Genomic DNA, 57,671 nt, shown 5'->3' on the forward strand with positions numbered 1-57,671 from the left:
GGGGGGCGGGCTCGCCCGCACGGTCGGCGGGACGCGCGGGCGGGGTGGCCGGCGGGGCGAGACTGCGGCTCAGGGCAGCGCCCTTGCGCCGGGCGGTGCCGAGAACGACCGGCCCTCCGCGCTCCGCGGGGGTGGCGGTCGCGGCGCGCAGTCGGTCCTGAACGCGGTCGGCGGGGGCCAGAGCCCGGACCGCCGAGCCGAGTAGCGGACCGGCGGCGATGGAGGCGTCCAGCGCCATCACCCGGACGATGCCGGCCGAGGTGGCGGCGGCCCGCAGCAGGGCGGCGCGCAGGACGTGCTCCGCCCAGTAATCCGGGTCGCCGGGCATCCCGTCCGAGCAGATTTCCCGGACCCCGGCCACGGAGATCACGCCGGCGGCAAGCGCCCCGCGCCGCTGCACTTCCCACAGCACCGTCAGTTCGTCCAGCGGCTCGCGCCGGTGCGCGAGCGCGGCCATGGCCAGGTAGACGGCGCGGTGGCCGGGGTCGACGAAGTCCTCGCCGGTGAGCCAGGAAGCTACTGCGGGGATCCGCCCGGGCGTGCTGAGGAAGCTGGAGAGCAGCGCCCGTTCGTGCTGCAGGGCGGCCTCGATCGTCTTGGAGGCGTTCCCCGGCGACGGCGGGGTGGGCAGCGGGCGGCGGGAGCGCTGGTCGATCGTGCCCCAGGCGTCGCCGAGCCGTTGGATGACGGCGTGCAGGGCGCCGGTCAGCTCGACGGTGGCCTCGACCGACTCGCTTTCGGCGGCGGCGAGCAGCCGGTGGGCGTGTTCCTCGAGCGCCCTCCGGACGGCGGTCTCCAGCACCATCCGGCCGTAGCTGGCGGCGTGCTCGGACCGGGGGCAGGTGGAGACAAGGGTGTGGCCGTAGCTGGCGGTGACGCCGGGGACCTCGCAGGTGGCGGTGGCGATGGCGGTCAGCGCCCAGTCCTGCTTCTGGTCGTCCCCGGCATCCGGGGCGAGGGCCGGGTGGCCGGCGGCGTGCTGGGCGAGCAGGATCGCGAAGAACCCCTCGTGGGCCGGACGGTAGAAGTGCCGGGGCTCCAGCCACCCGGCCAGCAGCCCGACCTGGGACGGATCGAGCAGGCACGCGCCGAGCACCGCCTGCTCGGCCTCCAGCTGCGGGCTCATGTCACGGCTGACCGGTGTCACCGCGGCGCCACCTCCTCGCGGAGAGGGGCGGGGAGCATCAGGTCGCGCAGCCGGTCCAGGTCCTCGACGAGGGCCTCGTCGCGGATCCGGAGGCGGCCGGAGCCCACTGCCAGGTACCAGCAACCGTCCGCGCGGCTGATCGGCAGGAAGGCCAGGTCGTTGCGAATGATGTCAACTCCGTTGCACAGAAGGGTGGTCGAGGTGGTCAGCGGGAGTGCCGTGCAGGTGCGCGGACGTGCTGACGGGCGCCGGCCTGGTGAGAGCGGGTCACGCGACCGCCTCGCCGCGGCAGCTGAACGGGGAGCAGCCGCCCTCGGGCCCGTCCTCCAGCTCGTCCTCATCCAGGCCCAACTGCGTCTGCAGAGACCGGAGTTCAGCTCGGGTGAGCTTGTCGACCGGCGCCTGGTCGAGGGGCAGGCGCGAGCGGTGCAGGTACGCCTGCCCGAGCAGCGGCCGTCCATCGGCGTTGGCGCGGGCATTGCCGGCCCGGATCGCTGCGTCGAACTCCACGACGTCCGCCCACTCCTCGGGAGAGGTGTCGCGAATTTCCCGCCACTGGGCATTTCCGTGAAATGGACAACCCAGGCAACTCGACTTCGGAGTGGCACCCCATCCGTGCTCGGCAAGCAGCTTGAGGCAGTCCGCGCGGGACAAGCCGAGCTCGATCAGCGGGAAAGTGTGGCGAGTGTACCGGACGTCGGAGTCCTTGGCCCGGTGGAATTCATCGGTACTGATACCGATCCACTGCTCGGCATACACGCCGTTCGGCACCCGGGCGGGATGCGGGTACCCTAGGATCTGCCGCACCTGCCGCTTTATCGGCTTAATTTTATACTCGCCAGTACATTGCCGCCGAGTCATTCCCGGACTGCCGTCCTGATTGAGAATATAGAGCGGCATCGACGCGAACCTGCGAGCGGGGTCGAGGGCGTCCTTGCGGATGTTTCCGGACGAGACCCGCAGGATCGGTATGTTGGCCGGCCGGGCGATCTTCCGCTCCACCTTGTCCAGGTGCCGGTAAACCTTCGCCGGCTCCCAGCCGGTATCCGAGAAAACGGCGCAGTCCAGTTTCGGAAGCTCACCCAGCGCCGACAGAAGGAGTAGCGTTGTGGATTGTACGCCAGCGCCGAGCGACAGAATTCGAGTGGCCGGTTCGGTGGTGTAAATCATTCGGCACCACCGGCCTTGGCCATCGCCCGCTCGGTGATCAGAGCGGTCTGCCGGGAGCTGGCCGCACCGACCTCGGCGGCGCCCGGCTCCTTGTACCAGGGGCGCAGGGTCAGCAGCGCGGGTCGCAGGCCGGTCGCAAAAAGGAGCGCCGACCCCTTTTTCAGGGCGCGGATCTGGTCGGGCGGAAGAATGCGCTCCTGGCGCATGCTGACCGAGGTCGACCGGCCGGATTCCGACGTGGAATGCGAAACCGTCTCCACATCGTGGTCGCCGACCAGGCGAGACAGTTTGTCAGCGAAATCTGCGTCGTCGATTCCGCTGCCCACGAGTTTGATGGTGGCCGCGCTCCACATGGCGTCCATGCCCGCCTCGCCCCAGACTTTCTGGCCCTGGCGATAGCTCTGGAGAATGGTGATCGGGATGACGCCACGAGACCCAAGGTGGGAATACAGGTCGGGCAGGTCGCCGATTTTGCACACATTCGCGGCCTCGTCCAGAATGGCGAGGAGCGGTGGGTCGAGACGGCCTCCGGCGCGCTCGGCCTCGATGACCGCCGTGCGCATCACCGAGTCCGCCGCAGCCGCGATCAGAGCAGAGGCGCTGCCACCGCCGTCCTTGGACAGCAGGAACAGGGAGTCCTTGCGGGTGACGAACTCCTCCGGCTTGAACTGGGGCAGGTCCGGATTCGGCGTGACCCACTTGGAGATCTGCGGGTCGAGAAGGCAGGCCGCGTATTGGCGGGCGGTCTCGAAAATTCCGTCGCGGGTTTCGACGGCGCCGGAGACGGTGCCCTGGAGCTGGTCCGCGATGGCGGTCATCTGGTGCGCGCGCAGCAGGTCGACCGGGGTGCGGTCGGACGGCACGGCGAGCCACTTGAGGACGTCCGTGATCGGCCGGTGGTCGCAGCCCGCGGCCAAGAACAATGCGCACAAAGTGTTCTGGGCGGCGGTGGACCAGAAGTCGCCCTGGCTCGACTCGTCGACGGCCGCGGCGACGAAGTGGCCGGCGAGCCGTCGCGCGCCCGGCAGGTCCTTGGCGTCGGCCAAGATGTCCCACCACATCGCCTGTGGGGTGTGGGCGATCTGCTGCGGATCCATCGTCCACACCCGGCCGGCCTCGGAGCGGGCCTCCAAGCACGCCGTATAGGCGTCGCGGGCCGCCTTGTTCGAGGTGAGCAGGACGGGGCCGGGGGCGCGCAGGATCGCCGGTACGGCGATGCTGGTCGTCTTGCCGGAGCGCGGCGCCATGATGGCGACCGCGACGTCTTCCCAGTTGGAGCGGACCTCGGGTCCGGTGGGGGCGAGGTCGCCGAGCAGGATGCCGGTGTCGTCGGGGTCGATCTCGCGCGGCTTGGCCTTGGAGAGGCTGGGGCGCAGGTCCCGGGCCTTGGCGGTGATCTCGGCGGGCAGCAGCGGTGCCAGTTCGCTGCGGCCCGCGAGGCCGGTCGGCTTGCGGCGGTGCTTGGACCACAGCAGCAGGCCGGCGGCGGTGAGCGCGATTGACAGCAGCGCCGGGGTGATGCGGGTGCTGATCAGCAGTAGGAGCGGGCTGAGGTGCGGGAAGGCCCGGTCGGGGTGGAGTGCGGCGTCGACCGGCTGGAACGGGGCCCACGGGGTGCCGTCGGTGGTCGCGGCGGTGGTGGCGTTGCCGCCGAGCCAGGCGAAGGTGCCGAAGACGGCGACGGCGATGCCCGCGCCGATGAGCGCGTAGAGGAGGGCATCGGAACCGGGGCTGGCGGAAGGGGATTTGGGGGAGGCGGGCAGGAGCGGGTTCCTTGACAGGGTTTCGGCCTGCCGGGCAGGGGCGCGCGGCGGCAGGGGGCCCAGAGCGGGCGGGGAGTGGGCGGCGATCACGGCGGGACAGAGGCCCGAGACGTGGGTGATCGGCCCGGTGGCCGGCGGGTGGTCAGCCGGCGGGGACTGCGGGGTCAGCGGGAGGCGGAAGCCTTGGCTGACGTGGGTGCGCGGGAGGCGACCGGTGCGGGGGCGGCACCGTTCAGGGCAGCGGGACGCGCGGGCGAGGCCGTACGGGTGCGGGCGGCAGCGGCGCGGGGCGCGGCAGGAGCCGCCCCCTGACCGTCGGTCTCGTCCGGGCGTACCAGTTGGGCTTCTGCGACGCGGTAGCCCGCGGTGGTGAGCTGGGCGCTCGCGTCCTGAAGGGCTGAGGCCATGGCTGAAGCCGGCAGCAGGTCCTGGTCGGTGAGGGTCTCCAGCCGCTGGGAGGCGGTGTCCAGCAGCGCGGTGAGTCGCTCCAGCAGGCCGGTCTCGGGGGCCATCACCGCGAGCGCCACCGCGGTGATGGCCTCCGCTGTGGTGGCCCGGTGGACCTGGGCGGTCGCCTGCACCAGCCGGGACTGCAGGTAGGCCAAGTCCCTCCCGTCGAAGGTGTTCTCGATCCTGCGGATCGGCAGCGGGGGCACCACGCGGGTGGCGTATCCGGCCCCGGTGAGGAGCTGCTCGGCGAGGCGGATGCGCTGGTTGACGTCGCCGTGCCCGGCGTCCTCGGCGGTGAAGATCGCGCTGAGACCCTCGTTGGAGAATCCCGCGCGGGCCAGGAGGGTCCGGCTGGCCAGGTCGGTGGCCTGGGCCCAGGCGCTGCCGGTGGTGGTGGAGCCCTCTCTGATGGGGAAGCGGGCGAAGACAATCTGGGTGGGGTCGGACAGGCGGAGTACTTCCTGGTCAGCGCCGTGGGGGGTGGCCGTGGCCGGGGTGGCGGGGGTTGAACATGGCGCCCGTGTACTCGACGGCGGTGAACCGGCGGTTGGGATCGGCGGGCTGGGCGGGCCGGGTGGCCAACTTCGGCAGCGCAGCCTCGGACAGGGTGCTGCGGCGGCGGGCCACGGGCGTGGGATCGGCGACGGCGGAGGCTAGGATCGCCACGTACCGCACCGGCGTTGCGTGGCCGAGGACGATGGTCCACTGGTCGCTCCAGGCGGGTCCGAATGAGGCTTGTGCCATCCAGGCCCCCACGCCCTCCCCGCACTTGTCGTCGGTCGAGGTGGGTGAGTACCTGAAGCTGGTGGTGCCGTCCGGCGACGCGAGACGGACGAAGTGCGGGTCGTCCTGGAGCTGCCAGCCGGCCTTCAACAGCGGGCGCCAGGCGGTCGTCGGCGAGGCGGTCGGCTCGGCGACGATCTCCTCCGGCATGGTGTACCGGTCGGCGGCGACGGCCTGGACGAACGCACCGACGATCTCACCGGGGGTGTCCTTGGTGAACGTGGCCTGCCAGTAGGGCACTTGGTCCGCCGGGTGCTTGCGGACGGTGACCCGGTAGAGGTGGAAGATCCGGTGCGCTTCCATGGCGATCTCGATGCGCCGGCACGGGCTGGTGGCGATGACCTGGGCCAGGGATTCGTCGAATCGGTACGGCCACTCGTGGAGGTGGAGCAGCGGTGCCAGGACCGGCAGGGGCCCGGGGCCGGCGAGGTGGCGGGGGCGGACGAGCACCTCGTCCTGGGGCGCGGCCGAGGGTGAAGTGGTCAACGTTTGGGTCCTCGGGGCGTCAGCGGTGGGGAGGTTCGACGATGCGGGAGTGCGGCGGCACGGCGAGGGCTGGGGCGAAGTGGACCGACGCCGTCGTGCCGGCGGCCCGCAGTGCCGGGGACTGGGCGGTGGCGGCCCGGCTGCGGGTGGTCTCGTCCGCGGCCTCGGCGATGGCGTCGGCGGTGGCAGCCGTGCGGAAGGCCGCGGCGGAGATGGCGGTGGCCTCCGTGAGCAGCGGCTCCCACAGGGGAGGCCGGTCGCCGTACTGCTGCGCGACCTGGCGACCGATCTCCGTGACGGCACCCGCGAGTTGATGAACTGCGCCGGGCATCAGGGTGAGGCCCAGCAGCACCTCGGCGGCCTCGTGGGCCGTCAGCGAGGGAGCGATCTCGACGATCTCGGAGAACGCGCGGCCGGCACGGGCGATGGCCTGGTTGGCGACATCGAGGGGCCCGGTGGTGCGGGCGTCGGTCAACGGTCCTGCTTTCTACAGGCGCCGCCCGGATCGAGCCGCGGCGGTGACGAAGGGAGAGGGGGCGGGGAGAAGACCTGTCCGGCGGCCGGGTATGCCGGCCGCTGCCGCGCGGGGACGGGTGAGGCCGGTGCTGCGGCTCTCGGCGAGCTGGCAGACGGCCAGGGCGAGGGAGCGGTCGCGGCCGGTGTCCACGATGGTTCCGTCCGGTCGAGCGAGCGGCGCGACGAGGCGGGCCTCGTGGTCGCCGACGCGCAGCAGCGCCCACCGGCACGCCGCCGAGGCGTCCTCGGAGGCGATGCCGGTGGCGGCCAGGATGCGCCGGGCGGTCTCCTGGAAGCGGTGATCCGCGGGGCCTGCGGCGTCAGGGTCGGTGCGCAGCGTGCACTGCCACACCAACCTGGTGCGCAGTGCCTCGGCGGGCCCGGCCGGCGGCGGCAAGTGCGCGGCCAGCTCCGTGGCGAACGCCATCTGGTCGGCCGGGAGGTCCGCGGCGGGACGCCAGGCGTCGATGAGACGCAGGCGGTTCTGCTGCTGGGCGGCGGCGGCCGTGGCGGAGGCGAGCAGGTCGCGGGTGGAGGCGTACCGGGCGATGGTGGGGTGCACGTCACCGTCCCGGGGCCGGTGCGACCGTCCGGCCGACCGAGGCGAGCACGGGCTCCGCGGCTGGGGGCGTGCTGCTGCCCGGACGGGAGGCGGCCTGTTCGGCGCGCAGGACCTGCACGACGAGGGAGGAGGCTGCCGCGATCCGGGACGGGCCGGCGGGGCCGGCGCTCAGTTCGGGTTCTCCGTGACGCGGTCCGCGCTGGTGGCGGCGGCGGCCAGCTCGGGCAGGTCGGCCGGCTCGGCCTCCCGCTGGTCGATCCACCAGCTGGCCTTGTCCAGCGTGCGCAGCTGCTCCTCGACGGCCAGCCACGCCTCCTCGGTGAGCGCGCCCTCGACCACCAGGGCCTGGTAGCCGGTGGTCACCAGCTGGTGCCGGCAGCGCTCGCCCCAGGCGATGGCCCGCTGGGGGCCCTCCAGCGGGGGCATGCCGAACTGGGCGGCCCACGCGGTGGCGGCTTCCTGCTCCTCGGCGCGGCGGGCGGCGATCCACGCCTCGCGTTCGGCGGTGTCCTCCTTGCGCTCGGCGAGCCAGCAGTCGCGGCAGGAGCGGGTGGCGAGCCAGCGGGCGTAGGAGGCGCGCTTGTCGGCGGGGCGGGAGGACAGGTCATGCTCGACGGTGTGGCCGCAGTCGTGTTCGACGGACCACCGGGTTCGGACAGCTATGTTGGGTCTCCTGTGAACTCGGTTTGATGGGACAGGGATTGGGTCAGATCAGCGGGCTCGCCGCGGGTGGGAGGAAGGGGGAACTGGGGAAGTCGTCTCTGCTCTAGCCGGGCCGGGGCGCGGGGTTCGCGTGGACTGCAGCCGGGCGACGGCCGCGCGGGGGATCGGCTCGGTCCCGTTCCGGTGGTGCAGCGCCTGAGCGGTGCGGTCGACCTGACTCCCGAGGAGACGGGCGGCGCGTACGGCGGGCCCGAGCGCAGCGGGCTGGTCGAGCCAATCTGCTGCCAGTTGCAGGACTTCCTCGAGCTCGCGGATCACAGGACTGAGGTGGCCCAGGAGGTCGGCCACCTCGACCTCCTCGGTGGGCTCCGGCAGTAGCTGGCCCAGACGGCGCACCGCCCACGAGCCGACGAGGCTCGCGTCGTGATCGCCAAGCTGGGCGCGGTTCAGGGCATCGGTGTAGGACATCGGCTCACCGGGAGTTCGAGTGTCCGGCGGCCCACGCGATCCGCGGGTCGACGGCCGGGACGGTCGCGGCGGTGGTCGCGGCAGCAGTGGCGTGCAGAGCGGCAGAGGAGCGGAGCCGGCCGCTGGTGGCGAGTGCGGCGCGGGCACGGGGGCTGGCGGGGCCGCTTGTGCGGGCGGCCGGTACGGCGGCGGGGCGTGCCGCGACGGCGGCGAGGTCCCTGCCCGCGCCGGCGAGCACGGTGGTGGCCTCGCCGACCACGGCCTCGACCCGCGCCAGGTCGACGCTGCCCGGGTCCGTGCGGACCTGGTCCTCGATCGCCCGCAGCCGGGAGGCGATCTCGGCACTCAGCGCGGCCCGGTCGTGCAGCAGGGCGTCCGCGCGCTGGTCGTCCCGGCTCGGCCCGGTCGGCGGGTGGACGACCGTGTTGAACGGGTCCGGTGCCGTCGGGGTGACGGGCCCGAGGACGGGCGCCTTGAACACGCGGGTTTCGAACGGGTCGTCGTTCTGCGCGACCTGGGCGAGCGGCGCGGCGGACGGGGGTGGGGTCCGGTTCATCTCTGCGATCAGCCGGGTGGCGAACGGGTCGGTGGACTCGTACGGGCCAGTGAGCGGTTCGAAAGCCAGGTCGGAGGCGACCCGCAGCCCCTGGCCGCGCAGCGCGGCGACGGCGGTGGAGGCCCGCTTGTCGCCCTCGAACTCGGGCTCGTCCATGACGTAGAGGCCCGGGTGCCCGCCGGTGCCGGTGAAGCCGGCCTCGGCGAGCGCGTAGGCGGCGGTCTGGTTGCTGTGCGGGTTGGTGGCGACGATGCCCAGCTTCGGGTGGCGTCCGACGTGGACGTCGAAGCTGCGGGGCGGAGCCGGGGCGCTGGCCTGGACGACGGCGTCGGGACCGGCGGCGCGTACGGCCGGGCTGTCGAGGGCGGGATTCGTCGCGTCGTTGTAGTCGAAGGCGGCGTCCGCACTGACCTTGACCCCGCCGCGGCGCAGGGCGGCGACGGTCTGCCGGGCGTGCAGGAAGATGTTCTGCTCGCTGCGGTCGAGGGCGTGCCGTCCGTCGGCGAGCTGGCGGAATCCCGCGCGGGCGAGCAGCGTATGGGCGGTCGGTGAGGCGTCGGGGCCGACGTCGGCGACGACGCCGTACTGCGGGTCGCGGGTGATGGAGACGTGCTCGGGGGTGATGCGCTGCTCCTCGGGGCAGATGGTGGACGCGGTCAGCGGCGGGCGGCCGGTGCGGACGGCGGGGGAACGGGCACAGCGGGCCGGGGCTGGTCGGCTCCGGCGGAGCCGGGCGCCGTGGTCGCGGTGCGGGCGGCGGCGACGCGCGCCGCCGACGATGGGGAGACGGCGACGGCGGCGCCTTCGAGGCCGGGCAACGGCGTTGGCCGGGAGGTGATCGGAACGCCCATGTCCCTCAGGGCTGCTGCGAGTTGGGCTGCCGCCCTGGACTGGAAGATCGGGTCGTGCTCGGCCAGGGAGTAGCGCTCCGGAGCGTCCTCCAGACCGAGGCGGAACCCGGAGGCGGTCAGGGCGTCCAGCACGGCCGGGGCGCGGCTGGCGGTGGTCACGGTGATGCCGGCGGAGGCCAGGCGGCGGAAGGTGACGCCGACGGTCTGCTGGTGGGGCAAGCGGGTGTTCTCCAGGAAGGGCTCGGTCAGCGGGAGGCGGAGCGACGGGGGGCTGGTCCGGGAGGCAGCGGCGCAATGGCGGGGGCGACTGCCATCCGCGCCCGCCGTGATGGACGGGCGGCCTGGGCGCGGGTGGCCGGCGGGTGGGTGGTGTCCCGTAGCTGCGTCGCCCGGAAGTCGCGGCGAGCCTGTGGCCCGTACCAACTGGCGTAGTGGTCCGTGATGTTGAGGTGTTGCGGGTCGTGCCGCAGGATCATGTAGGCGTGGGAGTCGGCGCCTTCCGGAGTGCGGGCCAGCCACCACCTGACGCCGTCGTCCCAGTCGTGCATGGCCTCCACGACCACGGCGCCGGACACCACCTCGTGGGCGAGTTCCCGGTCGGTGGGGATCAGGCGGTCGGCGGCCAGGTCGGCGGAGACGATTGCCTGGGCTGTCTCCGCGACGCGGCCGACGTCGGGGAACGGGCCCTCGTCCTGTAGCCACCGGTAGTGCTGGACCACATCGCCGTTGCGCTGCTCGGGGCGGTGCCAGTTGACGACCGGTACCCGGGCTGCGACCAGTCGGTCGACGAGCCGCCCCGCCCTGCGGATCTGCTCGTTCGGGTCGACGCTTCGGCGCTGGTGCCAGCAGTCCAGCGCATCACCCCGCCTGGAGAATCCGGCCTGGTAGATCGCTTCGCGGGCGGGCTGGGGCACCTGGCCGTTCAACACGACGAACTCGCCGTGGTCGTAGTCCCAGCCGAACGCCACCAGCCCGCCGGTGGTGCCGGGATCCGTCGTCGTGGGCATCAGGCTCCCGATCAGCGGCGCCGTGCCGAGGTCGGAGAAGCCGTCACCGGAACCGGCGCCGGGCCGGTGGCCGGGGCGGCCTCGGCCGCCTTCCGCTTCACCTCCTCCTCGCGAGCCTGGAGCAGCCGCACCAGGTCGGCCTCCAGCGCATCGCGTTCCTCGGCCGCCTCCTCCAACTTCTCGAACTGCGCATCCAGCTCGTCGAGGACGGCGTCGTCCACGCGCCGCTGGGCGGTGGCGACGTTGACCAGCCGCACGCGCTGGAAGGACACCGCGGTCTCGGCGGCCACCAGCGCGCGGTGCGTGTCGAGCACCCGCGCGGTCTTCGCGTCGGCCCGCGCCTGGTTGGCGATCAGGGCGGTGATGCTCTGGCCGAGGGCGGCCTCCAGGCGGGCGTCCTGGCGGGTGAGCGTCATGGTCGACATGCGTCTCCAAGGGGTAGGAATAGAAGCGGAGTTGGCGAACTGGGAAGGTCAGAAGGGGGGCTCCAGGCCCGGCCCGGCGAGTCCGGCACTGATCACCGGGCGAGGCGGTCCCACGGGGAGTGCGCCCGGGCGGCCGAGCACCACGGGGGAAGTCCGGCGGGCGGCGGCGGCCCGCGGGGCATCGGGCACCGGAGCCTCGGCCGCGTACCCGTAGGAGGTCCACTCCGCGCGTGCGGCGGCGAGGCTGGGGTGGCGGCTGGGGCCGTAGTGGCCGCTGTCCGGCTCGGTGTAGAACACCGCCGCCTCACCGGCGCCGGGATAGTCGACCAGCAGCTCGATCGAACCCTCCGGCGCCTGGTGGTGCGCGTGGATCACCAGGTGGCCGGCGGCGACGTCCTCGCTCACCAGGTGCACCCAGACGGTGCGGTCGCCGATCGTCCGCGCCGGGCCTGGGGGTGACGACGTCCCCAGTGGCGACGGGGCCTTGGCGCGCAGGCGCTGCTCGTCCGCGCTGTACACCCGGGTGATCCCGTAGTCGGCGGCGGCCAGCAGGCGCCGGGCGTCGCGGATCTGCCGCTCGGCGGTGGAGGCGCTCGTGTCCCGGCGGATGCGGTGCAGCCGCAGGGCGTCGTCGCGGACGAACCCGGCCTGCTCCAGCCAGTACGCGCTGCGCCCGTCGGGAGGGTCGGCCACGATGGTCTGCCGGTCGGGCAGGTGGGCGATGGTGACGTTAGGGATGACGACTCCTGGGCGGTCAGCGGTGGTGGGTGCGGCCGGACCGGGCGGGAGCGGCTGGGATTGTGCCGCTGGGCTCGGCGCCGACGGGCGGAGCGGTGGGCGAGCCCCGGGAGACGGTGGCCTGGCCCCGCTGCTCGCGGGTGAGGCCAGCCGAGCGCCGGTAGTCGGCTTGCTCGGGGGCCGGAGGGGTGGCCGTAGGTGCTGGCCCTCCTGGGAAGGAACCCGGAGCGTTGCAGGATTCCGCCCGCGTCGAGGCTGGCCTGTGCGACGATGGCGTTGCCGGGCTCGTTCACATCGGGGTCGATCACCACGCGGAGCACCCGCAGGCGGTCGGGCGTGATCATGCCGCTTCCGGGGCCGCGTGCATCCGGGCGTCGGTGTCGAACAGGGCCAACTCCGCACGGTGCAGAAGATGTTGGACAACGAACGAACGCCCTGCCACCTTCCACAGGCCGCGGCCCTTGCCGAGGGCGGCAATGGCGGCAGTCTCGACGCCGCTGAGGCCGAGCAGTCCGGCGGTGGCGGCCAGCTGGTCGCTCTCCTGCCGGTAGATCACGCGCGTCGCGCAGTCGGTGAGCAGGCCCTCGGCGAGCGCCCGGGTCCGGGAGCCGGCGTCGCCGGCCGACAGCAGGTCGCTGAGGCGGTGGATGATCAGCATGTTCGCGATGCCCAGTCCACGGCTCAGCTTCCACTGGCTCTGCATGCGTTCCAGCAGTGCCGCGTGCCGCATGACGCGCCACGCCTCGTCGTAGATCACCCACCTGCGACCGCCGTTGGGGTCGCTCAGTGCCGCTTCCATCCACGCGGACGCGCAGGTCATCGCGAGCGTCAGCGCGGTGTCGTCGCCGGAGGATCCGAGCCGGGAGAGGTCGATCGTCAGCATCGGGCTCTTCGGGTCGAACTCCGCGGTCGACGGCGCGTCGAACATCCCCGCGAGGTCGCCGTTGACCAGCCGGCGAAGCGCGTGGGCGAGGTCCTGGGCGGCGGCGCCGACCCGCCGGGTCGGGTCGCCGAGCGCGGCGTCCAGGACGGCGGCCTGCCCGAGGACGGCCGCGACGTCGCCCAGCAGCGGGACCTGGCCCGTGCGCGCGCTGCGGTCGACCACCGCGTCCAGGGCGATGTCCATCGCTGTGTACTCCATCGGCGCCAGGTCGCGCCGCAGCACGGTGCGGGCCAGCGAGCCGAGCAGCAGCAGTCGGCGCTTGCGGACCTCGCCCGCCCAGTCCGCCAGGTCGACGCCCGTCGGAGGGGCCGGAGCGTCAAGGGGGTTGAGCCGTCCCGGGAGCCCGGGGCCGAGGGCGATGGTGGTCCCGCCGATCGCCTCCGCGACGGACGTCCACTCCCCCTTCGGGTCGCACGGAACGTAAACGCGGTAGCCAAATGCCGTGCTGCGCAGGGCAATTGACTTTGCCAGTGCGGACTTGCCCTGGCCGATCACGCCTGCGACCAGCGTGTTCGGGTTTGTAAAGTTTTCAACTTTCCCGTAGAGGGCGAAGGGGTCGAACACGAAGCTGGCCTCGGCGTGGACGTCGCGGCCGATCAGGACGCCAGCGGACCCGAGGCCGCCCTCGGCGAGGAAGGGGTACGCCGCGCTGGCCGTCGCGGTGGTCATGCGGTGCGAGGGAAGTCGCAGTCGGCCGCCGCGTAGGGAGGCGGGGCCGGGGCGTCCGGCGGCGGGGTAAGCGGGGAGGAGTTCGGCGTTCTCCTCGCGGCGGGTCTTCGGGCGCTGGGGGCGGCCGGCCTGGCGGGCGGCGCGTCGGGCGGCGGCGAGGTCGCGCTTGGCCTGGCGGCGTGCTGAGCGGTCCGAGCGGGTCGGGGTGAACAGGGGGGTGGCACTGGCGGAGCGCAGGAACGTTTCTCCTGTCAGACGCGAGGGGTTGTGGTCGGTGTGCCGCGGAGCTCGGAGGGGGTGGCGATCACCCGGACGCGGCCCGAGGTGGTGCTGTGGCGCTGGCAGATCACCATGTCCGGGGCGCCCTCCGGCAGCCGCAGCGCGCACGCCTCGCGGGTGGGGCGGCGCCCGTCGGCGCGCGGGGCGCGGTGGTAGGCGTCGTGGAGGGCATCGCAGGTCTGCCACAGCCGGATACGGGCGGCGTGGAGGTGGCCGGCCTCGGCCGGGGCGAGCGGCCGGGTGGTGCCGGTGTGGGTGTCGAGCAGCGCGAACAGGGCGACGCAGTGGGCGTGGAGCGCGTCCAACTCGCCTCGGGAGACGGGTTCTTGCTCCGGGATGGCGGTGTGGTGGTGGACGTCGACGCCCGCGGTCGCGAAGCGCAGGAGGCGGTGGTCGCCGGTGGGCGGGTGGTGCACGGCTGCCTCCCGTCAGGTTCGGGCGAGCGGCAGGGCCGCCTGCGCGAATGCCTCGGCCTGCTGCCAGCGCAGGAGCCGCGGGTCCAGCCCGGTGCCGGCGGCGGCGGTCTCGATCGAGGCACAGGCGCGGCGCAGCTCCTCCGGGTTGTCGGCGCTGACGACTACCAGGCCGGTCAGGTCGACGTCGGCGTGGCCGGAGATCAGCTCGCGCTCGTGCTGCTTGGCGTCGGCGTACTCCATGCTGTCGGCCTCGGAGTCGACCTGGCCCTTGCGGACCCGCTCGGCGGCGTCGGCGATGATGCTCGACTTGGTGCGCTGCACCGCCTTGAGCGCGGCGTCCAGCGCCTGCGGGCCGTAGGTGAGGGAGAGGGTCCGGCGGGCGCCGCCGGCGAAGACCAGCGGGTGGAGGAACCCGTGGGTGACCTCGGACCTCGGCCACTGCTCGATCCAGTACACCGCGTGGCAGGCCGTGTCGGTGGTGAGGCGGCCGGGTTCCTCGACGACCACGACGGGACCGGCGGCGGCCGGATCGGCGACGGCCTCGCCGGTCTCCGACCACTGCTCCAGGTTGGCGAGCGACTTCGGGTCGTAGGCCGAGCGGATCACGGCGGCGATCTCGCCGGTGCTGAGCCAGCCGCGGGGGTTGAGGCCCGCGTTGCGCAGAGACTGCTCGAAGCCCGGGACGAGCTGGGACAGGACACTGAACGCACCGGTCAGGCCGCCGCCGGCCTCGCCGATCAGGCGGCGGGCGCCCTTGAGGTCCAGGCTGATGGCGATGTACGCCTCGTGCGGTGCTGCGGTCGGACCCGCGGCGGCGAGGAGGTCCTCGTAGACGGGGCCGGCGACCTTGGCGTCGGGGCGGCCGTTCTCCGCCCAGTACCGGGCGAGGGCGTCGCCGCTGTCGGGGACGGTGCGCTCGATCACCTGGACGGTGGTGATGTAGCCGGTGCGGGCGAGCGAGGCCAGGCACCGGCCCCAGGCGTTGACGTTGCCGGCCTGGGTGGAAGGGTCCAGCAGCGCGAACGCGCGGCTGGAGACGCGGATGACGGCGGTGAGGCTGTTCTTCTGCGGGTTGTGGATCGCGCCGAGCGTGCCGCCGGGGGCGGTGACGGCGCGCAGGCTGGCGTCGGTGCCGGGCAGGTGGAGCAGGCCGTCGCGGCGGGGCCGGGTGGCGGGCCGGGCGAGCCAGACGAGCTGGCCCTTGGCGCGGCGCAGGTAGTACCGGATGAGGATCGGGGCCCAATCTGCCACGGAGCGGCTGTGGAAGCGGATCAGGACGAGGGCGGCGGCCAGGGCCCAGAGCGGGGTGGTGAGGGCGGCGCCGGCAAGTCCGGTGGCGACCATGGTGGCCAGGAGCATCGCGCCGGCGGTGCCGACGACGGTGAGCTGGGCGGCGGTCAGGCCGAGTAGGACTCCCCGTCGGGATCGGCTGGGGAAGCGGACGGTCGGTGTGGGAAGGTCGGCCGACAGGGGCGACTCCTTCGGTCAGAGCGGGGAGTACCGGCCGGGGCGGGTGGTGGCCCCGGCCGGTGCTGGTCAGGAGGTCGGCGGCGTGGAGGAGCCGACGGGGCTGCTCGGCGCTGCAGCCGGGCCGGCGGCGGACGCAGGCGGGGCGGCAGGAGCCTGGGCGCCGCTGCGGGTGGCGCGAGCGGCACTCATCACGACCTGCGGCGTGGCGGACCCGCCCGAGGCCGCAGCGGCAACTGCACTCGCGGGCTTGGCGGTTGACCCCTCGCTGGCGCCGCCCCCGGCGGACTGGCCGGAGGTGGGGGCCCGGGAGATCAGCGGCTGACCCTGGTCGCCACCCGACTGGGCGCGGCGGGTGATCAGCGCCTTTCCGACCGCGTCGCCGCCGCCTCCGGAGGAGGTGCCGGGGAAGCGGAAGGTGCTCTGCGACGGAGACGACGAGCCTTCGCCGGAGCCCGAGTTGCCGGAGCCGCCACCGGCTGGGGCGTCCTGGCCGGGCACCTGCGCCGGGCCCTGCGGGGCGGCTCCGCCCATCGCTGCTCCGCCCGCTCCGCCGGCACCCGCGGTCGCGGCCATCCGGGCGCCCTTCTGGGCGGTGGCGGCGCCGACCTGCAGGCCGGTGGCGGTGCTGCGGTGCAGGTCGTGGGCCTGTCCGCCGTCGCCTGCCCAGTGGACGAACTTGTAGATCGCCATGGGGCTGAGCAAGACCAGGGCCATGACGACGAGGCCGGCGATGATGTCCGACAGGGCCTGGATGCCGTCCTTGGTGTCGGTCTGGCCGAGCGCGGAGACGCCGACGAGCATGATGATCGTCATGATCAACTTACTGAACACGACCGTGGCGGTGGCCTCGATCCACTTCCGGCGCCAGTCGCGGGTGGGCTCCCAGGCGCCGCCGGCCGCCGCGAAGGGTGCAAGCACGACGAGCACGAGGATCGTGACCTTGCGCAGGACCATCGCGCCCCAGTAGAGGATCGCCCCGGCCGCGCAGCCGAGCGCCACCAGCGCCGGGATCGCCCAGCCGAGCGGCGTCGTGACGGTGATCATCGACACCTTCACCAGCCGCCTGACCGCGTCGTCCATGCTCGAGTTGGCGATCTGGAACAGCCCCCGGCTGAGGGCGTCGACGATGACCAGCGAGACGCCGGTGAAGGTGATCGCCGTCATCGCGAACAGGGTCGCCGAGACGGTTCCGGTGACGGCCTGGCCGAGCGCCTGGCCATCCCGCCTCCACGCGGCGCGGATCAGCTGGAAGATGAAGGTCATCACCAACATCACCAGCGCGATCGGCAGGATCGTCGCGTAGTTGGTGCGGAACCACTCCGCACCCAGGTCGACCGAGGTCGTCTTGTCGACGGCACGGGAGGCGAGGTCGACCGCGCTCTTGGCGAGGTCGCCGGCGGACTTCGCGACCCAGTTGCCGATGGAGTCGGTGACAGAATCGCTGACGCCACCGACGATGACATCGCAGAGCAGGCCGGATCCGGGTAGATCACAGAAACCGATGGGCGATCAACTCCTACGTTGGGGACCGGTGGTGTAGGTCAGGGGTAGACGGTGGTGGCGATGGAGGCCAGCGCGCAGTCGCGGCCCGGCCGGCACTGGACGGCCAGGGTGATGGCGCGGTCCTCGGCGCCCCGGCCGCCGTCGAGCCAGCTGACGGTCTGCTTGCCGGTGACGGTGACGGCGTAGATGTAGGCGACGGTCAGCTGCGTCGGGTCCTTGCCGATGGCCTGCTGCCACGCGGCGGGCAGGTGGGCCTCGGCGGCCTCGCCGACGGCGTGCTGGCCGTTGTCGCGCATCCGGCTCCACAGGGTCGGGTCCGGCAGCTGGGCGGCGAGGGCGTCCGGGTCGGCGTACTGGGTCTCGTCGGTCAGCCAACCGCGGAGTCCGGCCAGCTGCTGGGGCTGGGTCGCGGTGCGGGTGTCGTAGCTCCACAGCGCGCTGGCGAACGCCTTCGCGTACGCGATCGGGTCGCTGGTGTGCGGTGGAGCGGCCACGACCGACACACCCGGTGTCGCCCCGACCGAGGGGGCGGGACTCGGTCCGTGCGGCGAAGCTGTCGAAGTCGCGGAAGTAGAAGGGCTGGAGGGGGAGTTGGCGGCGCTCGGGGTGCGGTGGCCGCCGCCCGCCAGCCGGGCGGTGAGCCCGGCCAGCAGGGCGACGACCACGAGCACGCCCAGGCCGATCAGCAGCCGGCGCAGCAGGGTGGACTGGCCGGTGAACGGCGAGGACTTCGGCATCAGTGGACGCTGGTCCCAACCGTCGAGAAGAAGCTGACGATCCCGTTCGCGGCGCCCAGCAGGAGGGCACAGCCGGCCGCGACGAGGGCGCCTTGCTTCCCCTTCTGCTCGCTGCCGTGCGATCCGGTGTGGTGGCCCCAGGCCCAGACGATGCCACTGACGCAGAGCGCACCGACGACCGCGATGATCGCGAAGAGGTTGATCGAGCCGACGGTGGACTTCAGGACGGACAGGCCGGGCAGGCCGCCCTCGGACGGCGAGATGCCGGGATCGTAGGCCAGCTGCTGGGCCTTCGTTGCGGCGTCGGCGAGGTAGGTGAGCAATCACACTCCACGGCTAGAGGGGCAGGAAGATGCGCGGCCGAGCCGCGCGGGAAGGGGAGAAGTGCGCGAAGTGCGCTGAGAGGGACGGAAGTTGCCGTCACGGGGCGATGCGGCGGGCGGCGATGATGTCCGCCTTCCACGACGCGAGCGTGGCGATCTTGACCACGTCGCCCGTCTTGGGGGCGTGCACCACGAGGCCCTGGCCAATCGCCATACCCACGTGCTCCGGCCCGTCCGGGCCGGGCCGGGTGTACAGCAGGTCGCCCGGGCGGATGGCGTCGACGCTCACGCCGGTGCCGTTGTGGACCTGCTCGTAGGTCCGGCGTTCGATGGAGATGCCACCGGCCTTGTACGCCTGCTGCGTTAGGGACGAGCAGTCGCACCGGCCCATGGGGTCCTGGCCGTGCGCGTCGGTGCAGGTGCCGCCCCACTGGTAGGGCGTGCCCAGCTGACCGAGGGCGAACTTGATGGCGTTCTGCACGGCAGGCGGGACATCGGTCGGGATCTGGTACCCGGCCGGCAGGACACCGGGCGGGATGACGCCCCAGTTGGTTCCGTCGTCGCCTCCGGTGCCGCAACCGCTCGGTGTGGCCGGTGCGGAGGGAGTGGGCGACGGGGTCGCGCCCGGCGAAGGAGTGGGCGCGGGAGTCGAACTCCTCGACAACACCTGGGAGATGGCCTGCTGGAGAGCGGTCGCCAGCGGCTCCCACTTGGCGTAGGCATCCGGGAATCCGGACCGCTGCACCTTCTGCGCCGCCACGGTGAGCGGCAGCTGCTCCCAGCCGGGAACCTCCAGCAGCGCCTTGTAGAACTTGGTCGAGGCGTACACCGGGTCCTGGATCTGCTCGGCCGTGCCCCAGCCCTGCGACGGGCGCTGCTGGAAGAGGCCGAGCGAATCCCTGTCCCCGTATGACAAGTTGCGCAGGTTCGACTCCTGCAGCGCGGTCGCCAGGGCGATGACCTGCCCGCGGGCGGACACGTTCATCGAGATGCCCGTCGCCGTGATCGTCTTCGCGAAGGGGATCTGCACGGCCGGGTTGTCCAGCCCGGCGACCGGGCCGACCTGCCCGGTCGCGCCGTCCAGGATCTTCTTGACCTGGGCGGCGACCGCCGCGCTGTCCACAGGCTGTGGACCGGGGCTGGGTGTGCAGGTGTCGGACTTGGTGGAGTCGTTGGCGCTGACCGCCAGGGCGGGGAAGGCGATGGCGAACGGCGCCAGGAGGAGGCTGGCGAGACCGCCGCCGACCCACTTCTGCCAGCTCATCGCGCCCCCCGATCGTCACCTCCGGCCGGGACGGAGTGAGGGTCCGGCGGGCGGGGATTGGGCATCCGCATCCGTGCGGTGAGGGCGAGCAAGGCGGGGGCTCCTGTCGGATCGTGTGGCCGGGTGCGGGGTGGGGCCCGCTCCACCCGGGTGCGGGCGAGCGGGCCGGCGAGAGCGGCAGCAAGCCGCGCTCGTAATCTCGAAAAAGGCATGGGTGTCCCCTGGAATGGGTGGGGTGGAATTCGCTTGCGGTGGCCGAAGGTATCGAATCGAGGGCTCGCAACCTAAAACGGCGTGGGCCCTGCGGTCCGGGATAACCCGTCGGCAGGCCCGGAGGACGCTAATGCCTTCTCGACTCGCGACCAAAAACGGGCTGCTGGTCGTCGGTCAGGCATAAGCCGGTGTTCCTCCGGGGTGCCCCACCGTAGAACCAGACTGGCTCGGAACCTAAAACGGGATATCCGGGCCGGTCGCTCTCCGGGGGCGTGGCAGACGATAGGCGCAGTGCGACTCGCAACCTAAAACGATCTTCGCAGGGGTGGTCGGGGGTGCGTTTTAGGTTGCGAGCCCTCTCTGGGCTAGGTTCCTGACGCAGCCGCAGGCCGAGCGTTCCGGAGCCGCCTCGCTGGCCTCCGTTCACCAGCCGAAAGGCCAGGTCGCAACGCCGGTTGCCGCTGCTGCCCCCCATCCCCGACCAGGAGGTCAGTCCGCCCCTTGCCCTACGAAATCCACCAGGGCGACGCCCTCACCCGGCTCGCCGCGATCCCCTCGAACTCCATCGACGCCGTCATCACCGATCCGCCCTACAACTCGGGCGGACGCACCGCCCAGGAGCGGACCGGCCGAACGGCCCGGGCGAAGTACACCTCGAACGACGCCGCCCACTCCCTCGCCGATTTCCCCGGCGAGAACAAGGACCAGCGGAGTTACACGTATTGGTTGTCCCAGCTCCTGGCCGAGTCCTACCGTGCGACCAAGACCGGCGGCGTCGCCCTCGTTTTCACCGATTGGCGTCAGTTGGCTGCCACGAGCGACGCGCTGCAGGCCGGCGGCTGGATCTGGCGCGGCGCACTCGCCTGGTACAAGCCCGCCGCCAGGCCGCAAAAGGGCCGTTTCACTCAGCATTGTGAATTCGTGCTGTGGGGGAGCAAGGGCCCGATCGACGGCGACGCCCACCCGGTTTACCTGCCCGGCCTGTACACCGCATCCCAGCCGCGGGCGGGCCGCGTCCACATCACCCAAAAGCCCGTCTCGGTGATGCGGGAACTGGTCAAGATCTGCCGCCCGGGCGGCACGGTGCTCGACATCTGCGCGGGCAGCGGCAGCACCGGAGTCGCCGCCCTGCTGGAGGGCCGGAACTTCGTCGGCGTCGAGGTCACCCCGCACTACGCCGGCATCGCCGAGCAGCGTCTCGCGGAGACCGAGCGGCAGATCGCCGAGGGCACGACCGACCCCGAGGCCGCGGACGAGGAACAGGCCGAAGCCTGATCACCGACAGCCGGGCCGCCCCCACCGGGGCGGCCCGGCCCCGCCCGAGCCCGAAGGAGACTCCCTGAGCACCCCCGCCCCCGACCTCGAAGTGGTGGTCGCACCAGGCCACTTGGCCGGACCAGGCGACGCCGAGGCAGCCCTTGCCCACTTCCTCGAAACATCCCCCACCTGGGGCCGCTACAGCCCGGGGCAGGACACCACCGTCGCCCTGCACGAGTCCCTCCTCGCCGCGATCGAACTCGACCACGACACCACCACCGGGCCCCGCTGGAACATCGCCGCGTACGCCTCGCCCGTCGGCGAGCGGACCTGGAACGCCACCTTCTGCACCCGCACACCGGTCGAGGTCGTGACCGCGGTGGCCGAGCGACTCTCCCACGCCCTGACCGCGACCTCCGAAGCGGTGCGCGACGAACTGCTGTGGGGGCGCCGGTCGCTGGACAACACCATCGCGGCTGACCTGGAAGCCGCCGCCGACCCGTGGCAGCGGGAGACCGCCCCCGTCCCCGGCGTCTACAGCTACACCCGCCCCGACGACACCGCCGGCATCGCCGTCAACCACAACATCGGCGACATCCGCGGGATCGGGCCGACCGTCACCGTCTGGGGCGGCCCCCGCGGATACCCCAGCGATCGCTGGCACGCCGCCTTCACCGGCCACACCCCCAACGCCCTCATCAGCGCCGCGCTCGACGAGGTCGTCAACCCCCTGCCGGCGCTCCGCCAGCGCCTCCAAATCCCCGCCGCCAACCGCACCCAGGTCCACCTCGAACCGTGCCCCCGCCGCCACCTCCCACCCGGGACGGGGCAGCAGTCCGCCCGCGAAGGCTTGCCAGCCGAGCCCGGACCCGCCGGCCCCGGCCGGCCCGACCCGAACGCGGTCACCATCCGACGCACCGACGAGGGCGCGATCGTGGCGAGCGGCGGGGACGAGCACACCGCCTTCCTCGTCGGCACGACCGGCTTCGCACCCACCCCCGGCAGCCCGAACCACTACACCCTGCCCACCGGCCACCAGCACTACGAGGAGAAACGAGATCGCCACCGACGCGGCCCTCCTCCTCGCCACCGCCGGGTACGACGTCACCCTCGACCCCACCCCTCGGCAGCCGCCCAGCAGCACCACCCTTCATCGCCGTCACCGGAGACCGCCTACCGAGCAACGCCGCGGAACAGCTGGCCGAGCGCATCGACGAGGTCACCACCCACCTGCTGCACACCACCGACCCGGCCGAGGCACGCAGGGTGGCCGGCGTCATCACCGGCGAGGGCGGCGTGCTGGAACGCAGCGCCCGGGCCCTGCGCGCGGCCGGCGGCTGGGCCATCCACCACCGCGTCGGCGGAGACGCCGGTGAAGCGCTCCGGCTGACGGCCGAGATCGTCGCCTCCGGCCGGGAGGCCGCCGACCACGCCGTCGGCCGCCTCGACACCGACCGCTCGCCGCGATCCGCAGCAGCCCGCACCCGCACCACACCGGTCACCCCGACCGCCGAGATGGCCAGCGTCTACCGCTGCACCGCCCCCGCCGGGCAGATGTTCGTCGGGGAGAGCCGCGCCTGGCAGATCAGCGGCGGCAAGCTCGGTCCGGGCGAAGTCGAGGGCTGGACCATCGAGATGTCGGAGAACATCCCGGCCCCGCTCCTGGAAGCCGTCACGGCCGCGATGGCCGACCCGGCGCCGGTGGCCCGCCTCGGCCGTGACCTCACCTCCGAGCACCTGCTGTACCTCGACGTCCGCCCCCTCGCCCCCAAGGCAGCATCCGGCCCGTCCGCGCGGGCCCTGGCCGCCCGCACCCGCGTCGTCCTCTCGCCGCCAGCCCCGGCCGCCGGCCACTCGGCCATCGCCACCACCCCACCGGACCAGTTCCGGCAGCCGACCCGCTGAGCACCTCCAACGGCACGCGTTCCTGAGCACTAGATCGACGACCACGAGGAGCACCGGCCCCTTCGACAGCGACGCCGACCGCGCCCGCCCCCACCAGCGGCCGGGCCATTCCTCCAGCCGCCCACAGCGGCGCACCCCAGTTCCTGCGCCCCCTGCGAGAAATCCTGAAACCCACCCACGCCACCGTACTCACCGCCCTCGCACCGCTGGCCGACGGCACCGCGACCGGCCGGCAGATGATCGCACGCCGAGGCGGAGTGCTCGTCACCGCCGAGCTCGCTCACGCAGGCATCCGCGACGACACCTTCAACGGAATCCGAATCCGAGCCGTCGTGCGGGAGACCGGCGCCGAACTGGGCTCGAACCGCTTCGACTTCGACACCCACGCCACCGTCCCCAACCCCGGCTTCGTTCACCGCATCGATGACCTCGACCGGATGCACCGCTTCGGAGAACTCACCCCCGAACTCCTGCAAGACGCCATCGACCGGTACCTGGACCTCTACACCGACGCGCCGCCCGGTGTGCCGGGTCGGCACCGCGTCGCACCGGCCCTCCCCCGCGCTGACACCGCGGGACCGACCCGCAAGTCCGTCCAGGACCCATCCCCGGTGCTGGTCAGCCCGCTCTACCTCGCCGGTCCCGCCGGCCCCCGGGAACTGGCGACCGCACCCCTGCTGGAGCACGGCTGGAGCGTGCGCACCGACCGGTCGACGACGACCTACACCAGCCCGTCCGCTCTCCATCACGTCGTCGCCACCCCGGAATCCGCCATCTGGGCCTGGACCGTCACCGGGCTGCACCACGCCGGCGGCCCCCCGGCGTGGCGTGCAGCGGCCGACGCGAAGACGCCGCCCGAGATCATCGCGGCGCTGACCACCGCCGTCACCCAACTCCCCGGCCCACGTGATCCGCGCCGCGCGCTCCCACCGCCCACTGCCGCCCTGGACCAGCTGGCAGCCGCCGGATGGCGACGGCTGCCCCACCTCCCCGACGACATCATCTACGTCGAGCCCATCCACGGGCTCGCCCGCGTGTCACGCTCTCTTCCCGCCGCCCACCACGCCTTCCGCCGGGACGACTGGCACATCAACGGAGGCAGGCTCAACCTCGGGCCCCGGGCAGGCTGGTACATCGAGATGGACTCCAGCATCCCGTCCCCGCTGCTCGCCGCCGTCACCGGCGCACTGCTGGACCCCACCCCAGTGGAGCGCCCCCGGCACAGCCTCGCCGACGAACACCTTCCCCACCTCGACATCACCACCGTGCAACCCGACCGGACCCTGGCGGCGGGTCGCGCCAGCGCAGCCCGCCGCACCTCCTCGGACTCCACGAACACCACGGTGTTCGCGACTCCTACGCCCGCCCCGCCCCAGCCAGCTGGCACCCGCCGAGTCCGCTGAACCGACCACCACCGCCACGGCGCAGATTCATCAGGGAGCACGGCCTGACCACCACCGCCCTCAACACCATCGAACGGATCGCCCGCGCCACCGCCTACCCCACCACGCAGAAGATCATGATCCGCGGACTGCTCGACACCCCCGGCTCGTACGCCGCCCTTGCCGCAGCCGTCCACCGCGACGACCTCCGCCCGACCGCACTCGCCGCCGTCCGCGCCCTCGTCGAACAGGACATCGACGCGGGCCGACCCTGGCCCTCCGAAGCCGCTCGCTGGCTCAGCCGCGCCAACGCGGACTGGCAGACCAGCGCCGCCCTGGCCAACCACCTCGCCTGGTACGCCCGCAGCCGGCGCAACAGCGCCCTCGCCTACCTCACCGGCAACGACCACCTCACCCAGCCCGGCACCGACCGCACCCATGCCCAAGCGCTCCGGCACATCCACCTCGCCGCTCTCCGCTTCGACTTCCGGTGCCGCAGCATCCAGCAGCTGCTCGACCAGGCCCCGGTGAGCGAGCGCACCCGCTGGGATCCGTACACCCGCGCCCTCGCCGCCTTCGCCCTCCTCGGAAGCTCCGCCCCCGGCGCCCTCGAAGCCCTGGACCGCAGCCTCGCCGAGTCCGGCGACAACCCCCAGGTCTGCCACGCCTTGCTCCACGGCCTCTGGCTCGGAGATGGACTACCCGACCAGGCCGAGCGGATCCTCGAGCTGGCAGCCTGGCCCACCTTCGACGACGCCGACCCGATCATGATCTTCCGCACCGCCACCGCCTGGCGGAACCTCGGGCGCCGAGCCGAAGCCCTCGCGGCGATCGACAGCGCCCTCGAAGCCCTCGGCCCGAACCAGCCCGAAGTGCACGCCGACCTTGTCCGCGAACGCGCGCTGATCACCTCGCTGTCCCGAGAACCGCAGCACGACCGCGAACACTGACCCCACGCGAACACTGACCCCACTTGAATCCGGCCTGCGCCCGGAGTTGCCACCCCTTGACACGGAGGACCACCATCGAACAGCCGAACCCCCAGGATCGTCAGCCCGCCGCCCCTCACCCAAGCCTTGCCGGAGGCGAGGAAGGCCGGACGTACCAGCGAGACCTGAGCCGCTGGGCCGCCCGCCGGGCCCACATCAAGCAGGCCCTCAACTCGCCCCCCGCCGGGCAGGCGAGCGAACCGCCTGCCACCGCACCACCATCCCGTCACCGCCGCCGCTGACCGCCGCCCGCCCCTGCCCGGCTGAGCACTGAACACCAGAGTCAGCACCCAGACCCAGCCCTCCGTTGAGCGGGCCGAACAATGGCGATGGGCCGTACCCCGGAAAGGGGGTACGGCCCATCGCCATTGCCGGACTACGCTGCAGCGGCGTAGCTCGTCCGCAGCAGCGCCATCGACCGGTCGAGATCCTCCACCGAGCCGATCCGGACCTCCAGCTCGCCCGTCCCGAGGTGCCCGATTCTCCGGACGTCCCGGGTCCAACCCGGGACCAACTGGACCGTCGTCGGGTCGACGCGCAGGAAGACGACCAGAGCCTGCGCCAGCACCCGGACGCAGGCGAAGTTCCGCCGCCGGCGGTAGGCAACGTAGTGTTGCAGCGACACCGCGTGGCCCTCGCCCAGGTCGAGCAGGCGCGAGTCGAGCTCCTCGTACAGCCCTTGGATCTCGCCGCTGGCCTGCGCGAGCACGTCGGTGACCGTCCGACGGTTGGCCGAGACCGGCCGCGCAAGCTCCGAACGCCGTCCCGACAGGGTGCCGCACCCGCCGGCGACCGACGCCGCCAACTCCAGCGTCACCAGGTCGTCCCCGTAACGCCGGTAGACCACCATGTCGATCCGGTGGTGGGACATCCCGGCCGCCACGAGGTCGTACCGGCTGAAGTCCGCCGCGATGCACACCACCCGCGGGTTGCTCCAGTCCACCTGCTCAGCGGCCTCGGCACCGAGCCGCTGCTCGACGAGCGCCTCGAACTCGGCGCGGTTCTCCACCAGCCACGAGAGGTAGAACAGCCCCTGCGCGAGGACCGACTCGCTGCGCTGGCGCTTGTACTCGATCAGCACTGGGCTGCCGTCCTCGTCGAGACCGAGGCTGTCGATCCGACCCCGGTGCACCGGGCCGGTGGAGTACTCGCTCGCCAGGAAGCGGACGCCGCCCAGCATCTCCTCCATGTTCGCCTCGACGAGAGCTTGGAGGTGACGCTCCAGCTCCACGGTGTCACCCTCGACACGACGAACATCCCCATCAGAAACGCGGAACACCTGCAGACCCGCCACGTACCCCCCAGCACACCATCCGCCGGACCGCCCGGGGATGAGCCGGACAAGCTACATGCCGGAAGCAGGACAATCTAGTGCTTGTCGCGTTTATCGCACTTTGCGCAGGCGGGAATAGGGCGGTCAGAGGCGGGGGTAGTGGGCAGTCTCGCGTTACTCCGAGTGACGGACGCTCGTAGGGCTTGAGGCTGAGGGGGCGAGGAGCCTTGCCAGGGGAGAATGCCCTCGAGTAGGCGATTGCGGCGTGTAACGATGGCCGTGGGACCACTTTGGGACCACGCCTCCTGTGCGCCGATGGACGGCGATGGGCGGATATGGACATTTCTGCACATAGTAACCATTGAGCCACTGTCAGCTGACCCTTGCGGAGTGAAGGTGCGATGCGGTTCAACTCGGCGAGTGGTAGGCTAGTTTGAGAGCTTGAGGTTGACGTGTTGGCTTCGCTCGAAGAGGGCGGAAATGGGGCCTACTTGACTGGGGGTCAAGGGGTCGCAGGTTCAAATCCTGTCGTCCCGACGTATGTGAGCAGCGGGTCTGTCAGAAATGACAGGCCCGCTGTTCTCGTTCGGGTGAACGGTGATGGCGACGTGATGGCGGGGCATGTGGCCCTGGTGACGTCTCGTCGGTTAAGCGGCTTCCGGAAGGTCCGACGCCCGGCTGTCGGGGGCGACGGGAGGCGGCGAGGCGTCGTCCAGCGCCTGGCACAGGGCGGTGACAGCATCGCGCGCGGCGTGCGGGAGCAGATGGCCGTAGATGTTGACCGTGGTCGACAGCGTCGAGTGCCGCAGCGTCTTCGATACGACGGCCAGCGGAACCCCGGAGCTGATCATGATGCTGGCGGCCGTGTGCCGCAGATCGTGCACGCCGATCCGGGGGAGAGTGATCTCAGCCGACCTGCGGCGCAGCGTGACCAGGAGGTGTTGCGGGCGCAGTGGCGCGCCGTCCGGTTGGCAGAACACGAGTCCTTCGAGCGGTGCTCCCTCCGGCAGGATCGCCCGCGCGGCGGCGGTGCGCCGCTTCAGTGCGGCGGTGACCCGGGCAGACAGGCTGACCCAGTTGCGGCTCGCCTTGGTCTTGGGGTGGCCGAGGTGGAGGTGGTTGTTGTCGACGGCGGTGAGGTTCCACCGCACCAGCAGCATTTGCTCGGCCAGGTGCACCTCGGGCCAGTGCAGGCCCAGCAGTTCGCCTCGGCGAAGCCCGGTGCCCAGCAGCACCTCGAAGGCGTCGGCTAGCTGGTCGCCGTAGGCGTCGTGGTTGTGCCGCAGGAAAGCCGCAGCCTGTGATGGCGTCCAGCAGATCCGCTCGGGAGCGGCGGGGCGGGGCATGACGGCGTAGCGCGCCGGATTATCGGCCAGTCGCCGCGTGCGGACCGCGGTGTTCAGGGCGCTGGAGAGGGTGGCGCCGGCCCGGTAGACGCTGGTGCGTCCCCGGCCGCGGGCCAGTTCGGCTTCGTTCCAGGCGGTGATGTGCCGTTCGCGGAGGTCGGACAGTTTGAGTCGGCCGAAAGCCGGGATGAGGTCGTTGTGTACGTGGTCGCGGTAGCGGGCGTAGGCGGTGGGCTTGAGCACGTCCTCCTTGGTCCGTAGCCAACCGGCCAGATACCTGGCCACTGTCAGGTCGTCCTCGAGATCCAATCCGGTGCGTTCGCACTCAAGAGCGCGCTCCAACGCCTCGTGCGCGGCCCCGCGGGTACGGAAGCCGCTGCGGCATCGCTGCCGACGGCGCCCGTCGGTCGAGGGCACGTCGAAGGCGTAGGCCCAGGAGCCGTGGCGCGTTGAGCGGTTGAGGCTCGGGCACCGGGCACCGAATTGTTTTCCGCCGGTGTCGCGGCAGCCGCAGCGCCGGTAGATCCGGCCACGGTCAGGATGAGCGGTCATGTGGTTACCTCCAGCTAGGAGAGCCTGACCCCACGATGGCCGCCGGCGTTCGGAGACGGCAGCTGGCGGAGCATGGCGTTTGAGTTGCCATCACTCCGCCATCACCCGCCACCGGCGCGCTGCCGTGAACAGGGCGTGCCCCTTGGCAGTGAGGTCGCCAGATCGACTTGTGACGAGGTCGAACTCCCGGCAGTCACCTGCTAGGAGGTCTCACGTCAGCGCTGTCGCGGGATAGGCAAGGGGTCATGGCGGTGCCAGATCAGTGATCGATCTTCGCGGCGAAGCTTCGCAGATCCCCATTCCAGGCGGACCACATCGTCAGCCAGCGAGCAGGCGTAGGCGACGAGAACAAGCTTGGTGTCTGGCGAGAGGCGTGCGAGATCCGCATGAGGCTCGTCCTCAACTGCGCCGGATCAAGGGCGCCTTGGGGATCTCAGGGTGCACGGAGCGGGGAGTGCTACGTGGTGAGGCTGAGAGTGGGCTGGCGGGGACCGTCGGCTCGACCGAGTCCACCGCTGAGCCCTTCGATACCCGCCGCACTTCGGCGGCCATCCGAGGCCAGAGCCTGCAGAACGGTCGCCCGGGAGATTCCCAGCTTACGGGCCACCGTCCGGGTCAACAGGCCCTCGCCCCGGCGCAACCGGCGGATCTCAGCCCTGTTCTCCGCGCGAATCACCCTCGCTTCCTCGTGACTCCGGCACTGCTGAAGCCCGGATGATCACGAGACCGCCGATCGGCCCTCTTCTGATCCATTGTCCGCGGCCCTCATTTCAACCGTTGCCGACAGGGCAGGGCGTTCCGTCCTGGACCCGGTGCGCCGGCAGGTCCAGTCCGTGACCTTCCTGTATGCAGTCCTTGGTCCTCCCTCCCTCCGTGCGCTCGCGCAGGGGTGCGGTAGCGGCCGTATAGAGGGCTGCTGATAGCGAACCGGCAAGGCGGCTGTCGGTGGAACCCATTGATGCCTCCCTGATGACGCAGGCCGGCGATACTCATCGGTATGCCTATGGAGGCGAGTGCCCGCTTTTCGTGTACTGCACGCGGCTGTACATCCCTCTCTTCGCAAAAGTGACAGGCTAACTCAAACCGGACGATCTAGGCGGGGCTCGCATGGCAGCGGTACTTACCGAAGCAAGGGTGAACTTTCACAAGAATCTCATTGGCAGGAGCACTCTTTCTCTGTCGCATGATGGCGTGGCTTCGAATGCTGACGGCAGCCAGAATACTAGTAGGTCTATTGCGTTCAATATTGCGCAGGATCTTGGCGCCGAGATTATTCAGGAGAAGCTCAAGGGCCAGCGAGCTGGTAAGCAGTTCGAAGAGGCTGTGGAAGCCTTCCTGGTGGAGACCTTCCCGATGTTCCAGTCGCTCCGCCCGGGTGGCTGGATTGTCGAGAATGTCGGAGGCTCGCGCGCCGGATACCAGATCTCGAAGTATGAGCCATTTACTCACTTGGCTTCCCTTGCGACTGCCATTGAGCAAGACCGGACTCTGGCTTCGGTCCTGGGAAACTCTTATGAGATCAGCCCAGATATTCTGGTGCTGCGAAAGCCTGAGTCGGACGCGACGATCAACCGGGAGCGCGAACTCGTAGACGCGGAATCTGGCCAGTATGCTGTCATTAGGAGCGCCAATCAGGAGCGTTCCATCGTTCACGCGATAGTATCGTGCAAGTGGACGTTGCGTAGCGACCGCGCCCAGAACGCGCGCTCAGAGGCCTTGAACGTCATCCGGAACCGCAAGGGGCGCACGCCGCACATCGCGGTCGTCACAGGGGAACCGTCACCCGCCAGGCTCGCATCTCTTGCCCTGGGAACTGGCGACATCGATACGGTCTACCACTTTGCCCTCCCGGAACTGATCAGGGCAGTAGAGAAAACGTGCAACGACGAGGCAAGCACAATGCTGCACACTTTGGTTGCGGGAAACCGTCTCCGTGATATCAGCGACCTTCCGCTAGACCTAGCTGTCTAGCCGCGCGCTGTGGAAAATTCGGGCGGACCGCTATGAACTTGAAAGGGTGAAGTTTGCGCGCTCGCCGGGCGTTGGGCGCTACGGGTGCCGGTAGCCGTGTGCTGCAAGGTGTGTTCTGCAGTTGTGCCCGATTGGCCGGGGGCATCTGCCGCCGCGGGCGACCTGGTGATATCGCATCGCCTCGTGTCGGGCTCGATCCAACCGTGGCAGCTGGATTACGTCGGCGCCGCGGCAACAGGGCCCTCACGGAGCCGTGCCCGTCTCAGCAGCCGGTTCGGCGGTCTACGCCTGTATGGTCGTGTGGGCTGGTCGGCTGCTGTCTGCGCCAGTCGGGCAGGACGCAGCTTGCCGTACCTGACCGAGCCACGTTCACTGTTCCCATCTGTCCCGGAGGCCTGATGCCTGCCCCCGTCGCTCCTGACACCCTGGACCTGTTCGCCGGGCCCGGCGGTTGGTCTGAGGGCTTGCGCGGCTACCACGGGATCACTGACATCGGGATCGAGTGGGATGCCGCGGCCTGCCGGACGCGGGCTGCCGCCGGGCATCCGACTGTTCGTGCGGACGTCGCCCAGATCGCCACGGCGCCGATGGTCGGCCGTATCCGCCGCTTCATCGCGTCTCCGCCGTGTCAGGCCTGGTCCAGGGCGGGCAAGCAACTGGGGCTCCGGGACCAGCCCCTGGTCCACCAGGCGATCGATGACCTCGCCAGAGGCCGGGACACCCGGCCGCAGCTCCTGGCCGCATGCCGGGACCCCCGCTCCCTGCTCGCCGCCGAGCCTATGCGCTACCTCCACGCCCTGCGGCCAGAGGATGCTGTCATGGAGGAGGTCCCCGATGCCCTCCCGCTGTTTCGCCACTATGCCGAGGTGCTTCGGGGCTGGGGCTACAGCACCTGGTGCGGTAACCTGAACGCCGCCGACTTCGGCGTTCCGCAGAGCCGACGCCGCGCGATCCTCATCGCCTCGAGCCTGCGTACCGCCCAGCCTCCCGAGCCCACGCACACCGAGCACGGCGAGGATGGCAACCTTTTCGGAGAGTCCCGGGCTTGTTGGGTCTCCATGGCGGAAGGCATCGGCTGGGGCGCCACCGACCGGCCTGCGCCCACCGTCACCGCCGGCGGCGGCAAGACCGGCGGCGCCGAGCCCTTTCCAACTCAGGCCCGCCGCGCTCTTGCCGAGTCCCGCGACCGTGGATGCTGGAAGGGCCGCAGTGCCGCCTTTGACTCAGCGCGCATCACCGTCTACGAGGCGGGCCTGCTGCAGTCCTTCCCCGGGGGCTACCCGTGGCAGGGAACCCAGACGAAGCAATATGAGCAGGCCGGAAACGCCGTGCCGCCACTGCTGGCCGCACACGTGGCTGCGGCGGCATTTGGCCTGCCCCAGCCGCGGGCTGTGCCAGTGGTGACTGCAGCCTGATGTGATGGTTCGCGTAGCCGGAAAGCTTGAGTCGGCGGAAAGCCGGGATCAGGGCATTGTGTATGCCGTTGCGGCAAACGGGCGTAGGTGGTGGGCCCAAACTCTGCGAGTAGGGGGAGTCGGCACCCTTGAAGGCGGAGCCCTTCCGAACTGCCAGTTCGCCGTCGATGCCAGCAGCAACACTCGTGCGAGGTATCGCAACATCGCCAGAAGTATGTCCTGCCCTCTTAGAAGACATCTCATTTGGAGAGTCTGCGGGTGCAGATGATGGCTGCTGCGATGCTGGCAAAGGCGGCGAAGTGGTCGGCCTTGCGTTCGTAGCGGCGATGGAGGCGGCGGAACCCACCCAGCCAGGCCACGGTGCGCTCGATCACCCAGCGGTGCTGGCCGAGACGGCTGGACGAGTCGATGCCGCGGCGGGCGATGCGGGCCGGGATCTGCCTTCGGCGCAGGTAGGAACGTATGAAGCGGTGGTCGTAGGCCTTGTCGCCGTGCAGCTTGCCGGGCCTGCGCCGTCTCGGGCCTCGACGCGAGCGGATCGGTGGAATGGCGTCGACGAGCGGGACCAGAGCCTGGCTGTCGTGGACGTTGGCCCCGGAGACCGCGAGCGACAGGGGTAAACCGGTACGTTCGGTGAGCAGGTGGATCTTCGACCCGTACTTGCCCCGATCAACAGGATTCGGGCCTGTCAGCTCCCCTTTTTCAGGGCCCGCATGTTCACCGAGTCGACCGCGCACCTCGACCAGTCCAACTCGCCGCGCGCGCCGAGCTCGTCCAGGACAACCCGGTGGAGCTTGGCCCACACCCGGGCCCTGCTCCACTCGGTGAAACGCCTGTGCGCGGTGGGCCCGGACGGGCCGAAACAGGGAGGCAGCTGGGCCCAGGTGCACCCCGAGGTTGCGACGAACACGATCGCCGCCAGAACCTCCCGGTCGCCGTAGCGACGCCGGCCACCTCCCTGCGGCCGGGTCGGCGCCTCCGGCACCACCAACTGGAACAGCTCCCACAACTCGTCTGGGACGAGACGCTCCACGATCGTCACACCTGAAGCCTACTCACCCATCCAAATGAGATGTCTTCTTAGGGCTCACTCTCATGTCACAGGTCACCCTGGGTGATGTCTCCAGGTGGACCGAGCAGCTACAGGAGACCCGTAATCCCGATCACTGCCGATGAGAACGTGTCCTCGTTCACATCGGCGCGTTGTGCAGGGTCAGGGCAGGATTCGGGCCACGTCGACCGGTATGTCAGAGCTCGCAACTAGACTGGCTGATCCGGTCCACACAGGCCGCTTGTCCCGGCGCGCCGCGCAGGTGAGGCTTGGACGGGGGATGGAGCGGCAAGGTCACACCCGAAGGGAGGTAGCTAGTTTGTTCGATACCATGGCTGTTTCCAGCTTGACGCCTGGCGCCTCCCGTCCCACAGGCTCGGCGCGTGTTGTACGGAGGAAGAATGTCTGCCCTTGAGGTTGTCGAGATCTGCGCAGGAGCAGGGGGGCAGGCCCTCGGCCTCGAAGGGGCAGGGTTCAAGCACCGGCTCGCAGTCGAGCTCGACCCGAACGCATGCGACACCCTCAGCCTGAACCGGCCGGCGTGGAAGGTCGCAAAGGGCGACGTTGCGGACGAGTCGACCTGGAACCCCGACGAGTACAAGGGTGTCTCGCTCCTGGCAGGAGGCGTCCCCTGCCCCCCGTTCACCATCGCCGGCAAGCAGCTCGGCGCCACCGATGAGCGAGATCTGTTCGCCTGGGCAGTCCAGCTCGCAGGCCGCATCAAGCCCAAGGCGCTCATGCTGGAGAACGTGCGAGGACTGAGCGCCAACCGCTTCTCGGCCTACCGGCAACACGTCCTAGACACGCTCCGCGACTATGGCTACGTGGGTGAGTGGCGGCTCCTCCAGGCATCCCAGTTCGGGGTGCCGCAGCTCCGGCCGAGGTTCGTCCTGGTGGCACTCCAGGACGAGTACGCCGACTATTTCCACTGGCCCGAGCCCCTGCCCGGACCGGCGCCCACCGTCGGTGAGACGCTGAAGGACCTCATGGCAGCCAACGGCTGGGGCGGCGCCGAGGCATGGGCCGCCGAGGCCGACGACATCGCACCCACGATCGTCGGCGGCTCCAAGAAGCACGGAGGAGCAGACCTCGGCCCCTCCCGGGCCAAGGCGGCTTGGGAAGCCATGGGCGTCGACGCCTGGGGCATTGCCAACGAGGCGCCGAAAGCAGACTTCAAGCCGGCCGTGAGCAAGAAGGGCGAAGTCAGGGGCGGCCCGAAACTGACCAGTCGCATGGCCGCACGGATCCAGGGCTTCAGCGACGACTGGCAGTTCTCTGGAGGAAAGACCAGCGGATACCGCCAGATCGGCAACGCCTTCCCGCCGCCAGTCGCCAAGGCGGTCGGGCTCTCCATCGCAAAGGCGCTCCGGAAGGAGGGCGCCCCCCGCGAGCGGGTCGAGATCACCCATGACCCGGTGTACCGGCTCCTCCGCGGCAAGAGCGAAGCGATGACCGCAGAGCAGATTGTGGCCGCACTGGACAAGACCGGTGTCGTCATGGGCATGCACGACATCGAGCGACGCCTCTCCCACCTCGGCCGCGACTTCCACATCGAAGAGACCGAGGCCGGCCAGGACGGCGCCATGGCCTACCTGCTCCGTGACTTCAAGGCATTCGTCGGGCAGGAAGGCCATGACCGGCACGAGCTCTTCAAGGCCAACAAAGCCAAGATCAGCTGAGTCTGATCGGCATGCCGCCCGCGGGCCTCAGCCTGCGGGCGGCTCTGCGTCTGGGCGCCCCTGCTTGTCCTTCGCCCGCCGCCGTTTCCGCTCGGCGAACTCCTTCCTCCGGGTCACGACAGCGGCTACCACTGCGTCCGCGCACTCCTCAGGCGACTGGTGCGCCCAGAACCGCAGCACGAGCCACCCTTCGCTGGCGAGGCGCTCGTCGGTATCCCGGTCACGGGTGACGTTCCCGCTGATCTTCGACTCCCAGTACGAGGGATTAGTCTTCGGCGGAACGAAGTGCTCCGGGCAACCGTGCCAGAAGCACCCGTCGACGAAGACGGCCACCCGCGTGGGACGGAACAGAAGATCAGCCGTCCGCCGCATACCGGGCAGCGGCTTTGCTGCCACCCGGTACCGAAGCCCCTCGGCGTGAACAAGGGAGCGCAGCGCGAGCTCGGGAGACGTGTCCCGGCTCCGGATCGCCTGCATGTTGCGGCGCCGGGCAGCCGAAGAAGCCCATGATCCTTCCGGGGCAACCCACACGGCCGCATCCGCCTCTACCGCTCCGGCAGCAGCGGCGCCTCCACGACCGGGTCGCTTTCCCGCGCTACCACCCACTTGATGCCCTCCAGCTCCACCCAGCGTGCGTCCGCGTGCTTTAGAGTCCAGGGTGCCAGGCGGACGCTTAGGGACTCGCCGGCACCTGGCACGGGCAGGCCGAGGGCCTGCGCTACCACCTGGTGATTCCCGTACTGGCCGAGAATCACGATCCCCTCCGGCCGGAGCGCCTCGCGGGAGCCGCCGTTGTACCTTATACGTTTCATGAAGTCGTCCTGCTGGGCGACAGTGGCGACCACCCCGCGGGAGACGATACGGCCCTGTGTGCGCCGGAATAGCTCATGCACCCGCTGGGTGCCGTACCGTGACGCGAAGATCGCGGCGATGTCCTCCGTGGACAAGCGCAGCAGGATGTTCTCGGGAAGCGGCGCATCCTCGAAGAGCCAGCGAACGGCGTTCTTGCGGGCAGCGGCGGTGAGAGACCGCTTGCCGTCCCGGTTTCCCTCCTTCTTGGTAAGCACTTCCTCGGTGACCCGGAACAGCCCCGCAGACCAGCGGCCAGCGTCATCACTGGCCCACAGCCCGAGACACAGATGCCCCATCGCCTCAGGCGGGATCATCCAGCGGCCCAGGTCCTGGGAGTACTTGCAGTCCACGTCGACGCCGTCGATGGAGTAGTCCATCTTGTCACCGTCAGCGAAGCCGAAGGCGCGCTGGAGATTGATCTCTACAAGAGTGCCGGCATGCGTTTTCTCGGTTTTGTGAAGGTCCTCCCAGCGGAACCGGCCCGTGTGCTGGCCGTCGAACAGCATGTCGAAGGTGCGGCGCAGGGCTGCAGCGAAGATCCCACCGTGTGGGTCTGCCGACAGGATTGCCCCGCGGACGCGGGTCAGCTCCGTGTCAGCGGCGGGCCCAAAAGGAGAGAGGGTGAACAGTGGGTCGGCCGACGGCATATCAGCTCATCTCTTCCGAGGGGACATCATTGACTGGCGAGGAACTCTCGCCGGTGGGCAGGCCGACTGAGTCGGCCTCGGATCCGGTGCGTTTGGAAGCCTTGTGTTACTTCGATCTGTATCAGGCGGAAACCCTGCTATTCAGCCGTGATGGCAGGCGCTTGTGGACTTCGCCAGCGCGCCGTGCTGTCCCTCGAAGGAGGCTTGGGGTTTGGAACGCTTGCTACCACCCGATGCTGACGATCAATGCGGCGATGCCATGCCGCTCATACTGGCCGCACTCCGGTCGGTGCGCGGTGAGCACACTCCCACTCGTAGGGGATGCGACACTGGCGGCACCCATCAGCGGCGCCCTCTTGATAGCAGACAGTGGTCAGTGCGCCAGCAGGTGTGCGTGGATGGCTTGCGCGAGTGCCCTGCCAAGGCCGACCGGGACACTGTTCCCGATCTGGCGGGCGATCTCGATCTTGGTGCCGCACCACCTGTACGTGTCGGGGAACCCCTGGATGAGAGCTGCCTCGTAGTGGGTGATTGGACGATGCCTCGTCGGGTGGAGGTAGCGGCCCTTCTCCGGCTTGAAGAACTCGGTGCGGATGGTGACGGCAGGCCGGTCCGGGTACAGCCGTCCCATCACGTCACCCGTCCCAGAGGTGTGGCGGTCCCAGCTTTCAGTTGAGAGGTAGACCTCACGACCCTCTATGACGGCGTACCTTCCTTGCAGATTCCGGCGGTTGCCGCCTACTGGGATAGCTGCGTACCGGGCGAGCGAGAGAGGCCTGGGTGTACGCCCGATGTGAAGGTCGGTAGTCCGGAAGGCGCCGGGAACCAGGCGCCCGAGAGGAGCGCAGCTGAGCGGCGGCAGGTCGGTTCCGGTGATCTCCAGCCGGGCAGAGCGCTCGAATACGCCCGCCACGCTGACCCACGGGAGTCGCCCAGTGTCCTCCTCGGCGCTGAAGAGTGTGGTCTCCTGCAGCTTCACAGACTTCGCGTGGGTAGACGCCGGGTGCAGCAGCTGCGGGATGTCCTTGCGGGTGCCGATGACGATGACACGCTTACGGGCTTGAGGAACACCGTAGTCAGCGGAGTTCACGATCTTCGCCGCAAGCTGGTAATCGGCGAGAGCCCCGCCGGGCGCGGCGGCTTCCTGCAGCTGGGCGAACTCCGCAGAGACCAGGAAGCGGTCGACATTCTCCAGAACGAAGATCATTGGGCGCACGATCTCTACCGTCCGCATGTACTCGCGCCACATCTCGTTGCGCGGGTCGTCAGCATGCTGTTTGCCCAGGCTGGAAAAGCCCTGGCAGGGAGGGCCGCCTGCGATCACGTCTGCCTGGTCGGCGTAGGGAGCCGGGTCGAAGTCGCGGATATCGCAGGCGTAGACGCGCGCGCTTGGGTGGTTGACCGCGTAGGTGGCGGCGGCTGCATCGTCGAACTCGACTGCGGCGATCGACTCGAAGCGTGCTGGCGACGAATGGTCCTCGGAGTAGGAGTGGAACCCGGCAGTCAGGCCGCCGCAGCCCGCGAAGAGGTCCATGACGGTGATGGGGTTCCTGGTGCTGGAGCCAGCGTGATCGGTGGAGGCCATGCCGGCGATCTTAGAGGGCTGGACTGACAGTGGTCCCGGCTCAGTTGACGCGACGAGACCCAGAACCCCCGAGTTGCTTCCTGGACAAATCGTGGCTGAACGCCGCACGGTGCGTGCTGGAGCGCTGCCCGCGATGTCCGGGTGCGGTGATAGACCTTCAGGCATGACTGTGTCCGCCGCGGCCGAGCCGCGTGTCGCCTTCTCCGACCTTAGTTCCTCTGATCTTGTCGGTGACGCCCTCTATGCCGGCGGTCCGAACAAGAACGCTGGGGACGATCCGATCGCGAAGCTGGTGCCCGGGGTTGGCAACCAGGGCGGGTTCCGCCACTGCGGGTGGCCTGCCAAGGGCACCGTCCGTCTCTCCGTCCTCTACACCACCGGCGGCGAGATTGACTGGCCCGACCACCTCGACCTGCAGACCGGGATCTTCACGTACTACGGGGACAACCGCACCCCAGGCAAGGAGCTTCACGACACTCCCCGGCAGGGGAACCTGTTGCTCCGCGACGCGTTCGCCGCCTCGCACGGAACTGCGGAGGAACGGGCGCAGCAGGTCCCGCCGATCCTCCTATTCGAGAAGGCCGCTGCCACCGGGCGGGACGTCCGGTTCCGGGGGCTGCTGGTCCCCGGCGGTCCGACCATGGCGCCCGACGACGAGCTGGCAGCGGTGTGGCGGACGTCAGGCGGCCGACGGTTCCAGAACTACCGCGCCCGCTTCACCGTGCTGGACCACGCGCGGGTCCCGCGGTCGTGGCTCCAGCACGTGCTCAGCGGCGGCGATCCCCTCGACGGGGACTATCCGCCCGCCTGGAAGAAGTGGGTGGAGACCCGCACATACACGCCGCTCCTGGCGCCGGCCACCAGCACCATCCGGTCGAAGGCCCAGCAGCTGCCGGACGACGTCCAGGGCGCAGCAATGCTCGGCGCCATACGGGAGCACTTCCAGGGCGATCCCTACGGCTTCGAGGCATGTGCAGTCGCTGTGTGGAGGCTGATCGCACCCGCCACGGGGCGGTGCGATGTGACCCGGCCGAGCCGCGACGGAGGACGCGATGCTGTCGGCGAGTACATCCTCGGCCCCCTCGCCGACCGCATCGCCATCGACTTCGCCCTCGAAGCCAAGTGCTACGCGGAGACCACTGCCGTGGGCGTCCGCGACGTCTCCCGCCTCATCTCGCGACTGCGGCACCGCAACTTCGGGATCTTCGTCACGACCTCCTACTTCCATAACCAAGTGCAGGAGGAGGTTCGCGAGGACGGGCACCCGATAGCGCTCGTCTGCGGTCGAGACATCGTCGATGCCCTGCGGCAGCACGGCTACAGCACCGTCGACGGGGTTCGGACCTGGCTGCGCCAGGCGTTCCCGAGGCTGTAGACCAGGCCAGGGCTCGCGCGGCTGCGATCTCAACGACCTGCAGGCTGGATCGGAGGATGGGCGCCCGCACTCAGAAGAGTGTGGGCGCCGCCCTGCCATCATGGCCAGCCCAGACAGGGCGTCCTGCCAGAGCACGGCCTCGGCAAGTGCGAGCTGACGCATGCTGCCGACGCACAGGGTCAGTGAGCGCCGGTCCTTACCGTGTATGCCGTAGCCGACACGGCGGGTCGGCATGAGAGCCGCCGGACGGCCGCAGGTGGGGGCACTCGACCCTTGTGCGCGCATGACGCTCAGCCTGCACCACAGCAGCGACAACAGCCAGACCGCATCAGCTCCCACCGTCCACCAGAGACGCAAGCGAGGGGTTCAGGACTGTCATCCAGTCTTTCCGTTCGGGAGTTCCGGGGCCCGGACTCGCTTGTCACCCTCTTCCCAGACACGACCCCCGTGAATGCCGACATCGCACCCGCACGGCCCGCGCCGACCCCTGGCCCCGCTAGTCGACCTCCACGCGCGGTCGCGGCCTCCGCACCGGGCCTCCGCCGAGAGCCGCCTGCCAATCGAGGCAGAGCAAGGCCTGGCCATGGGTTGCCTGTTGCGGCACTTCGCAACTCTCGTGGACGCGCGCGTTTCCCATGGTGTTGTGTGATGCCTGTGACGCTGCAGCCTGCCCCAGGGTTCGGACCGGCGCTGCGCCGACTGCGGCTCCGCAGCGGGATGACGCAGCGCCAGCTGGCCGATGCCTCTGGAACCCATCCCACCCATATCTCCCGCATCGAGTCGTGCACGCGAGACACAGTCAGCCGCGAACTCCTCCAGCGCCTCGGGGATACGCTCGACGCGCACGCTGAGCTGGCGGCGGCAGCCGGCCGCCTCACCGCAGAGAGCGAACGGGCCTTCAGCCAGTTTGCAGCCGCTCTCGAAGACCCGGTCCTGGGAGCCCGGACTATCCCGGCACTGCGGCGTATCTGCGCAGTGGTGCGGGCGGAGGACCTGCTCGCCCGCACACCCGGCGGTGCTGTTGAGGGCGCACGGATCGAGCCCAGGGCCCTGTGCCGCCAGCTGCGGCTGCAGCCGGTCCTCAGGCATGCCTCTTCCGGCCCGCTCCTCGTCTTCGACGGCCGCAAAGCCATCGTTTCCGACCCCGGGACGCCCGGCGACCCCGCCGCCATGCCCCGCATCCGTTTCCTGCTCGCCCATGCCGCAGCGCATGCACTGGAGCACCAGGCCTCCTGCGACTTCCCGGGCCCGGGCGCCGGTGAAGTGCTCGCCTGCGACATTGCAGCGCATCTCCTGTGCCCGGCCCATCTGCTGCGCAGCACCTTCCGCGCGGCTGTATCCGACGCGGGTGAGAGCGCCCGCAACCCGTGGACCCCGGACAGCGGCGACATCGTCACGGCCGTCGCCCGCAGGCTTGGAGTCCCCGGCTGGATAGCTGCCCGCCGCCTTTCCGATGAAGCCTTGCTGGACAGCGAGGCCCTCCGATACACACCGGGAGACCGCCCGTGACAACCACCATGCCTTTCGACACGGGCCTTCCCAGCCCGATCGGAAGGCTCGCCCAGCTCCGCGCCCGCGCCAGCGAGGCCGTCGTACGCGACAACAGGCCGAGCGATATCCAGAAGCTGATGGCACCGCCCGGGAGCCTGGAGGACGAGCTCTGGGACAGGCTCGGTAGGCCCGGCGCCCCGCGGCTTCTGGTTCTCACTGGAAGCGCGGGCAGCGGCAAGAGCGCCACCATCAACCACCTGCTGCAGCGCGAGCGGGACACCGGCGCTGGCCGGATCGGCGTCCATCTCGCCGACGCGACGCACGCCGACGCCCCCGACCAGGAGCAGGTCGGGCGGCTGGCCGAGTTCTTCGCCCCCTTCGCCGACGGGACGCCGGCAGCCGCCGGCCCGTGCCGGGTCGTCGCGATGAACACGGGCATGGCGCTGCGCTTCTTCCACGACCTGCGCAGCCTGCCCGGGGCGCCGCCGCTCGCCGCGCTTGAAGCCCTCCTGCGCCGCCGGCTGGGCCTGCCGGGCGCTGTCGGCGACGTGCCTGAGGAGCTGGAATCCTCGGTGCTGGTCGTCAATCTGGACCACCGGCCGACCGCGGGTGAACCCGGCGACCTGTTCGAGGACGTGCTCCGCCGCCTGGACCCCGGCCTTGAGAACGGCGTCCTCGAAGGCGCCCGCCGCTGCGGCACGTGCACGGTGCGCGACTGGTGCTGGCCGATGGCCAACGCCGTACTGATCTCCTCACCGCAAGGGCGGGCGGCGCTCAACTCCGCAGCCGGCGATATCGCACTCGCACGCGGTCGCCAGCTCGCTCCCCGTGCCCTGTGGGATACGGCAGCCGAGCTGGCCCTGTCCGGGCTGGACCTCGACCACGGCAGCCAGGGGAGCAGCGATCCCTGCTCTGTAATCGCCGACATCGCCGACCGCAGGGACGAGGCTGCGCTGCTGGCAGGCCTCGCCTGCAACAACGCCCTGGCATCGGCCCGGCCCGGCAGCCTGGCAGCGGAGATCGCAGCCCGGGACCCGGGATACGCCCCCTCTCGCAAAGCGCATGAGCTCATCTCCTATACAGGCCTGGACCCGGACGATGACGCGCAGAGGCTCAGCGGCTGGCTGACCACCGGCTCCCTCCTGCACCCGGCTGCCGCCCGGGGAGCCCGTGCCCTGGCATCCAGCCAGGCAAGCGGCGCCGGTGGTCTGCAGCGGTGGGGCCGCGTCATGGCACGTGCGGCATGGCTCGCCGGAGATCTGGCGGCGGTCAGTGGGCTGCCGCCAGAGTTCGCCAAGGCCCTCCAGGCCCAGGCGTCCGGGGCCAGCTCCGCGGATGCCACAGAGGACGGCCGGATTCTGCAGGAGGTCCTGTACGACATCGAGGAGGGCCTTGCCGAGGTCTTCGGTGTCAAGAGCAGCCCCGAGTACTACTACCCGACCGCCGCGACCAGGTCGCGCGGCATCGCGGACCTCCTTGTCGAAGCCAAACTCGTTGAGGACGAGTGGATTACCACCGAGAAGGACCCGGTGGTAGCAGGCAACCCCGAAGGTTCCGCCGTTGTCGGCTACCGGCCGCTTGCTCTCTCGCTCAATGCCCACGGCCGCTCCATTGCGGTGGACTACCCGCTGTGGCGCATTCTGCGGCAGGCCGCAGGCGGAGCAGCCCCCTCCAGCACCGAGCTTGAGCGCTTCTTGGCACTGCGCCAGGCGATCCGCAGCGTAGGAGTGGCTGCAGGATTCGACCGGAACAAGCCGCTTCTGGTGCGAGAGCGCGAGGCTGCCGGCCGCAAGTTCCGCATCACTGCCAACCGCAACGGAACCCTGCGCACCACGGAGGTGCAGTGATTATGGCCGACCCGAATGTCCTCTGGGCCCTGGCAGGCATCACCGAAGCCACCGGTGTGAAAGTAGCGCTGGACAGCGGCACTCTCACTGTTGACGGCCGGGCTGTATCCCTGCCCGCGAAACTGACGGGTGAACGGGCGGAGCTCCTCGGCACGGAGGGGCTGCTGCTCACTGTGCCGCGCGCTGACGACCGGGACAAACTCCTCTGGCGCGTTATCGCGGAAGCAGGGACCGCGAAGGCAGGACTCCCGCTGAAGGACCGGGACCTTGCATCCAGCCTCGCAGACCGGCTCGATCTCGGGCCTGGCGCGTCAACGGCGGTAGCCGAGGCGCTCAAGGACCGCTTCTTCAACCACAAGGACGTCAAAGTACTCCTGCCGGTCCACGCCTCGCTGCCCCTCAACTACGAGCACACGTACGAGTCGGGCGACCCCGCCGGATACCGCATGTTCAATGGAGGCATCCTGCCGTTCCTGCTGTGGGACTCCCGCACCGGCTCGGTCGATGCAGCTCCCGTGGCCGACCTGCTCCGGGTCGCCGCCTCGCAGGACGACCTGACGGTCCTCGACCGCCGCTTCCTGGAGATCGCCCTCGACGGTGCCCCGAAGCCGGACGCCCAGCCGGAAGCCAGGGCCCTCATCGGGAAGTACACAGAGCAGATCGCCAACGATGCGGCCGCGGCAGGCGGAATGTTCTGCCAGCCCAGCCTGGACCTGTTCAGGCGGGACCTCAGAACCGTCCTGGCCACCGACCTCCCGCGCCCGGACAAGATCCAGTGGCTCACGCTCCTGCTCAGCCTCCACCTGACAGTCAGGCTGTACAGGATCGCCGTCGTCAAGGGAACCGAGCTCGACAACGCGGTCGCTGCCGCAGGCCAGCTGACAGCGCCTTCCGGCGGCGGCTCATGCCCCTGCCCAGCAGGCAGCGGGAGTCTGGAGGCCCTGCAGACCTGCACACTCGCCGGGCTTCTGCGCTTCCGCACCGGCAGCGGGCACTACCGGCCCGTGAGCAACCGCGACGGATGCCGATCCGCATATGCCGAGATCGACCAGCGGCGCCTGCTCGACATGCCGGCAACCCTGGTCACCGCCAACCTCGCCAGCCGCGCCTGGCACGCGCTCGGGGGAGGAGAGCCGGCAGAGCAGCGGGATCTCAAGGCGCTGGCAGAAGCACTGAACACGGATCCCGGACTCCGCACGGCGCACAGCGCCGCCTGCGCCGCCATCGCCGTCCTCCACCACGATGCCTGGCGCAAGGGGAAGGCCACCTTCGCGGAGCTCGAGGAAGCCGCCCGCACCGGGGCGAACCGCCCCGGGCTCCACGCGCTGCGCGACGACGTCCGGAAAATGCGCCGACGCGACCTGCGCCACCAAAGCCGCGACATCGTCAACCAGCTGATGGTCGAAGCCAACCTCGCCGGCCCGGGCTCTCTCATCACCCGGAACGGAACCCTCGGTTTCTACGAGATCGACGAGGAGCTCGCAGTGCTGCTCGTCCGGCTTGTCTGCCAGGACCGCCAACTTCCCTACGAGACGTTCCTGGAGGAACTGCGGGCCTACGGCCTTACGCCCCAGGATGCAGCCGAGCAGGAAGCGCTCGCAGATGCACTCGAACGCCTGGGGATGCTCGCACGCTACTCCGACTCGGGGGAGGCCTCCTTTGTCCACTACGCCTGAACACACAGACCACGACTTCACTGCTTCGCTGATCGCCAGCGCACTGGTCGACGAGGCCTCCCGGTCCAGCGGCCACCGTCGGCTCTACCTGGCGGAGCACCTCGGACTCAGCCCCGCCGCGGTCTTCCGGGCGCTCCGCGATTATCTTGAGCCGGATGCCGGAGTCACTGTCGACACCACCAGCGGACCTGTACGGCTGCAGGGCGTCCGGCTCAACGGCCCGGACAGTGAGGAACTGCTGGTGCCCTACCTCGTCGGGGAAGCCGGACCCAACTCCGGTTCAGCGGGATTCGCGGCCAAGCTCCGCGACGAGGTACCTGCGGGGACGGCACCGCGCGTGCTCCTCATCTTGGACAGGCACCCTGTGGAAACGGTCCGGACAGCAGCAGAGGACGCCGCCCTGCTGCCCTTGCTGCAATGGCCGCAGCTGCTGGACGCCGCCATTACAGGCGCCGCCCCGGCCGTACTGCAGCTCCTCAGGGCAGTCATCGACGACGACGCCCGCAATGCGCGCCTGAACCGGACTTCGGCAACCGCAGGAGCACTCAGGCGCCTGGCCGGCACGCCAGACGTCGTCCAGGCCGGCACCGACCTGCACCTCCTGGGCTGCTACCTCTCCGACCCCAGCGCCCACACAGACGCCAAGACCCGCCTGCAGTCGAACGCGAAATGGCGCGAGCAGCTCGACGCATGGTCCGCTCCCGACCAGGACCTCGAAACCCGCCTCGCACCCCGCTACCCATCCCCGGACAGCCCGGGCCTGGCAAACGTACGCAAGGCCCGCACGCCGTTCGGACTCGACTTCAGCGCATTCGTCCTCAACGACCTGCCGACAGGCGCAAGGGCCAAGCCGATGCGCCTGGCCTCACCCATGCGCATCCATGGGGCCGCCTGTGCCTCGCGGACGGGCAGTGCAGCCGTCTGGAAGCCCGGCGGCGGGCGCTTCTCCGTGCTTCTCCAGGCACCGGCGAGCAAGGCCGCCGCCGCCACCCTCGAGTGGGCCGACGGTGCTCCCCAAGAGGTGCTGGCGATCGCAGCGCAGGCCCGGGAAATCACCATCGACGCGGTCGGCCGCGGATGGCGTTTCGCGCGGCTGCAGCTCCCGACAGGCGAGCAGGCAGAACTGGCGGTCTTCCTCGAGCCGGGCGACTGGGCACCCTACGAAGCCGGCCTCGACCTCGACTTCGCCTCCTCAGCGTTCCGTTGCGCAGGCGATCCCAGGGTGCTTGCCATCGGCCCGACCGGCAAGCTCCTCGGCCAGACGGACCTGGACCTGTCCGGCCCCCGCACCGGCGACGGGGAACCGCAGAGCCTTGCTGCACGGCTGGGACCGCAGAGCCAGCCCATCGACCTGCTCTTCTCAGACCCCGTCGACTGGCCGGACGAGCCGGGCCCGGACGACGGCCCCGGCCCGGGCTCTGGCCCTGGTCCCGGTTCTAGCCGCACTCGGATCGCCCGCTCAGTCCCGCATGCCCGGCTCGCGGCCAGCACCGACGGCCCCCCGGCCGACAGCGGCTCCTTCCAGGTAAGCGCCGGGACAGGCGATATCCAGCCCGGCTCACGCCAGCTGGAATCCCAGTCCCTCGCTCCCGGCATCGACGGCCTCGCACTGGAGCGCCAGATCCTCGACAACCCGTCGGTCACGGCATTCACCGTTGCGCACAGTGCTTCCGGCGGGAAGCTGGAACCCCACGACTACCTGGACCAGCTCAACCTCTCAGGACTGTCGGCCGAACTGCTGGACGCATTCATGGCAGCGCGCACCGCCATGTTCACCGCACTGCAGCCAGCGGGTTCGGTCCACGCCATCGGCGCCGGTACAGCCGCCGAACAAGCCCGTGCCTACGTGGCCGCCTACACAGCGCTGCTCGACGCCATGCTCGACAGCGACCGCTTCCTCGCCGAGTTCGAGCGCATCCTGCTGTGCGACGCCGTCGGCCACCCTGAAACCGGCGAGCTCTTCATCGCCCCGACCAACCCGGTCAGCGTCCAGTACCTGCTCACCCTCGCCCAGGCAGCCCAAAGTTGGCTCCCCCGCGCAAAGGACGTCCTGCTAGCCGACCTCGAAAGCTGCAGCCCCCGCCACCTGCTCCCCTTCTTCGCACTGAACGACACCTGGTACGAGACCAGCGGCGCAGCGCCGCTGCTGTGGCGGCGCTACCGCCCCCAGTCCCAGACGAACCCCGGAGAGAATCGGACCGGCTATATCGCCCGGCGGATCGAGCATTTCCTGCGCGTCCACCCCGAGTACAGCAATAGCAACCAGGTCTTGTCCCTGGCCTTCCACGAGCCGGGCGACGGCTCGGCCATCCTGGAAGCCCTCCGCCGGCTCGTCAGCCCGCTCGTCGCCGACGCCAGCAAGGAGATGCCGCGGCTGGCTGTCACCATCGTCAGCTCCCGCACGGCGCCGACAGAGCTGCAGCGCGTCATCAGCAGTACCGCGGCAGGCGGCGCAGGCACTGCACTGGCCGACCGCATACTGCGGGACCGCGTCAGCCTGCGAAGGGCCGCCCCCGGCGAGGGCGTTCCGGAATTCGCGCACCTGTCGTTCGTCTTCCAGTCCTCGCTGGAGCGGAAGGCGACAGTCATCGACCTCGCAACCCGCGCCGGGACGCTGTACGCGGACGGACTGGCAGCCTCGCCCGGGCGCCACACAGAGTCCGGCAAGAACGAGACAGCCTTCGCCTGGGGAACATTCGCCAGGCACGGCGGGGCCGAGGGCCTGCCCTCCCTCATCCGCAAGACACTCGAACTCGTCAGCGGCATGCCGCGCGAGCCGATCGTCCGCGGCCGCACCCGGATGCCCTCCACCCGCGTTGCCAGCACCTTCCTCACCGGCCTGTACGACAACAGCGCATGGGTCGTCCACCTGGACAAACTGCTCGGCCTGGAAGCGTTCGCACCCAACGCGAGCGGCCAGCAGACCCGCTACCTGATCGACTACGAGGAGCGGGCGGACCCGGCGCAGCCGGGCCTCGACGCGATCACGGCCACATCCCGCGTCGCGCCCTACCGGCTGGCACTGCGGCGTGCGCTGACCGGCCTGGGCCAGCCCACCGAGACTGCCCTCGACCGGCTCCTCCAGCTGTTCAACGGCGTCAGCGGCCGCTGGGCGCTCGACCTCGTCGGGGCCAACCCCAACGACCTCCACGAGCGGATCGGCCTCGCGGCAGCGATCGCCAGTCTGCAGGACCTGGATGGCGGCCTCCATGCCGAGGACTCCGTCGGCATCGTCATCTCCCTGGAGGAGATGCTCGACGCCCTGCCCAAGGGCGCCCGCCCCGCCGCAGGGACGCTCTGCGACGACCTGCTCTACCTGAGCATCCCCCTTAACCAGCAGCAGCCGCTGCTGCGGGGCCGTCTCCTCGAGGTGAAGTACCGCAACTCCACAGACCCCGCCACTCCCGGCATTGCCCGTGCGCAGCTCCAGCGCGCCCACACCTGGCTCACGGAGACTTTCGCCGACGAGACCACCCCCCAGCGGCAGTTCCGCTCCCGCGACCTCGCCGAACTCGTCCGCGGCGCGGCCGCACGCGCCACCGCGTTCGGACTCCTGGAAATCGGAGACCGGGACGCATTCGAGGAGGTGGTCGACGCCATCGGCCGCGGTACCTTCTCGCTGGACCTCGGCTTCGAAGCGGGCGGAACCCTCCTCCAGGGCGACTTCGTCAGCATCGAGGCCGACAGCGCAGTCCCCGCCCACCGCCAGCCCCTGACCGGCCACGGCCTGCCCCTGGGCCACCTCAGACTCGGACGTCCCGCCCTGGAGGCCCTGGCAGCCGGCAAACCGATGCCCCGCCCTGCCTCCCTGCCCGCCGTATCCTTCCCGGACCCCGGCGACCCGCAGACACCCGGCACCGCCGCGGACACCCCACCCGAAGACGACGGCGGAACACCGCAGAACACAGCCCCAGCCCCCGTGCAGCCGCCCAGCACCCCAGGCAGCGCACCAGCAGCACCCCCGGCACCGGACCCCGCCGAAATCTCCGCTATGGCAGCACGCCTCGATGCGGCCTTCGCCAAATACGGCCTCACCGTCGAACCCTTCACACCAGAGCTCGCACAAGCCGGCCCCAGCGTCATCCGCTTCCGCACCCGGACACTCGGAAAACTGTCCATCAGCGACGTCGAGCGGCGCAGCCGCGACATCGGCCGCGAAACCGAAGCCCCCGGCAGCATCCAGATCGGCGACGAGCCCGGCTTCGTCACCGTCGACGTCCCCCGCACCGAACGCTCCCACGTACCGCTCGGAACCGTCCTCGCACAGCTGGACGCCTCCCCGCGCCAACCGGGAGCGCTGCAGTTCATCGTTGGCATCGCCCCCAGCGGGGAAGTCCTGACTGCAGACCTCGCCCGCCTCCCGCACCTGCTCGTTGCCGGAGCGACAGGCTCGGGGAAGAGCGTCTTTCTCCGGGGCCTGCTCGTCGCACTGCTGCGCGCCCGCACCCCGCAGCAGCTCCAGCTGCTCATCGTCGACCCTAAGCGGCTCGACTTCGCGCCTTTCGCCAAGGCCCCCCACGTCCGCGGCGGCGCCATCATCAGCGATCCCGACGAAGCCCTCGAACAACTGCGCTCCACACTCGAGACCGAGCTGGCCAGACGCCAGCCCATCCTCGAAGAAGCAGGCGTGAGCTCAGCCGCCGAGTTCTACGAGGCCGGCCGCAGCCTGGAAGACCTGCCGCAACTCGTCATCCTGGTCGACGAGTTCGCCGACATCGTCCTCGCAGGAACCGACCGGAAGGGATTCAGCGAGCTCATCCAGCGATACGCGCAGCTCACCCGCGCCTACGGCATCTACCTGGTGCTGGCCACCCAGAGGCCTACCGTCGACGTCATCACCGGCAGCATCAAGGCCAACCTCAGCGCGCGTATCGCCTTCTCCTTGCCGAGCGGCCGCGACTCGGCAACCGTGCTGGACCGCGCCGGGGCCGAAGACCTGCTGGGCGGCGGTGATCTGCTGTTCTACCGAAACGGCCGCGTCGACCGTCTCCAGGCGCCGCTCGCAACCCTCGCCGACGTGCGGCAGGTAATCAGCTGACACCACGCGGACGGATGGCCTTCCAGGCGGAAGCCTGAGCGGACCAGAAGACCCGCGAAGGCCAGATCGACCGCCTTCAGGCAGGCGGGCGCAGCTACGCCCGCCTGCATCCGCGACTTGCCCGTTGCGGTGTCGGAGTGGCCCTGGTGGCCATTCCGCCGAGCATCGCCGACTGCGGGCGGCGCTTGCGCTACTTCGACCTGAACCAGAATGAGCGGTAGATGCTTGACTGGTGTACCTACACCGCCATGGGGTGTAGGTACACCACATTAGGAGGCGGCAGTGCAGTTCTTCTTTGAGTCCGAGGAGGCCGCGGAGCGAGGCCGTGACTATGCCGAGTTCTATAAGGACGTTGTTTTCGCCTGCACCCTCTGCGCCAGCGAGAACACCGTGGAAACGGACGAACTCACCCCCAGTGGCGTGCACTATAAGGTCCTCTGTGAGAACGGTCACCTTTTCAACGGTATGCCGCCCCGGGGCCGTCGTTACGAAGACTTTCACCAGGTGCCCTGACATGCCGAACAAACCGGCCGCGCCGTTGAAGAACGTCCGTGTTCCCGACGATCTCTGGAACAGCGCCAAGGCGGTGGCCAAGTCTGAAGGGCGCAGTCTCTCGGAGGTTATTCGGCAGATGCTTGCCATGTACGTCGAGAAGGGGCTGGATCCGGGAGGCAAGGCAGGTCTGTAGCCTGCCCATTCCTGGGCCTTTGTCCACCAGTTACCGAAGCCGGGCGAAGGCATGAGGCGGGACCGTTTCGGCATAGACGTCCCTGCGAGAGTGCGGTGTGGTCGCCTGCCGTAGAACTCAACCCGGAAGCGGGACAAGAGAGGCAATGCCGGAATGCGGGCGCGTCGACGGCAAGACTCATGGGCGGCGGCCGTTCTCTCCGACTTCGTGGCTCTCAATTCGGTTGCGTTGCAGAGAGATCGAACGAGACTGCGAACCTCTGCCCAGATGTAGGTCCGGCCCGGGCCGACCGGGCCAGATGGCCTGGGCGGTCCACTGAGAGAACCTAAAACGGCCTGCGCGTGGGCCCTGGTCTCGACGTGGTTCACGCGGGCCCCCGACTGGCCCCATGGGATTCCGGCCCAGGGCGGGCCGCATCCAGTGGTGTTTCGCCGCCTGCGCGCACCGGCAGCGTGGGACAACCGCACTCGGACAGGTCGCGACCCGGGTGCTGCCACGCTACGCGGCTGGGGCTGTCCGAGTGCGTTCAGTCGCTTGGCCTATCGATCTCCCGGTCATCAGGAAGATCAGGCGCAGGATTCGGCAGCTCGTTCCCACGGGCGCGCGCCCAGAACTGGCCGTCCAGTGAGAACTTCGGCCGCGCATCGTCAGGTGAGACAGGAACGATGCGGGTGGAGATCCACTCGCCCTTGATCGGTACTGGCAGTCTGAGCGCACGGGCGACGTGTGGGTGTGACCCTTGGTGGCCCAGCACGACGATGCCCTCCGGGCGTAGATACTTCCGTGCGTCGCGGGCACGCTTCGGTGAGTCGTCCTGCTGGCCGACGGTCAGCACGGTCTGTCGGCCGACTATCCGGTCCTGCACCTCGCGGAACAGCTGGTTCAGTCGCTGCTGGCCCGACGAAGGTCGGCGCGGCAGCGATGCTGTGAGGATCCGCTCGCGTGCTTTGGGATCCAGGTGAAGCAGCAGGTTTGTCGGCAGATCTGTCTGGAGGCCGCCCCAGAGCCAGTACACCTCGGACTTGGCACTGTCGGCGAGCCTGCGCTTGTTGTCTCGGTTGTATGCACGGACGCGACCGCCGTTTGCATCCCGTTCCTTCTTCCAGCGCAGGCGCTCATCGGTGATCCGCACGATGCCCGCGGCCCACTCCCTCGTGTCATCGTTCATCCAGGTCACGACCGCAGCATGGTCGGCACGACCAGCCCGCTCGCCGTGGTCAGCGCACAGATACATCTCCATCGGGATCTCCCAGCCGCCGAGATCCTTGGAAAACTTGCAGTCGATGTCGAAGCCGGTGATGGACCAGTCGAGGTCTGCGCCGTCGGCGATCTCGAACTCCTTGGTGAGGTTAACCTCGACGGCCGTACCGAGATACGTCTTCTCGGTCTTCGTCAGATGCTGGTACGCCCACCGGCCCGTCCGCTGACCATCGAGCAGCTCATCGACAGAATCACGCAGCGCCCATCGGAAGCGCTCTCGCGCCTGCGGCTGGTTGTTGAACCACTCCACGAACGGGGCAAGGTCTTCGGGGACCTGCTGCGTAAGACCGGCCTGAATCCGCCACGCGCGCGGTGTCTTGCTCATGGCCTCCCGAGGGAGATCCCAGGTGCGGAATGTGTTGCGGCGTGAGTGCATCGCTGCCAACGCTCGCGATTCCTGGATGCCAGCTGGAGCAGCTTCCTGCGGGAACGGCAGTCCCTCTTGAATCATCACGCGCAGTAGTCTGGCAGCGCGCACAGGTTTTGTCGGCCTGCAGCCGCGCGATCTCGCGGGCGGCGGTCCGGGCCGCGCGCGGGGCGCCGAGCGCGGCCGGGTCGGTTCCAACCGGCAGCCGCCAAGCAGTCGGCCTGGGGGTGACGGGGCCGAAGACCCCGGGCTGGTCGTGCAGCAGCGCTATGTCGGCGATCGCCTCACCACTGTCGGCGAGCATCACGGCCAGGTCGACGGCGTTCTGGCCTGGATCGTGGCCGGTGCCGCGCGGGCGCAGCCGACGCAGAGCGTCGCTGAAGGTGTGCGTGAGGCCGGTGGCGTCGGTGAGACCGGCCGACAGCCGGGATCCGGCGTGGCTGACCACCCCGCACCTGTCGGTGGCGACGACGAGCCGGGGGCGTGACCCGGTAGCGCCCCGTTCCACTCCACGGCGCCAGGCATCTCAACTCCACCACGCGCAATGGAAGTGCCTGTTCCGCCCGCGGGAACCGCTGCAGCGACGGACGATGCCCTGCGGGGTCCGGGAGGATTGCGCCGAGAGTCGAGCTGGGCCCCGATGCGTGCTGGGCCTAGGCGGAGTGTCGAGGCGGAGGATGGATCACTTCCTCACGCGCATTCTGCAGACGGTGGGCGTCAACCTGTTGAGGGAGTCGAGTGTTACTCCCGCCGGTGCTTCATACGGTTGCGCCAGCGGTCCAGAAGCTTGCATTCGGGCTCCGGCAGGGGAGCGGCCAGCCGGTGGCGCAGCCGGTCGGCCTCCTGCAGGACGCTGCGGATGTCGGCGACGGTCGCCGTCGCCTTACGCTGTCCGAGATCCTGGAGGAGAGCCCGGATGCGTCGGAGGGCAGGGTCGGTGGGCCTCTGATCGAGGGCCCACTGCTTGAACTCACGCATCATCGGGGTGACCGCCTCGCGGTCCTCCGGGGAGAGCCGCTGTGCGTAGACGGCGCCCATGGTCTTGCGGATGCGCTTCGTCTCGCCCAGATCGCCCGCGTCTTGGGCGGCACGGAACTGCATGGCGAGGTCGTCGAAGAGCGCACGCGCCTCGGAATGGTGCACCCCGGGGCTGTCTGCGGTGGTACAGCGGGAGACCGACGCATCGGGCGGGGACTGGCTGGCGCCAGGGCCGCGGGATGTGGCACTTCCATCAGTGGGAGGCGTGGCACGAAACACAGCTCGCCAGTCGTAGAGCCGCTCCCGAAGAGGCGCCGGAATCGACGCTTCCCCGATCCGATGCGCGATGCGGTCCGCTTCTTCGAGGGCCCGGTACAGGTCCAGGAAAGCCGGGGTTCCGTCCTGGACGTCGAGCAGGTCGAGCACGGTTTCCAGACACGCAAGCGACTCACTGTCGGCAGGCTGCCCCGCTTCCGGAGAGGACGTGGGAGTGGCTTCACGGCGAGGCAACGGGGCGAGTTGGGCGTTGTGCGCCTCAGGAGAGCGCTTCTGGCTCTCTCCTCGGACGTCTGAGACGCCGTCGGTCTGACCCTGCCGGCTCAGCCCGACGTGACCCTGTGCCAGCAGCGTTCCGGCATTCGCAGGCTCCTTTGGAGACTGCTGGAAGCCCGGTGCGATGATGGCAGGCGTTTCGACCGGTGCGGCGGGGAACAGCAGTTCGTCGCTGTGAGGTTCGCTTCCCGTTCCCGCTGGCCTCTCCTGCGCCGCGGCTATGGCGCGGGTGAGCGCCGTGGTGTGGAGCTGTGCTTGGGAGATTCCCCGGTTGTTGAGCGCGCGCAGACGTACGGCTGCGCCGCGCTGCCCCTGCACGCCCGCCAGCCATCGCTGCGCGCTGGCGATCACCTTTGCCAGATGGCGCCCCGGCTTTCCGGGTGTCGTCCGCCGATATCCGAGCGCTGCGGTGACGAGCCTCTGGACCTGCTCCACGCTTGCGCCGCTGTCCCTCGGCCGGGACGTAGGGGGTGTGGGGCCCTCCGACAGACGGACGGTAGGCCGAGCCCCGCCGGTGGGCGGGGGTACCTCCAATCCGACTGCTGATGCGATGTCCGCCAGGTAGGGCAATCGGGTGCCGGTAGAGGTCCGGACCACCGCGGACAACAGGCGCCCACTTCGCCGATCCACCTCGATGAGAAGGTCCCGGCGGACGGAGATCGGGAGACTGGAGAGCTCCAGGTCCGTCGCTTCGGCGAGTTCGTGCCAAGTCACCGTCGCCCCATGGCCGACGGCTCTCTCCAGCGCCAGCTTCAGACTGCTCACCGCGGCCATGGCCTGCTCCGGTAGCCTGCCCGGTGTCACTGGCGGTCGCTTCTCGGCGGAGGGCACCACGGCCTGGCGGTGGGCGGTTCGAGGCTCCTGTGGGGAACCGTCCTTAACGGGTTCCTTCCGAGGTGCACTTTGGGCGGGCAGGGTGGGCGCGACCTTCTTCGCGGGCGTGGCGACGGACCTGGGAGCTGGGGACGGTGACACGGGCGGAGGGGACGGGGGCGGCGTCCAGAGGCCGGTGCGGTGGGCCTCTCGCGCGTTGAGACGCTCGAACGTCCCGGCCTGTATGAGCCATTGTGGGTCACCGGTGCCGTCGGGCTCCGTAAGTGCGATTCGTGGGGTGCCGGTGAAGCGGTAGACGTGGTCCGCGGACGGGTGCGGTACGCCGTCCGGGATCGAGATCAGCGCACGGATGATTCGGCTGTCCGGGGGTCTGACGTCGGCGGCCACGACGTACCGGCCGACATCGGCGAGCGGCGAGTCAGCCGGGGCGGAGGCCGCGGTGTCCAGGGCGAAGACGGCGCCGCCCTGCAGCGCGAAGGAGGCAGGGCGAGGGCGGGGTCGTGCGATCGCGCCGACTGATAGAGGTCCCTCGGGCGTCTTCGTGATCAGACCTGTGGGTGTCAGGGTGCAGTCCTCGAAGGGGGTCCAGTCGATTGCCGCCTGGTGCGGCCGCTCGGCGCCAACATAGATGCGACGGACTGCGCCCTCCGTTTCGCAGCGGACCCTGAGGGTGTAGCCGAAACGGCCCAGCATCTCCCGGGTGATCGGGCCATCCTGGTTGAAGATCCAGTCGATGCCGTCTGCATCGTCGGCGAGTTCCATGTCGGCTCGGCGCCAGGCCCGGTAGTCGAGACCGCTGAGTTGGAAACGGAATCGCTGGCGAGTCTTCGGGATGTGGACGTCGACGGCGTCGCCCGGGCCGGTGCCGAGGTTGCGAAGCGTGGCACTGCCGGAGAGCCGGCTCTCGCGGAGCCAGCGCTCCACGCCCTGCTTGATGAACAGGTGATCAGCGCTGTCCTCGCCGTTGGCAGTGCGATGGCAGACGAACGGTGAACCGTCATGGTTGGGGTGGTGTGCGAAATGGCAGACCTTGTCCCGATAGAGACGGTCCGCCAACTGTCGACCGCAGCCTCCGAGTTTGGTGCCACACCAATAGGTGCAGCTGGGATGCAGCTTCCGCCAGCGCTCCAGCTCGTGCGCCTCCATCGGAAGGATGATCGGTATCTCGGAGCTCGCATGGCCGATGACGCCGGTCTGGACGAGGCGATGGTCGAAGGCTGCACACACGTGGGGACTTCTCCGGTCAGGTGTCCGATGGCGATGAGGGAGAATAGGACCGCCGACCCTCTCCGGCGCGGCGCGTGGGGCCAGCGTAGAGCGAGGCCACGCAAGGCGGTGCCTGCTCGCTTCAACAGGGCGAGCTGCTCAGCATTCCGGAATCGCCGCACGCCGTACTCACGGGACGCGGTGCCCTGCCAGACCAGGCCGCGCACGGCGGTGTAACCGAAGCCCTCGTCAGGGTGAGGGTGTCGCCAGTGAGACCTGGCGGTGTCCGCTCGGGAGGTGACCAGCGAATACTAATCGGATGGCCGTTGCGGCCGAAGGATCCGCGACACTCTATTCTCTCCGCGGGGCTCGGCTGTCCGTGTGGCAGGCGATGATGGGTGCAACAGCCGAAGCCTTGAAGAGGGGAGCGGCTCGCGTGCATCTGAGCCAGGTGAGAGTCAAGGGTCTGCGCGCCAGTGCCGAGGCGGAGGACTGGGGGAGGGGCGCCGCATACTCGTCTCACAGCGCTTCGTCGGACGCAGCGAGGCCAGCAGGCAGCACGTGCTCGCCTTGGCCGGACGGCCGGTCATCGGCCGGCAGCGGGGATCCCATCGGTTGCGGGCCAGCACCGGAAGTGGCATGCCGCACAGGTCTTCCGTGGCGAGCCCAGAGAATCCCCGACACCGGCGCACACCGTCGGGCAGAGGCTGCCCGACTGCTGATCCACCAGCGTTGACGACCACGTACCGTCCGGCTCCGTACCGCATGGCCGGGAACAGACCCTGCGGAACGGACGGCACCGGGCGCCCCGCGTAGAGTCAGTGAGTGGACGTCAGCGGCGGCGGCCGTGCCCCACCTCGATCCGTCCCGCCCGCTGCCCGGTGACCAGATCGCGCAACTTGACGCGCGTCTCCGGGTCCGTCGAGTACACGACCGTGCCGATCATTCCACGGGTCAGTAGCACCTTGTAGGTGTTGCGGATCAGGCGGTCGATGTCGGCGTCGGTGGTGGACCTGCGGAGGACGGGGTCCTTGGAGGCCGTTCGGTCGGTAGTCCAGCGGTCGGTCCGCCAGACGAGGTCCGGCCCGAGGATGACGCCGCTCCAGTCGTACTCGAAGCCCTGGGCGGTGTACACGCAGCCGACCTGGCCGAAGCCGGCCGGGTCGGTGGCCCACAGCGCGGCCGGTGGAGCACCGGCGATCGAGCGGTCGCCGTAGACGTTCCAGGGGCGGGCCCAGTCACCGATCCGCACGTCGAGGGGGAGCGAATCACCCGGGGCCACCTTCGTGGTCCACTTCCAGCAGTACCCGGCCGACATACGGGCGCCGTACCCCTCCGCACGCCGGGCGTCGAGGAACGCCTCCAGCTCCTGGGGACTGTCGACCACCTCCAGGGCGACCTTGCCGTCCGGCTCCCAGCCGACAGGGCCGCCGGGCTCGAGGTCCAGCAGGCGCACCACCCAGTGCAGGTAGGCGTCGCTACCGCCACAGCGGAACTGGCTGTCCAGCTCGACCACCTGGCAGTCCAGGCCCTTCACGGCGGCGGCGGCCCGGATCTGGGCCACGGTGCCCATCTCGCCCGGCCGGACGACCTGGTGCTCGTCCAGCAGGAACACCGGTACCCGGGCCGCGTCGATCAGCTCCTCGATCTGGGGCTTGCCCGTCCGCTGCGCGGCCCGGGTGTAGCGGTTCGCTGACGTCTCCCGGATCCGGTGGGCCTCGTCGCAGATCAGCACGTCCAGCCCGTTGCGCTCGGCGGTCATGAAGCTGTTGAAGTACTTGAACAGGTCCTGCACCTGACGCTTCCGTGCACCGGCCATCCGGCGCATCGTGGTGGTGAACGAACTGGAGCCGGTCGCGTGAAGGGCAGTGACGCCACATCGGTACAGGTCGCCGAGGAGGGACAGCGCGATCACGCTCTTCCCGGTGCCCGGGCCGCCGGTGATGACGACCACCTGCTTGTGGTCGGACTGCTGCGCTTGGCGGACCGCGCGCAGCACCAGCTCGTAGCCAACTCGCTGCTCGTCCAGCAGGATGAACTGCTCGCGCTCGCAGACCTCTTCGGCGGCAACTGCCATCAACTGCTTGGACGGGGCCACCTTGCCCGCGAGCAGCTGGTCCGCCGCCTCCGCGCCAGAGACCGGCTTCAGCTTCGAGCGGAGGTACTGGACGAATTCCCCGCGGCGTTCGGCGGTGAAGAGCCGGCCGCGCTCATCCTGCTGCACCTCGTAGAGGCCCTGGACGCCGAACTCCGTCGCGTTGTGAAGGAAGGCCACTCCGGACAGCCGCTCAGGATGGGCGGCGAGCGCGCCGTTGAAGGAGATGAGGTAGTCGCAGTAACCACGGACCTGCTCGATCGGGTTCAGCACCGGCCGGGTATATGCATCGACGCGGCAGAGCAGGGGCTGGCCGTCCTCCGGGAGCGCACTGCTCCACTGCTTGAGCTCGACCACTACGTACGACGGTTCGCCCGTGCTCGGGTGGACGCCGGCGAGTATGACGTCAGCCCGCTTGCTGTTCAGCGGAAGCGAGTACTCGAGGAGTACCTCCACCATGCCCAGCCCAGCGTCCAGGAGAGCATTGGTCAGGACCGGGATGCTCAGCTCCCAGGAGCGCACCTCGGACGGGCTGGGCTTGTGGCCGTGCTTGTGGACGAACTGGTCGATGAGGCGCACGAACAGTGATCCGGCCAGGCTCTCGGCGGCGACCGCGGACGCGGAGTCGCGGAACAGCAAGGAATGCTCCCAGGCAGCACGAAGTGACTCGTGCGGGTGGGGGCATGTCCCTGGAGGGAAGCCCGGCGGGCCGCGCTGATGACAGGGCCAAACCTACAACGGAGAGTCTGAGCTTGTGCCCGAACACCTGAGCCTCCACCAGCGTATGGCGGACCGAGAATGGGCGACGGGGACGGCTTGCGTGGCCGGCAGAGCCCCGGAGCGGCCCCGTCTGGGCGGGGCTACTCTGACGGCTTGGGCCACGACAGCTGCGACGGGAGCCGGGGAGGGTCTGGAGCGGGGAGAACCGGAGACATGCTGGGGACCACGCGTCGATCAC

Annotated in this window: 47 protein-coding genes and 3 pseudogenes; 19 read left to right on the plus strand and 31 right to left on the minus strand. The window is 70.0% G+C overall.

Annotated elements, in window-relative coordinates; translation table 11 throughout:
- From BI06_RS11915 to BI06_RS11960, 10 genes are all read right to left on the minus strand, one after another.
- On the minus strand, positions 1-1,147 hold a 1,147-nt coding region (locus BI06_RS11915), incomplete at its 3' end, for a DnaB-like helicase N-terminal domain-containing protein (RefSeq protein WP_149030351.1).
- Positions 1,148-1,414: 267 nt separating this feature from the next.
- Positions 1,415-2,317, minus strand: a complete 903-nt coding sequence (locus tag BI06_RS11920) for a hypothetical protein (protein WP_233289045.1) — start codon at positions 2,315-2,317, stop codon at positions 1,415-1,417.
- A complete protein-coding gene (locus BI06_RS11925) occupies positions 2,314-4,080 on the minus strand; it encodes a type IV secretory system conjugative DNA transfer family protein (RefSeq protein WP_033820916.1) in 1,767 nt (588 codons plus the stop codon). The genes BI06_RS11920 and BI06_RS11925 overlap by 4 nt, the downstream gene beginning before the upstream one ends.
- Before the next feature lie 164 nt (positions 4,081-4,244).
- Positions 4,245-4,739, minus strand: a complete 495-nt coding sequence (locus tag BI06_RS11930; protein ID WP_033820868.1) for a hypothetical protein — start codon at positions 4,737-4,739, stop codon at positions 4,245-4,247.
- A 256-nt stretch (positions 4,740-4,995) separates the two neighbouring features.
- Positions 4,996-5,799, minus strand: coding sequence for a DUF317 domain-containing protein (locus BI06_RS11935; RefSeq protein WP_033820869.1), 804 nt, complete (start codon positions 5,797-5,799; stop codon positions 4,996-4,998).
- A 19-nt stretch (positions 5,800-5,818) separates the two neighbouring features.
- Positions 5,819-6,274 (minus strand): hypothetical protein, encoded by a 456-nt coding sequence (locus BI06_RS11940; RefSeq protein ID WP_033820870.1) that lies wholly within the window; start codon positions 6,272-6,274, stop codon positions 5,819-5,821.
- A gap of 12 nt (positions 6,275-6,286) precedes the next feature.
- Positions 6,287-6,877 carry a hypothetical protein gene (locus BI06_RS11945; RefSeq protein ID WP_033820871.1) on the minus strand — a complete coding sequence of 197 codons (591 nt, stop codon included), beginning with the start codon at positions 6,875-6,877 and terminating at the stop codon, positions 6,287-6,289.
- Positions 6,878-7,045: 168 nt separating this feature from the next.
- Positions 7,046-7,303: a hypothetical protein gene (locus BI06_RS53390; protein ID WP_233289046.1), complete on the minus strand. Its 258-nt coding sequence runs from the start codon at positions 7,301-7,303 to the stop codon at positions 7,046-7,048.
- 285 nt (positions 7,304-7,588) lie between these two features.
- Entirely contained in the window at positions 7,589-8,008 is a 420-nt protein-coding gene (locus tag BI06_RS52880; RefSeq protein WP_158515514.1) for a hypothetical protein, read from the minus strand.
- Positions 8,009-8,012: 4 nt separating this feature from the next.
- Positions 8,013-8,720 (minus strand): hypothetical protein, encoded by a 708-nt coding sequence (locus tag BI06_RS11960; RefSeq protein WP_033820874.1) that lies wholly within the window; start codon positions 8,718-8,720, stop codon positions 8,013-8,015.
- Positions 8,721-8,735: 15 nt separating this feature from the next.
- Here BI06_RS11960 and BI06_RS11965 point away from each other — a divergent pair, with 15 nt between their 5' ends.
- Entirely contained in the window at positions 8,736-9,116 is a 381-nt protein-coding gene (locus tag BI06_RS11965) for a hypothetical protein (RefSeq protein ID WP_055731247.1), read from the plus strand.
- Between the two features lie 104 nt (positions 9,117-9,220).
- Here the strand turns inward: BI06_RS11965 and BI06_RS11970 are convergent, their stop codons facing one another.
- The 11 genes from BI06_RS11970 to BI06_RS49400 all read right to left on the minus strand — a co-directional run bounded on the left by BI06_RS11970 (position 9,221) and on the right by BI06_RS49400 (position 18,754).
- Complete coding sequence (locus BI06_RS11970) at positions 9,221-9,634, minus strand: hypothetical protein (RefSeq protein WP_033820876.1); 414 nt, start codon at positions 9,632-9,634, stop codon at positions 9,221-9,223.
- Between the two features lie 26 nt (positions 9,635-9,660).
- Positions 9,661-10,422: a hypothetical protein gene (locus BI06_RS11975; protein WP_043467783.1), complete on the minus strand. Its 762-nt coding sequence runs from the start codon at positions 10,420-10,422 to the stop codon at positions 9,661-9,663.
- A gap of 11 nt (positions 10,423-10,433) precedes the next feature.
- Positions 10,434-10,847: a hypothetical protein gene (locus tag BI06_RS11980; protein ID WP_033820878.1), complete on the minus strand. Its 414-nt coding sequence runs from the start codon at positions 10,845-10,847 to the stop codon at positions 10,434-10,436.
- Between the two features lie 48 nt (positions 10,848-10,895).
- Entirely contained in the window at positions 10,896-11,540 is a 645-nt protein-coding gene (locus BI06_RS11985) for a hypothetical protein (protein WP_033820879.1), read from the minus strand.
- 385 nt (positions 11,541-11,925) lie between these two features.
- Entirely contained in the window at positions 11,926-13,197 is a 1,272-nt protein-coding gene (locus BI06_RS11990; RefSeq protein ID WP_233289047.1) for an ATP-binding protein, read from the minus strand.
- 251 nt (positions 13,198-13,448) lie between these two features.
- Positions 13,449-13,892: a DUF6238 family protein gene (locus BI06_RS11995; protein ID WP_033820880.1), complete on the minus strand. Its 444-nt coding sequence runs from the start codon at positions 13,890-13,892 to the stop codon at positions 13,449-13,451.
- 12 nt (positions 13,893-13,904) lie between these two features.
- Entirely contained in the window at positions 13,905-15,362 is a 1,458-nt protein-coding gene (locus BI06_RS12000; RefSeq protein ID WP_033820881.1) for an SCO6880 family protein, read from the minus strand.
- Positions 15,363-15,428: 66 nt separating this feature from the next.
- Entirely contained in the window at positions 15,429-16,865 is a 1,437-nt protein-coding gene (locus BI06_RS12005) for a conjugal transfer protein TrbL family protein (protein WP_033820882.1), read from the minus strand.
- Between the two features lie 38 nt (positions 16,866-16,903).
- Entirely contained in the window at positions 16,904-17,602 is a 699-nt protein-coding gene (locus BI06_RS12010; protein WP_033820883.1) for a hypothetical protein, read from the minus strand.
- Entirely contained in the window at positions 17,602-17,925 is a 324-nt protein-coding gene (locus BI06_RS12015; protein WP_033820884.1) for a DUF6112 family protein, read from the minus strand. Before BI06_RS12015 ends, BI06_RS12010 begins: the two co-directional genes overlap by 1 nt.
- A 97-nt stretch (positions 17,926-18,022) precedes the next feature.
- On the minus strand, positions 18,023-18,754 hold the full coding sequence (locus tag BI06_RS49400) for a C40 family peptidase (protein ID WP_158515515.1): 732 nt from the start codon (positions 18,752-18,754) through the stop codon (positions 18,023-18,025).
- A gap of 18 nt (positions 18,755-18,772) precedes the next feature.
- Here BI06_RS49400 and BI06_RS49405 point away from each other — a divergent pair.
- The 6 genes and pseudogenes from BI06_RS49405 to BI06_RS12040 all read left to right on the plus strand — a co-directional run bounded on the left by BI06_RS49405 (position 18,773) and on the right by BI06_RS12040 (position 24,896).
- A pseudogene (locus BI06_RS49405) lies at positions 18,773-18,876 on the plus strand.
- Between the two features lie 1,027 nt (positions 18,877-19,903).
- Positions 19,904-20,677, plus strand: a complete 774-nt coding sequence (locus tag BI06_RS12025; RefSeq protein WP_051740825.1) for a DNA methyltransferase — start codon at positions 19,904-19,906, stop codon at positions 20,675-20,677.
- Positions 20,678-20,789: 112 nt separating this feature from the next.
- Positions 20,790-22,049 carry a DUF317 domain-containing protein gene (locus tag BI06_RS55090; protein ID WP_149030353.1) on the plus strand — a complete coding sequence of 420 codons (1,260 nt, stop codon included), beginning with the start codon at positions 20,790-20,792 and terminating at the stop codon, positions 22,047-22,049.
- A complete protein-coding gene (locus BI06_RS46190; RefSeq protein WP_149030354.1) occupies positions 21,956-22,564 on the plus strand; it encodes a DUF317 domain-containing protein in 609 nt (202 codons plus the stop codon). Before BI06_RS55090 ends, BI06_RS46190 begins: the two co-directional genes overlap by 94 nt.
- A gap of 236 nt (positions 22,565-22,800) precedes the next feature.
- Positions 22,801-23,967, plus strand: a complete 1,167-nt coding sequence (locus BI06_RS12035; RefSeq protein ID WP_082526588.1) for a DUF317 domain-containing protein — start codon at positions 22,801-22,803, stop codon at positions 23,965-23,967.
- Positions 23,968-24,083: 116 nt separating this feature from the next.
- Positions 24,084-24,896, plus strand: coding sequence for a hypothetical protein (locus tag BI06_RS12040; RefSeq protein WP_051740826.1), 813 nt, complete (start codon positions 24,084-24,086; stop codon positions 24,894-24,896).
- 415 nt (positions 24,897-25,311) lie between these two features.
- Here the strand turns inward: BI06_RS12040 and BI06_RS12045 are convergent, their stop codons facing one another.
- The 3 genes and pseudogenes from BI06_RS12045 to BI06_RS55470 all read right to left on the minus strand — a co-directional run.
- Positions 25,312-26,166: a DUF5655 domain-containing protein gene (locus BI06_RS12045; protein ID WP_368666575.1), complete on the minus strand. Its 855-nt coding sequence runs from the start codon at positions 26,164-26,166 to the stop codon at positions 25,312-25,314.
- Between the two features lie 689 nt (positions 26,167-26,855).
- The gene (locus tag BI06_RS12050; RefSeq protein WP_158516419.1) at positions 26,856-27,839 is read right to left on the minus strand and encodes a site-specific integrase; all 984 of its coding nucleotides are present in this window, start codon (positions 27,837-27,839) and stop codon (positions 26,856-26,858) included.
- Positions 27,840-27,902: 63 nt separating this feature from the next.
- Positions 27,903-28,106 (minus strand): annotated as a pseudogene (locus tag BI06_RS55470) (hypothetical protein); the annotation flags it as partial.
- A gap of 1,134 nt (positions 28,107-29,240) precedes the next feature.
- On the opposite strand from BI06_RS55470, the gene BI06_RS12060 reads away from it, so the two are divergent.
- Positions 29,241-30,077 carry an NgoMIV family type II restriction endonuclease gene (locus BI06_RS12060; protein WP_233290113.1) on the plus strand — a complete coding sequence of 279 codons (837 nt, stop codon included), beginning with the start codon at positions 29,241-29,243 and terminating at the stop codon, positions 30,075-30,077.
- Between the two features lie 398 nt (positions 30,078-30,475).
- Entirely contained in the window at positions 30,476-31,492 is a 1,017-nt protein-coding gene (locus BI06_RS12065) for a DNA cytosine methyltransferase (protein ID WP_043467792.1), read from the plus strand.
- Between the two features lie 239 nt (positions 31,493-31,731).
- On the opposite strand, the gene BI06_RS46195 is transcribed toward BI06_RS12065, so the two are convergent.
- A protein-coding gene (locus BI06_RS46195) for an IS5 family transposase (protein WP_369826108.1) occupies positions 31,732-32,525 on the minus strand; the annotation gives its coding sequence in 2 pieces (ribosomal slippage) (positions 31,732-32,193 and positions 32,196-32,525; 792 coding nt in all).
- Positions 32,526-32,944: 419 nt separating this feature from the next.
- Between BI06_RS46195 and BI06_RS12075 the strand changes: the two genes are divergently transcribed.
- Positions 32,945-34,222 (plus strand): DNA cytosine methyltransferase, encoded by a 1,278-nt coding sequence (locus tag BI06_RS12075; RefSeq protein WP_043467796.1) that lies wholly within the window; start codon positions 32,945-32,947, stop codon positions 34,220-34,222.
- Between the two features lie 27 nt (positions 34,223-34,249).
- Here the strand turns inward: BI06_RS12075 and BI06_RS12080 are convergent, their stop codons facing one another.
- The 3 genes from BI06_RS12080 to BI06_RS12090 form a co-directional block, all read right to left on the minus strand.
- Positions 34,250-34,753, minus strand: a complete 504-nt coding sequence (locus BI06_RS12080; protein WP_255360209.1) for a very short patch repair endonuclease — start codon at positions 34,751-34,753, stop codon at positions 34,250-34,252.
- Positions 34,754-34,767: 14 nt separating this feature from the next.
- Positions 34,768-35,721: a NaeI family type II restriction endonuclease gene (locus BI06_RS12085; RefSeq protein ID WP_051740829.1), complete on the minus strand. Its 954-nt coding sequence runs from the start codon at positions 35,719-35,721 to the stop codon at positions 34,768-34,770.
- 373 nt (positions 35,722-36,094) lie between these two features.
- A complete protein-coding gene (locus BI06_RS12090; protein WP_233290114.1) occupies positions 36,095-37,306 on the minus strand; it encodes a DNA cytosine methyltransferase in 1,212 nt (403 codons plus the stop codon).
- Positions 37,307-37,469: 163 nt separating this feature from the next.
- Here BI06_RS12090 and BI06_RS12095 point away from each other — a divergent pair, with 163 nt between their 5' ends.
- The 7 genes from BI06_RS12095 (at position 37,470) to BI06_RS50615 (ending at position 49,421) form a co-directional block, all read left to right on the plus strand.
- Positions 37,470-38,681 carry a restriction endonuclease gene (locus BI06_RS12095; protein WP_043467798.1) on the plus strand — a complete coding sequence of 404 codons (1,212 nt, stop codon included), beginning with the start codon at positions 37,470-37,472 and terminating at the stop codon, positions 38,679-38,681.
- A 648-nt stretch (positions 38,682-39,329) separates the two neighbouring features.
- A complete protein-coding gene (locus tag BI06_RS12100) occupies positions 39,330-40,190 on the plus strand; it encodes a helix-turn-helix domain-containing protein (protein ID WP_082558439.1) in 861 nt (286 codons plus the stop codon).
- Positions 40,187-42,019: a hypothetical protein gene (locus tag BI06_RS12105; protein ID WP_043467803.1), complete on the plus strand. Its 1,833-nt coding sequence runs from the start codon at positions 40,187-40,189 to the stop codon at positions 42,017-42,019. Before BI06_RS12100 ends, BI06_RS12105 begins: the two co-directional genes overlap by 4 nt.
- A 2-nt stretch (positions 42,020-42,021) precedes the next feature.
- A complete protein-coding gene (gene dptG / locus BI06_RS12110; RefSeq protein ID WP_043467804.1) occupies positions 42,022-43,695 on the plus strand; it encodes a DNA phosphorothioation-dependent restriction protein DptG in 1,674 nt (557 codons plus the stop codon).
- Positions 43,696-47,686: 3,991 nt separating this feature from the next.
- Positions 47,687-48,733, plus strand: coding sequence for an FtsK/SpoIIIE domain-containing protein (locus BI06_RS55475; protein ID WP_369826109.1), 1,047 nt, complete (start codon positions 47,687-47,689; stop codon positions 48,731-48,733).
- Between the two features lie 282 nt (positions 48,734-49,015).
- Positions 49,016-49,246, plus strand: a complete 231-nt coding sequence (locus tag BI06_RS50610) for a hypothetical protein (protein WP_043467805.1) — start codon at positions 49,016-49,018, stop codon at positions 49,244-49,246.
- Between the two features lies 1 nt (position 49,247).
- Positions 49,248-49,421, plus strand: coding sequence for a ribbon-helix-helix domain-containing protein (locus BI06_RS50615; RefSeq protein ID WP_158516420.1), 174 nt, complete (start codon positions 49,248-49,250; stop codon positions 49,419-49,421).
- 526 nt (positions 49,422-49,947) lie between these two features.
- Here the strand turns inward: BI06_RS50615 and BI06_RS12125 are convergent.
- Positions 49,948-51,132 (minus strand): NaeI family type II restriction endonuclease, encoded by a 1,185-nt coding sequence (locus BI06_RS12125; protein WP_233290124.1) that lies wholly within the window; start codon positions 51,130-51,132, stop codon positions 49,948-49,950.
- A 172-nt stretch (positions 51,133-51,304) separates the two neighbouring features.
- Here BI06_RS12125 and BI06_RS50620 point away from each other — a divergent pair, with 172 nt between their 5' ends.
- The gene (locus BI06_RS50620; RefSeq protein WP_051740832.1) at positions 51,305-51,535 is read left to right on the plus strand and encodes a hypothetical protein; all 231 of its coding nucleotides are present in this window, start codon (positions 51,305-51,307) and stop codon (positions 51,533-51,535) included.
- A 254-nt stretch (positions 51,536-51,789) separates the two neighbouring features.
- Here the strand turns inward: BI06_RS50620 and BI06_RS12135 are convergent, their stop codons facing one another.
- Positions 51,790-54,639: a hypothetical protein gene (locus BI06_RS12135; protein ID WP_051740833.1), complete on the minus strand. Its 2,850-nt coding sequence runs from the start codon at positions 54,637-54,639 to the stop codon at positions 51,790-51,792.
- 468 nt (positions 54,640-55,107) lie between these two features.
- On the opposite strand from BI06_RS12135, the pseudogene BI06_RS53405 reads away from it, so the two are divergent.
- Positions 55,108-55,340: pseudogene (locus tag BI06_RS53405) on the plus strand (restriction endonuclease); the annotation flags it as partial.
- 110 nt (positions 55,341-55,450) lie between these two features.
- Here BI06_RS53405 and BI06_RS12140 read toward each other — a convergent pair.
- Positions 55,451-57,352, minus strand: a complete 1,902-nt coding sequence (locus tag BI06_RS12140) for a DUF2075 domain-containing protein (RefSeq protein WP_051740835.1) — start codon at positions 57,350-57,352, stop codon at positions 55,451-55,453.
- Positions 57,353-57,671 lie beyond the last annotated feature (319 nt).

Source organism: Kitasatospora sp. MBT66 (assembly GCF_000710405.2).
In the GTDB taxonomy this organism is placed as follows: Bacteria; Actinomycetota; Actinomycetes; order Streptomycetales; family Streptomycetaceae; genus Kitasatospora; species Kitasatospora purpeofusca.

Coding starts and splice junctions, on each gene's coding strand:
- BI06_RS11920 (WP_233289045.1), bottom strand. CDS start 2,317: ATGATTTACACCACCGAACCGGCCACTCGAATTCTGTCGCTCGGCGCT.
- BI06_RS53390 (WP_233289046.1), bottom strand. CDS start 7,303: ATGCCCCCGCTGGAGGGCCCCCAGCGGGCCATCGCCTGGGGCGAGCGC.
- BI06_RS52880 (WP_158515514.1), bottom strand. CDS start 8,008: ATGTCCTACACCGATGCCCTGAACCGCGCCCAGCTTGGCGATCACGAC.
- BI06_RS11960 (WP_033820874.1), bottom strand. CDS start 8,720: ATGGACGAGCCCGAGTTCGAGGGCGACAAGCGGGCCTCCACCGCCGTC.
- BI06_RS11975 (WP_043467783.1), bottom strand. CDS start 10,422: ATGCCCACGACGACGGATCCCGGCACCACCGGCGGGCTGGTGGCGTTC.
- BI06_RS11980 (WP_033820878.1), bottom strand. CDS start 10,847: ATGTCGACCATGACGCTCACCCGCCAGGACGCCCGCCTGGAGGCCGCC.
- BI06_RS11990 (WP_233289047.1), bottom strand. CDS start 13,197: ATGACCACCGCGACGGCCAGCGCGGCGTACCCCTTCCTCGCCGAGGGC.
- BI06_RS12010 (WP_033820883.1), bottom strand. CDS start 17,602: ATGCCGAAGTCCTCGCCGTTCACCGGCCAGTCCACCCTGCTGCGCCGG.
- BI06_RS12035 (WP_082526588.1), top strand. CDS start 22,801: ATGATCGCACGCCGAGGCGGAGTGCTCGTCACCGCCGAGCTCGCTCAC.
- BI06_RS12040 (WP_051740826.1), top strand. CDS start 24,084: ATGATCCGCGGACTGCTCGACACCCCCGGCTCGTACGCCGCCCTTGCC.
- BI06_RS12065 (WP_043467792.1), top strand. CDS start 30,476: ATGCCTGCCCCCGTCGCTCCTGACACCCTGGACCTGTTCGCCGGGCCC.
- BI06_RS12075 (WP_043467796.1), top strand. CDS start 32,945: ATGTCTGCCCTTGAGGTTGTCGAGATCTGCGCAGGAGCAGGGGGGCAG.
- BI06_RS12085 (WP_051740829.1), bottom strand. CDS start 35,721: ATGCCGTCGGCCGACCCACTGTTCACCCTCTCTCCTTTTGGGCCCGCC.
- BI06_RS12090 (WP_233290114.1), bottom strand. CDS start 37,306: ATGGCCTCCACCGATCACGCTGGCTCCAGCACCAGGAACCCCATCACC.
- BI06_RS12095 (WP_043467798.1), top strand. CDS start 37,470: ATGACTGTGTCCGCCGCGGCCGAGCCGCGTGTCGCCTTCTCCGACCTT.
- BI06_RS12100 (WP_082558439.1), top strand. CDS start 39,330: ATGCCTGTGACGCTGCAGCCTGCCCCAGGGTTCGGACCGGCGCTGCGC.
- dptG (WP_043467804.1), top strand. CDS start 42,022: ATGGCCGACCCGAATGTCCTCTGGGCCCTGGCAGGCATCACCGAAGCC.
- BI06_RS55475 (WP_369826109.1), top strand. CDS start 47,687: ATGGCAGCACGCCTCGATGCGGCCTTCGCCAAATACGGCCTCACCGTC.
- BI06_RS50615 (WP_158516420.1), top strand. CDS start 49,248: ATGCCGAACAAACCGGCCGCGCCGTTGAAGAACGTCCGTGTTCCCGAC.
- BI06_RS12125 (WP_233290124.1), bottom strand. CDS start 51,132: ATGATTCAAGAGGGACTGCCGTTCCCGCAGGAAGCTGCTCCAGCTGGC.